Annotated in this window: 56 protein-coding genes and 1 pseudogene (1 of these 57 running past the window's edge); 36 read left to right on the forward strand and 21 right to left on the reverse strand. The window is 46.2% G+C overall.

Going from position 1 to position 57,296, the window contains the following annotated elements:
• Positions 1–403 precede the first annotated feature (403 nt).
• From QUA57_RS08420 to sufU, 3 genes are read left to right on the forward strand one after another with little or no spacing between them, the layout of a single operon-like run.
• Positions 404–1,543 carry an XdhC family protein gene (locus tag QUA57_RS08420; RefSeq protein ID WP_333060279.1) on the forward strand — a complete coding sequence of 380 codons (1,140 nt, stop codon included), beginning with the start codon at positions 404–406 and terminating at the stop codon, positions 1,541–1,543.
• A 48-nt stretch (positions 1,544–1,591) separates the two neighbouring features.
• Complete coding sequence (locus tag QUA57_RS08425; RefSeq protein WP_333060280.1) at positions 1,592–2,197, forward strand: nucleotidyltransferase family protein; 606 nt, start codon at positions 1,592–1,594, stop codon at positions 2,195–2,197.
• A 7-nt stretch (positions 2,198–2,204) separates the two neighbouring features.
• A complete protein-coding gene (gene sufU / locus QUA57_RS08430) occupies positions 2,205–2,657 on the forward strand; it encodes a Fe-S cluster assembly sulfur transfer protein SufU (protein WP_333060281.1) in 453 nt (150 codons plus the stop codon).
• A gap of 293 nt (positions 2,658–2,950) precedes the next feature.
• Here the strand turns inward: sufU and QUA57_RS08435 are convergent, their stop codons facing one another.
• Together QUA57_RS08435 and QUA57_RS08440 are read right to left on the reverse strand one after the other, a co-directional pair.
• Complete coding sequence (locus QUA57_RS08435) at positions 2,951–3,244, reverse strand: AraC family transcriptional regulator (protein ID WP_333060282.1); 294 nt, start codon at positions 3,242–3,244, stop codon at positions 2,951–2,953.
• Positions 3,245–3,470: 226 nt separating this feature from the next.
• Positions 3,471–3,839, reverse strand: a complete 369-nt coding sequence (locus tag QUA57_RS08440; protein WP_333060363.1) for a hypothetical protein — start codon at positions 3,837–3,839, stop codon at positions 3,471–3,473.
• On the opposite strand from QUA57_RS08440, the gene QUA57_RS08445 reads away from it, so the two are divergent.
• From QUA57_RS08445 to QUA57_RS08475, 7 genes are all read left to right on the forward strand, one after another.
• Positions 3,772–4,167, forward strand: a complete 396-nt coding sequence (locus QUA57_RS08445; protein ID WP_445304464.1) for a (R)-mandelonitrile lyase — start codon at positions 3,772–3,774, stop codon at positions 4,165–4,167. The two genes, QUA57_RS08440 and QUA57_RS08445, sit on opposite strands and share 68 nt — an antisense overlap.
• A complete protein-coding gene (locus QUA57_RS08450; protein ID WP_333251042.1) occupies positions 4,167–4,694 on the forward strand; it encodes a cyclophilin-like fold protein in 528 nt (175 codons plus the stop codon). Before QUA57_RS08445 ends, QUA57_RS08450 begins: the two co-directional genes overlap by 1 nt.
• 84 nt (positions 4,695–4,778) lie before the next feature.
• Positions 4,779–5,870 (forward strand): alpha/beta hydrolase, encoded by a 1,092-nt coding sequence (locus QUA57_RS08455; protein ID WP_333060284.1) that lies wholly within the window; start codon positions 4,779–4,781, stop codon positions 5,868–5,870.
• A 40-nt stretch (positions 5,871–5,910) separates the two neighbouring features.
• Entirely contained in the window at positions 5,911–6,906 is a 996-nt protein-coding gene (locus tag QUA57_RS08460; RefSeq protein ID WP_333060285.1) for an aldo/keto reductase, read from the forward strand.
• A gap of 65 nt (positions 6,907–6,971) precedes the next feature.
• On the forward strand, positions 6,972–8,567 hold the full coding sequence (locus QUA57_RS08465) for a Na+/H+ antiporter (protein ID WP_333060362.1): 1,596 nt from the start codon (positions 6,972–6,974) through the stop codon (positions 8,565–8,567).
• Positions 8,568–8,656: 89 nt separating this feature from the next.
• On the forward strand, positions 8,657–9,433 hold the full coding sequence (locus QUA57_RS08470; protein WP_333060286.1) for an SDR family oxidoreductase: 777 nt from the start codon (positions 8,657–8,659) through the stop codon (positions 9,431–9,433).
• Between the two features lie 164 nt (positions 9,434–9,597).
• Positions 9,598–10,659, forward strand: coding sequence for an NAD(P)-dependent alcohol dehydrogenase (locus tag QUA57_RS08475; protein WP_333060287.1), 1,062 nt, complete (start codon positions 9,598–9,600; stop codon positions 10,657–10,659).
• A gap of 445 nt (positions 10,660–11,104) precedes the next feature.
• Here QUA57_RS08475 and QUA57_RS08480 read toward each other — a convergent pair whose 3' ends face one another.
• Together QUA57_RS08480 and QUA57_RS08485 are read right to left on the reverse strand one after the other, a co-directional pair.
• Positions 11,105–12,400, reverse strand: a complete 1,296-nt coding sequence (locus tag QUA57_RS08480) for a ribonuclease D (RefSeq protein WP_333060288.1) — start codon at positions 12,398–12,400, stop codon at positions 11,105–11,107.
• A 219-nt stretch (positions 12,401–12,619) separates the two neighbouring features.
• On the reverse strand, positions 12,620–13,276 hold the full coding sequence (locus QUA57_RS08485; protein WP_333251045.1) for a Uma2 family endonuclease: 657 nt from the start codon (positions 13,274–13,276) through the stop codon (positions 12,620–12,622).
• A 146-nt stretch (positions 13,277–13,422) separates the two neighbouring features.
• Between QUA57_RS08485 and QUA57_RS08490 the strand changes: the two genes are divergently transcribed.
• Both QUA57_RS08490 and QUA57_RS08495 read left to right on the forward strand, forming a co-directional pair.
• On the forward strand, positions 13,423–13,617 hold the full coding sequence (locus tag QUA57_RS08490; protein ID WP_333060290.1) for a hypothetical protein: 195 nt from the start codon (positions 13,423–13,425) through the stop codon (positions 13,615–13,617).
• Positions 13,602–13,934, forward strand: coding sequence for a type II toxin-antitoxin system PemK/MazF family toxin (locus tag QUA57_RS08495; RefSeq protein ID WP_333060291.1), 333 nt, complete (start codon positions 13,602–13,604; stop codon positions 13,932–13,934). Before QUA57_RS08490 ends, QUA57_RS08495 begins: the two co-directional genes overlap by 16 nt.
• A 59-nt stretch (positions 13,935–13,993) precedes the next feature.
• On the opposite strand, the gene gyrA is transcribed toward QUA57_RS08495, so the two are convergent.
• Positions 13,994–16,705, reverse strand: coding sequence for a DNA gyrase subunit A (gene gyrA, locus QUA57_RS08500; protein ID WP_333060292.1), 2,712 nt, complete (start codon positions 16,703–16,705; stop codon positions 13,994–13,996).
• 396 nt (positions 16,706–17,101) lie between these two features.
• Between gyrA and QUA57_RS08505 the strand changes: the two genes are divergently transcribed.
• The gene (locus QUA57_RS08505) at positions 17,102–18,025 is read left to right on the forward strand and encodes a histone deacetylase (RefSeq protein WP_333060293.1); all 924 of its coding nucleotides are present in this window, start codon (positions 17,102–17,104) and stop codon (positions 18,023–18,025) included.
• Here the strand turns inward: QUA57_RS08505 and QUA57_RS08510 are convergent.
• The gene (locus QUA57_RS08510; RefSeq protein WP_333060294.1) at positions 18,018–18,170 is read right to left on the reverse strand and encodes a hypothetical protein; all 153 of its coding nucleotides are present in this window, start codon (positions 18,168–18,170) and stop codon (positions 18,018–18,020) included. The genes QUA57_RS08505 and QUA57_RS08510 overlap by 8 nt on opposite strands.
• Positions 18,171–18,347: 177 nt before the next feature.
• Here QUA57_RS08510 and QUA57_RS08515 point away from each other — a divergent pair, with 177 nt between their 5' ends.
• From QUA57_RS08515 to QUA57_RS08530, 4 genes are all read left to right on the forward strand, one after another.
• Positions 18,348–18,536, forward strand: coding sequence for a hypothetical protein (locus tag QUA57_RS08515; protein WP_015175516.1), 189 nt, complete (start codon positions 18,348–18,350; stop codon positions 18,534–18,536).
• Between the two features lie 708 nt (positions 18,537–19,244).
• Positions 19,245–20,267, forward strand: a complete 1,023-nt coding sequence (locus QUA57_RS08520) for an ATP-binding cassette domain-containing protein (protein ID WP_333060295.1) — start codon at positions 19,245–19,247, stop codon at positions 20,265–20,267.
• 891 nt (positions 20,268–21,158) lie between these two features.
• Positions 21,159–22,049: an ABC transporter permease gene (locus QUA57_RS08525; RefSeq protein WP_333060296.1), complete on the forward strand. Its 891-nt coding sequence runs from the start codon at positions 21,159–21,161 to the stop codon at positions 22,047–22,049.
• A gap of 372 nt (positions 22,050–22,421) precedes the next feature.
• A complete protein-coding gene (locus QUA57_RS08530; RefSeq protein ID WP_333060297.1) occupies positions 22,422–22,805 on the forward strand; it encodes a hypothetical protein in 384 nt (127 codons plus the stop codon).
• Between the two features lie 132 nt (positions 22,806–22,937).
• On the opposite strand, the gene QUA57_RS08535 is transcribed toward QUA57_RS08530, so the two are convergent.
• Positions 22,938–24,296 carry an FAD-binding oxidoreductase gene (locus QUA57_RS08535; protein ID WP_333060298.1) on the reverse strand — a complete coding sequence of 453 codons (1,359 nt, stop codon included), beginning with the start codon at positions 24,294–24,296 and terminating at the stop codon, positions 22,938–22,940.
• A 253-nt stretch (positions 24,297–24,549) separates the two neighbouring features.
• Complete coding sequence (locus tag QUA57_RS08540; RefSeq protein ID WP_333060299.1) at positions 24,550–25,299, reverse strand: methyltransferase domain-containing protein; 750 nt, start codon at positions 25,297–25,299, stop codon at positions 24,550–24,552.
• A gap of 304 nt (positions 25,300–25,603) precedes the next feature.
• Here QUA57_RS08540 and QUA57_RS08545 point away from each other — a divergent pair, with 304 nt between their 5' ends.
• The 6 genes from QUA57_RS08545 (at position 25,604) to QUA57_RS08570 (ending at position 33,010) form a co-directional block, all read left to right on the forward strand.
• On the forward strand, positions 25,604–27,073 hold the full coding sequence (locus QUA57_RS08545; protein ID WP_333060300.1) for an adenylate/guanylate cyclase domain-containing protein: 1,470 nt from the start codon (positions 25,604–25,606) through the stop codon (positions 27,071–27,073).
• Positions 27,074–27,324: 251 nt separating this feature from the next.
• The gene (locus tag QUA57_RS08550) at positions 27,325–28,737 is read left to right on the forward strand and encodes an adenylate/guanylate cyclase domain-containing protein (protein ID WP_333060301.1); all 1,413 of its coding nucleotides are present in this window, start codon (positions 27,325–27,327) and stop codon (positions 28,735–28,737) included.
• 215 nt (positions 28,738–28,952) lie between these two features.
• The gene (gene bioA, locus QUA57_RS08555; protein WP_333060302.1) at positions 28,953–30,257 is read left to right on the forward strand and encodes an adenosylmethionine--8-amino-7-oxononanoate transaminase; all 1,305 of its coding nucleotides are present in this window, start codon (positions 28,953–28,955) and stop codon (positions 30,255–30,257) included.
• Between the two features lie 17 nt (positions 30,258–30,274).
• Positions 30,275–31,318: a biotin synthase BioB gene (bioB, locus tag QUA57_RS08560; RefSeq protein ID WP_333060303.1), complete on the forward strand. Its 1,044-nt coding sequence runs from the start codon at positions 30,275–30,277 to the stop codon at positions 31,316–31,318.
• Positions 31,319–31,552: 234 nt separating this feature from the next.
• Positions 31,553–32,164, forward strand: a complete 612-nt coding sequence (locus QUA57_RS08565; protein WP_333060304.1) for a class I SAM-dependent methyltransferase — start codon at positions 31,553–31,555, stop codon at positions 32,162–32,164.
• A 171-nt stretch (positions 32,165–32,335) separates the two neighbouring features.
• Positions 32,336–33,010, forward strand: a complete 675-nt coding sequence (locus QUA57_RS08570; protein ID WP_333060305.1) for an SDR family oxidoreductase — start codon at positions 32,336–32,338, stop codon at positions 33,008–33,010.
• A 155-nt stretch (positions 33,011–33,165) separates the two neighbouring features.
• Here QUA57_RS08570 and QUA57_RS08575 read toward each other — a convergent pair whose 3' ends face one another.
• The gene (locus QUA57_RS08575; RefSeq protein ID WP_333060306.1) at positions 33,166–33,663 is read right to left on the reverse strand and encodes a hypothetical protein; all 498 of its coding nucleotides are present in this window, start codon (positions 33,661–33,663) and stop codon (positions 33,166–33,168) included.
• An 82-nt stretch (positions 33,664–33,745) separates the two neighbouring features.
• Here QUA57_RS08575 and petN point away from each other — a divergent pair, with 82 nt between their 5' ends.
• The 6 genes from petN (at position 33,746) to QUA57_RS08605 (ending at position 36,688) form a co-directional block, all read left to right on the forward strand.
• Complete coding sequence (gene petN / locus QUA57_RS08580) at positions 33,746–33,835, forward strand: cytochrome b6-f complex subunit PetN (protein WP_071883976.1); 90 nt, start codon at positions 33,746–33,748, stop codon at positions 33,833–33,835.
• 92 nt (positions 33,836–33,927) lie between these two features.
• The gene (locus tag QUA57_RS08585) at positions 33,928–34,527 is read left to right on the forward strand and encodes a DJ-1/PfpI family protein (protein ID WP_333060307.1); all 600 of its coding nucleotides are present in this window, start codon (positions 33,928–33,930) and stop codon (positions 34,525–34,527) included.
• Positions 34,524–34,766 (forward strand): DUF167 domain-containing protein, encoded by a 243-nt coding sequence (locus tag QUA57_RS08590; RefSeq protein ID WP_333060308.1) that lies wholly within the window; start codon positions 34,524–34,526, stop codon positions 34,764–34,766. The genes QUA57_RS08585 and QUA57_RS08590 overlap by 4 nt, the downstream gene beginning before the upstream one ends.
• An 85-nt stretch (positions 34,767–34,851) precedes the next feature.
• Positions 34,852–35,040, forward strand: a complete 189-nt coding sequence (locus QUA57_RS08595) for a CsbD family protein (RefSeq protein ID WP_333025464.1) — start codon at positions 34,852–34,854, stop codon at positions 35,038–35,040.
• A gap of 505 nt (positions 35,041–35,545) precedes the next feature.
• Complete coding sequence (locus QUA57_RS08600; RefSeq protein WP_333060309.1) at positions 35,546–36,055, forward strand: hypothetical protein; 510 nt, start codon at positions 35,546–35,548, stop codon at positions 36,053–36,055.
• A gap of 117 nt (positions 36,056–36,172) precedes the next feature.
• Positions 36,173–36,688, forward strand: a complete 516-nt coding sequence (locus QUA57_RS08605; protein ID WP_333060310.1) for a hypothetical protein — start codon at positions 36,173–36,175, stop codon at positions 36,686–36,688.
• Positions 36,689–36,731: 43 nt separating this feature from the next.
• Here the strand turns inward: QUA57_RS08605 and QUA57_RS08610 are convergent, their stop codons facing one another.
• The 4 genes from QUA57_RS08610 to QUA57_RS08625 form a co-directional block, all read right to left on the reverse strand.
• Positions 36,732–36,878 (reverse strand): DUF4926 domain-containing protein, encoded by a 147-nt coding sequence (locus QUA57_RS08610; protein WP_333060311.1) that lies wholly within the window; start codon positions 36,876–36,878, stop codon positions 36,732–36,734.
• Between the two features lie 605 nt (positions 36,879–37,483).
• Positions 37,484–39,472 (reverse strand): calcium-binding protein, encoded by a 1,989-nt coding sequence (locus QUA57_RS08615; RefSeq protein WP_333060312.1) that lies wholly within the window; start codon positions 39,470–39,472, stop codon positions 37,484–37,486.
• A 6-nt stretch (positions 39,473–39,478) separates the two neighbouring features.
• Complete coding sequence (locus tag QUA57_RS08620) at positions 39,479–39,664, reverse strand: hypothetical protein (protein WP_333086295.1); 186 nt, start codon at positions 39,662–39,664, stop codon at positions 39,479–39,481.
• A gap of 271 nt (positions 39,665–39,935) precedes the next feature.
• The gene (locus tag QUA57_RS08625) at positions 39,936–41,069 is read right to left on the reverse strand and encodes a cob(I)yrinic acid a,c-diamide adenosyltransferase (RefSeq protein WP_333039380.1); all 1,134 of its coding nucleotides are present in this window, start codon (positions 41,067–41,069) and stop codon (positions 39,936–39,938) included.
• Positions 41,070–41,296: 227 nt separating this feature from the next.
• Between QUA57_RS08625 and fraC the strand changes: the two genes are divergently transcribed.
• From fraC to larE, 4 genes are all read left to right on the forward strand, one after another.
• Positions 41,297–41,815 (forward strand): filament integrity protein FraC, encoded by a 519-nt coding sequence (fraC, locus tag QUA57_RS08630; protein WP_333039379.1) that lies wholly within the window; start codon positions 41,297–41,299, stop codon positions 41,813–41,815.
• Positions 41,816–41,820: 5 nt separating this feature from the next.
• Positions 41,821–42,819: a DUF5357 family protein gene (locus QUA57_RS08635; protein ID WP_333060314.1), complete on the forward strand. Its 999-nt coding sequence runs from the start codon at positions 41,821–41,823 to the stop codon at positions 42,817–42,819.
• Positions 42,820–43,073: 254 nt separating this feature from the next.
• Entirely contained in the window at positions 43,074–43,847 is a 774-nt protein-coding gene (locus tag QUA57_RS08640) for an ABC transporter permease (RefSeq protein WP_333039375.1), read from the forward strand.
• A gap of 358 nt (positions 43,848–44,205) precedes the next feature.
• On the forward strand, positions 44,206–45,033 hold the full coding sequence (larE, locus tag QUA57_RS08645) for an ATP-dependent sacrificial sulfur transferase LarE (RefSeq protein WP_333060315.1): 828 nt from the start codon (positions 44,206–44,208) through the stop codon (positions 45,031–45,033).
• Positions 45,034–45,494: 461 nt separating this feature from the next.
• Here the strand turns inward: larE and QUA57_RS08650 are convergent, their stop codons facing one another.
• Together QUA57_RS08650 and QUA57_RS08655 are read right to left on the reverse strand one after the other, a co-directional pair.
• Positions 45,495–47,132, reverse strand: coding sequence for an ATP-binding protein (locus QUA57_RS08650; RefSeq protein ID WP_333060316.1), 1,638 nt, complete (start codon positions 47,130–47,132; stop codon positions 45,495–45,497).
• 191 nt (positions 47,133–47,323) lie between these two features.
• Entirely contained in the window at positions 47,324–49,195 is a 1,872-nt protein-coding gene (locus QUA57_RS08655; RefSeq protein WP_333060317.1) for a polysaccharide biosynthesis/export family protein, read from the reverse strand.
• Positions 49,196–49,528: 333 nt separating this feature from the next.
• Here QUA57_RS08655 and QUA57_RS08660 point away from each other — a divergent pair, with 333 nt between their 5' ends.
• A complete protein-coding gene (locus tag QUA57_RS08660; protein WP_333060318.1) occupies positions 49,529–50,224 on the forward strand; it encodes a class I SAM-dependent methyltransferase in 696 nt (231 codons plus the stop codon).
• Between the two features lie 13 nt (positions 50,225–50,237).
• Here QUA57_RS08660 and QUA57_RS08665 read toward each other — a convergent pair whose 3' ends face one another.
• The 3 genes and pseudogenes from QUA57_RS08665 to QUA57_RS08675 all read right to left on the reverse strand — a co-directional run bounded on the left by QUA57_RS08665 (position 50,238) and on the right by QUA57_RS08675 (position 51,268).
• A complete protein-coding gene (locus QUA57_RS08665; RefSeq protein WP_333060319.1) occupies positions 50,238–50,594 on the reverse strand; it encodes a DUF4864 domain-containing protein in 357 nt (118 codons plus the stop codon).
• A 46-nt stretch (positions 50,595–50,640) separates the two neighbouring features.
• The gene (locus QUA57_RS08670; protein ID WP_333060320.1) at positions 50,641–51,009 is read right to left on the reverse strand and encodes a hypothetical protein; all 369 of its coding nucleotides are present in this window, start codon (positions 51,007–51,009) and stop codon (positions 50,641–50,643) included.
• A pseudogene (locus QUA57_RS08675) lies at positions 50,996–51,268 on the reverse strand (BrnT family toxin). The gene QUA57_RS08670 and the pseudogene QUA57_RS08675 overlap by 14 nt, the downstream one beginning before the upstream one ends.
• A 63-nt stretch (positions 51,269–51,331) precedes the next feature.
• On the opposite strand from QUA57_RS08675, the gene QUA57_RS08680 reads away from it, so the two are divergent.
• On the forward strand, positions 51,332–51,970 hold the full coding sequence (locus QUA57_RS08680; RefSeq protein ID WP_333060321.1) for a histidine phosphatase family protein: 639 nt from the start codon (positions 51,332–51,334) through the stop codon (positions 51,968–51,970).
• 145 nt (positions 51,971–52,115) lie between these two features.
• On the forward strand, positions 52,116–52,883 hold the full coding sequence (locus tag QUA57_RS08685) for a YebC/PmpR family DNA-binding transcriptional regulator (RefSeq protein ID WP_333060322.1): 768 nt from the start codon (positions 52,116–52,118) through the stop codon (positions 52,881–52,883).
• Between the two features lie 9 nt (positions 52,884–52,892).
• Here the strand turns inward: QUA57_RS08685 and QUA57_RS08690 are convergent, their stop codons facing one another.
• The 3 genes from QUA57_RS08690 to QUA57_RS08700 form a co-directional block, all read right to left on the reverse strand.
• Positions 52,893–53,495, reverse strand: coding sequence for a Uma2 family endonuclease (locus QUA57_RS08690; protein ID WP_333060323.1), 603 nt, complete (start codon positions 53,493–53,495; stop codon positions 52,893–52,895).
• Between the two features lie 120 nt (positions 53,496–53,615).
• The gene (locus tag QUA57_RS08695; RefSeq protein ID WP_333060324.1) at positions 53,616–55,490 is read right to left on the reverse strand and encodes an adenylate/guanylate cyclase domain-containing protein; all 1,875 of its coding nucleotides are present in this window, start codon (positions 55,488–55,490) and stop codon (positions 53,616–53,618) included.
• A 159-nt stretch (positions 55,491–55,649) separates the two neighbouring features.
• Positions 55,650–57,296: the 3' end of a PAS domain S-box protein gene (locus tag QUA57_RS08700; protein WP_333060325.1), read on the reverse strand. The gene runs 1,662 nt beyond the window's last position; 1,647 of the gene's 3,309 nt are visible here — the last part of the coding sequence; the start codon falls outside the window, past its right edge — the gene reads right to left on this strand; the stop codon is at positions 55,650–55,652.

Here is a 57,296-nt window from a genome sequence, read left to right on the forward strand (position 1 = left end):
CGGGACTTAGCAGTTGCAGTGCTGCAAGAGCGGCTTGGTGACGCTACGACAAATCCGGATGCCGATTTGGGGGTTCGTCTGAGCCGTGCGATTTTTATGTAACGTGAGTTCGGGATAAGAAAGGGACAAGCAAGTAAGTTAAAAGTCATCAAACCAAAGCTTTAAGCTGCTGTGCATCTAATTTGACAGTCAATTTTTCTACAATTCTTGTGGAACGGGCATCCTGCCCGTTTCTTTATTCAATTTAGATGCGTAGCAGCTTACAGGTCGTCCCATGATTAGTTTAGAAGAAGAATTTTGCAGGATTGTACAATAACTTGCAAGTATCGTTATATCGTGCCCTATGCTGAAGTCCTTATAATCAAACTTAAACAGTGAGATACAAAAATTTTTAGGCCGAGCCATGAAAGAAATACACGATATTAGGGCTGCTTTAGAGCAAGTAAAAGACACCACGAAAAAGCTAGCCTTGGCAACTTTAGTTAAAGTGGAAGGTTCAACTTATCGCCGTCCTGGTGCGCGAATGTTGATGAGTGCAGATGGCTTGATAGTAGGTGCAATTAGCGGTGGATGTTTGGAAAGTGATGTATTTGAGAAAGCACAGCAGGTAATGAACACTGGTAGTCCTTGTGTGGTTAAGTATGACTCCACCTCCGAGGAAGATTTAATTTGGGGATTGGGGCTTGGCTGTCAAGGCATTGCTTATGTTTTGATTGAATCGTTGCCAGTAAACGAGCCGAACCAAATTAGTTTTGTCCACAAATGCCTTGATGCTCGGTTTGAGAGCGCTATTGCAACTGTATTTAATATAGAGGGTGAAAGCAAATCTCAAATAGGCGATCGCTTGCTAATAAATTCAGATATCATCAACCACATCAGCGATGAGGAATTAGCAGCAGCGGTTTTAAGGGATACACAAGCAGCACTTCAACAGAAAACCTCGGTAGGGAAACAATATCAGTTAACAGGCGGGAAAGTTGAAGTTTTTATTCAAGTCATTCAGCCGCCGCTGTCGCTGGTAATTTTGGGTGCTGGGTATGACGTTCTTCCCGTTGTTCGCTTTGGCAAACAGTTAGGATGGCATATTACTGTAGTCGATCACCGCCAACGGGAAGCAAGCCGAAAGCGTTTTCAAGAAGCCGATCGAGTTAAATTTTGTTCTCCTCAGGATGTATTAAAAAAAATCGATCTAGATGAGCGTACTGTTGCTGTAGTTATGACTCATAATTATTTAGACGACCTGGAATTGCTGAGAGTGTTATTGCCTTCTGGCTTAAAATACTTAGGTGTACTTGGCCCTAAGAAAAGAACAGCCCGATTATTGCAAGAACTACAACAAGAAGGAGTTATCCCCACTCCACAACAGCAACAAAATTTATATAGTCCGGTGGGACTCGACATTGGGGCAGATAATTCCGAAGAGATTGCTCTAGCGATTATCGCTGAAATTCAAGCAGTAACAGCAAAGCATCAAGGTGGTTTTTTAAGAAATCGCACTGTACCAATTCATGCTTCAATCAATAGTCACTTATCAAAAATTTAATGGCTAATACGAGTGTGTTCTTAATAATCAAAAATTCAAAACTTGGGTATGGTATTTAAAATTGGTCTAATTATTCTCGCTGCTGGAGCTGCAACCCGCATGGGAAGACCAAAACAATTGCTTTCTTATCAAGGACGCAGCCTGATACTCCATGCGGTTGAAGTTGCCTTAGCTTCTATGAGCCAACCTATCATAGTAGTCCTGGGAGCTTATGCAGAACAAATTAAACCGGAACTAATGCCAAAGGCCGTGCAAGTTGTAGAGAACTCCCAATGGCAAGAGGGAATGTCTTCTTCTATTCGCGCTGGTATTAGTATGCTACTGAAAACTAACTCTAAACTTGATGCAGTTATCATCTCACTTGCAGATCAGCCGCTAGTTTCTACCCAGATTTTCAATCAATTGATTCAGTCTTATCAAGAAACGCAAAAAGTAATTATTGCCTCAAAGTATAACGAAACTACAGGCGTGCCTGCCCTGTTTAGCAATGCCTTATTTCCAGAACTGATGCAGCTTGAAGGAGATAAAGGTGCAAAAGCGTTAATACAAAAATATATAGATACAGGATTGATTCTGCTAATACCAGAAGCGGCGATTGATATTGATACCCCGGACGATTACAAGCAGTTGCTATTAAAGAATTTTAAAGAGTGAATAAATTATGAAAACTAACGATCGCCAAATTTACCAACAAGTAATTTTGACACACGCCAGAAAACCGCAAAACAAAGGAAAAACTGACCCAGTACACCGTCAACACCGAGGAGAAAATCCCTTTTGCGGTGATGTGGTGGATTTAACGCTGCTACTAGATGAAGCAGAAAGTAAAATTGCAGATATTAAATTTGAAGGTGCAGGTTGTGCTTTGTGCCTTGCTTCTGCTGACTTAATGGCGATCGCTATCAAAGGTAAAACTATTTCACAGGTGCTTTTAATGGTAGAAGAGTTCCGCGAGATGGTAGCGGGAAATACTCAGTTTGAGCCTCCGTTGGAGAAACTCAATATCATGCAAGGTGTTTCCCGATATCCGATGCGGGTTAAGTGTGCAACTTTGGCTTGGCATACCCTCAAAGCGGCGCTGAGTTCGGTTGAAACTAGGAATGAACAGGTATAGCCAGCATCCAGCAGAGGCACATCCAATGGACTCATATCAATTCCGGTTCATCGGAATTATTGTTGACTGTTGACTGTTGACTGTTGACTGTTGACCCTTCGACGAAGCGAGCGGGCAAAGCTGTTGGCTGTTGATTGTTGACTGTTGGCTGTTGACTGTTGGCTGTTGACTAATGACTAATGACTGTTCACTGTTAACGGGGGGGTCGAAAAACTGAATGATAGTTGAGTATTGACTGTTGATTCGATTTTACAATTCCTCAGCTAGCGGAGTTGATATCACGTTGATCGCTTTTACATTGGCACCCCTTTGTGGGGAGAAATCGCCCGCCTCAACCGTGACTGAACCGACAAGTGTGGGTCGAGATCGAGGCTAAGGCTAAGGTACGGTTGCGCTTTGGACTCTTCAACAATTTGGCTGACAATCGGCAGTTCGATCGTAGCAAGCAGAGAATGTATCAGGTCGTACAGAAGCGAGATCGCGCTGCTCAGAAGCATTTCTTTGCTGCCCTCAGCAATGACACAAATGGCAGGGATAGAGACACTATTAACGCATTCCGAAGGTGAGGAGGAGGGATTGAAGTGCAATCCTTTGAGCGGCTCAATTGTCCCATCATGACGAATCGCCTGTGCAATAGGCTATTCGTCAGTTCGTCTCTGTGGACTTGTGCTCTGTCTGCCTCGCGAAGAGCCTGCTGGTCGTTCATTAACGACCTAGCGGACTTTTCACTCGTTTTGGCAGCGTTAATTTCTAAGTTTGCAGGATTGTACAACAATCTTAGACGATCGTTCTATTGCTTGCCCTTGAGGATTCTTAGAATGAGGCTAAAGCAATGAAAAACGATTCCGGCGAATTGTAAGCGTCTGGATTTCTCTTCAAGAGAAAACTCAAATTTGTTTGGTTAAGCTTTCTCACGATCGCACCAGAAGCATCCTCCAATACACGGCAGGCATCGGTCGCTGTGGGAAAGCTTTGCATGACTAAGCACAAACATGGAGGAACAGAAATGAAACGGCTCACGATGCGTGTTATAGCATTTTCCTTATTGGCTTTGGGGTTCGCGCAGGCAGGTCGTACACAAGTCTCATCTGGCGATCGCCCACAGACCGTAGAAATCACGCGGAACGGTTCGCAGCTTTCCACTGAAGGATCTGCCGAATATTTCACGGGTTCTGTACGCATCAATCCTCTTTTTCCGGTGCACGATCCATCACGCGCATCTGGCGCAAGTGTCACCTTCGAGCCAGGTGCCCGAACCGCATGGCACACCCATCCCTTGGGGCAGACCCTGATTGTGACGGCTGGAGTTGGCTGGGTTCAGCAGTGGGGTGGTCAAATTCAGGAGATTAGACCTGGTGATGTCGTCTGGATTCCACCAAGTGTGAAACACTGGCACGGAGCTACAGCAACTACAGCCATGACTCATATTGCCATTCACGAGGCGCTCAACGGTAGCCCTGTGGACTGGATGGAACAGGTCAGCGACGAGCAATATAAAGCAAGATCCTAATGCTTTTGAGAAGGTTCTCCACCAAGGGGAAAAACTGCCACAAGAGCATCGTGATTGGGGTTCTCGCTTTAGCAATGTCCCTGAGTTCCTCAGCCTGCCGTGCCGATAACAGGATGCCTAGCAGCGCCCCGTCAGAAATGCCAACTGAACTATCAACCGAGCAGCCAAACAGGATGAAGATAAACATCAAGGTCGGAAACAAAGTCATTACAGCTACGTTGATTGACAGCAAAACCACTCAGGATTTTATTTCCCTGTTGCCATTAACGCTGACGCTGGAAGACCAGGCGAACACCGAAAAAATTAGTAATTTGCCAAGACGATTATCTACAAAAGATGCCCCTCCAGGCAGTGATCCTGCGGTTGGAGATATTGCTTATTACGCTCCCTGGGGGAATTTGGCGATGTATTACAACGATTTTGGATACTCAAACGGACTGGTTATTCTCGGAAAAATTGACGGTGACATCGAGACATTGAATGTGCCTGGTTCTGTAGAAGTGACGATCGAGCTGCAATCGCAATAAAGAGGGTACGGAAATGAAACGGCTTGCGACGACTATCGAACCAAAGCGAACCTGCTAGATAAACCCATACTTATCGAGAAGTCAATGAAACACCGCATTCTAATACCAACCCTCTTGATGAGTGCAATCTGCACAGCGGCGACATTTGCACTCGACAAAACACACGTCTCGCGAAATAACCCCCAAGCACTCGCGCAGCAGTCCGCTGTAGTCGAGGGGGCGGACAACTTCTATAAGAGCAACCAGGTGACTATGCAGAGAGTTACGTTCAAAAACCAATACAACATACAAGTTGTCGGGAATCTATTCATTCCCAAAGCCTTAGATCAGAACGCCAAGAATTCAGCAATCATTGTCGGACACCCAATGGGCGCAGTCAAAGAACAGAGCGCAAATCTATATGCCCAAAAGCTGGCTGAGCAGGGATTCGTCACCTTGTCCCTCGATTTGTCCTTCTGGGGCGAGAGTGAGGGGCAGCCCCGCAACGTTGTTTCGCCCGATATTTATGCCGAGGATTTCAGTGCTGCGGTCGATTTTCTGGGTACCCGGCCATTCGTTGACAGGGAACGAATTGGCGGTCTTGGGATTTGTGGCAGCGGCAGCTTCGTCATCAGCGCCGCCAAGATTGACCCGCGCATGAAAGCTATTGCGACGGTCAGTATGTATGACATGGGTGCGGCTAATCGCAACGGGCTGAGGCATTCCACGACCCTCGAACAGAGGAAGCAAGCGATCGCAGCGGCGGCCCAGCAACGCTATGCGGAGTTCACGGGCGGCGAAACCCAATACACAAGCGGAACCGTGCATGAACTGAATGAAAACTCCACCGCGATTGAGCGTGAGTTTTATGACTTCTACCGCACTCCGAGGGGCGAATACACCCCCGAAGGTTCGTCGCCGCAACTGACAACGCATCCGACGCTGACCGGCAACGTCAAATTCCTGAACTTCTACCCGTTCAATGACATTGAGACGATTTCGCCCCGTCCCATGCTGTTCATCACAGGTGACAGCGCGCATTCGAGGGAGTTCAGCGAAGACGCCTATCAGCGGGCAGCCGAGCCAAAGGAACTCTACATTGTTCCGAACGCAGGACATGTCGATTTGTACGACCGGGTGAACCTCATCCCATGGGACAAGCTTGCGTCCTTTTTCAATCAGCACCTCAGTCGGTAAGCAGATTCTGACTTTTAACTCAAAGACAGGAGTTCAAACAATGCAAACGCGCAAACTTGGAAATAGCAATTTAGAAGTCTCGGCGGTCGGGCTGGGCTGTATGGGTATGAGCTTTTCCTATGGTCCAGCAGCAGACAAACAGGAGATGATCTCACTGATTCGGTCAGCCGTCGATCGGGGGATCACATTCTTTGATACCGCAGAAGTTTACGGTCCGTTCACCAATGAAGAGCTGGTGGGCGAAGCGCTCGCCCCTTTCCGCAACCAAGTCGCGATCGCCACTAAGTTTGGGTTCAAACCTGCTTCTAACGGCGAATCGAGGTGGAGTGAGTTGGACAGCCGGCCCGAACATATCAAAGAAGTTGTGGAGGGTTCACTCAAGCGACTCAAGGTTGAGGCGATCGACCTGCTCTATCAGCACCGAGTTGATCCAAACGTGCCGATCGAAGATGTGGCGGGAGCGGTAAAGGAACTGATCGAGGACGGCAAGGTGAAGCACTTTGGACTGTCTGAAGCAAGTGCACAAACGATTCGTCGTGCTCATGCCGTTCAACCCGTGACGGCGCTGCAAAGTGAATACTCGCTGTGGTGGAGGGAGCCTGAAGCCCAGATCTTACCGACCCTCGAAGCACTCGGAATTGGCTTCGTTCCATTTAGCCCGTTGGGAAAGGGCTTCCTCACCGGCAAGATCACCGAAAACACGACGCTCGATCAGTCCGACTTCCGCAACACCATCCCTCGCTTTGCGCCAGAAGCTCGGAAAGCGAATCAAGCGCTGGTTGATTTGCTTAGTACGATCGGGCAACGGCATCAGGCGACCCCGGCTCAGATCGCGCTTGCCTGGCTACTGGCTCAGAAACCCTGGATCGTACCGATTCCAGGCACCACAAAGCTGCATCGCCTAGAGGAAAACATTGAGGCAGTCTCGGTCGAACTCACGCCCGACGATCTACACGACATTAATGATGCTGCCTCAAGGATTGAGGTACAAGGGGCAAGATACCCCGAAAAGATGGAGCAATTGATCGATCGCTAAGGAGGGAAAATAGCTGTTCTTCACACTTCAACATTTACCTCATACAAGGCATTTTCATTCAATATATTTGCCTCATCTCGATCATTCTCGGACTGGTTATGATCGCTGATAAGCTGCGAGTGGCTTACCCGATCGTGCTTGTATTGGGTGGACTCGCGCTGAGTTTCATCGCTCCGTTTTCAACTATCACCATCAATCCGGAACTGGTTTTCCTGATTTTTCTTCCACCCCTACTCTATGAAGCAGCATGGCAAGTCTCGTGGAAAGAATTCTGGAAATGGCGAGGGCTCATCATCGGGTTTGCGTTTCCGATCGTCATCTTAACGTCATGCGTGATTGCCTTTGTCTCCAGTGCGTTGATTCCCGGTTTTACGTTAGCGCTGGGCTTTCTTTTGGGTGGTATTATCTCACCGCCTGATGCCGTTTCCGCAACGACGATCATGCGGCGGGTCAATGTGCCGAAATCGCTGATGAGCATTGTCGAAGGCGAAAGCCTGCTCAACGATGCCTCGTCGCTGATTGTGTTTCGCTTTGCATTGGCGGCAGTTCTCACTCGTCAGTTTCAATTTCAAGAGGCAGCCGTCAACTTCGTTCTCGTTATTCTAATGGGAATTCTGATCGGACTGGTTGTCGGGTTGATTTTCTACGGCATTCATCGTTTGTTGCCCACAACGTCTAGCATCGAAATCGTTTTATCCCTGGTCACGCCCTACTGCATGTATTATTTTGCCGAACACTTTCATGTTTCGGGCGTGCTAGCGGTCGTCAGCGGTGGGCTTCTGTTATCCAGCAAGCGCAATAGTCTGCTGAGTTATCGGAGCCGGGTTGAAGGCTTAAATGTCTGGACGAATTTGGTTTTTGTCTTGAACGGGTTGATTTTTTTGCTCATCGGACTCGAATTGCCGTTTGTCATCCGGCAGCTTGGAAACATTAGTTTAGGTAGTGCCGTTTGGTACGGATTGATCATCGCTTTCGTGCTGATTGTAACCAGGCTGCTTTGCACATTAGGAACTTCTGTTCTGATGAGATTCATGAGCCGTTTTATCACGGTGTCAGACCCAAATCCGGGATGGAGAGGTCCGCTGATTTTCGGCTGGGCAGGAATGCGCGGTGTGGTATCGCTGGCATCTGCACTTTCTGTCCCGCTCCTGACTCAAACAGGACAGCCGTTTCCCTATCGTGACCTTATTCTCTTTATCACGTTGATCGTCATTCTCATCACCCTGGTGTTTCAAGGATTAACGCTTCCCTGGCTGATCCGCAAAGTCAACCTCAAGGATAGATTCACTCTTATCCCTGAACAAAAGCAGGAAATCATCATTCAAAAGAAATTAGCGCTAGCTTCACTTCGATTTTTAGAAGAAAAATACAGCGGAGAGCGGGCACGAAACGAACACCTGGATAATTTGTTCTCGAAGCTCGACATCGATCTAAAGTTTTTTGATCGCCAACTCGAAGAATCGAATTTCGTCTGGCAAAACTCATTAAAAAGCTATCAATCCATCTACCTGGAAGTGCTGGAGCAACGACGAAATCTATTGAACAAAATGAATCGCCATGCCGAGTTTGACGAAGAGTTGATCAGGAAGTATCTCTTGTTGATCGATGTGGAAGAATTCAAAGTTCGGGAAATCGGTTTACAGGAATCCGACGCTGAGTAAGGAGAAATGATGAGCAACAACACCAAAGAAAAAGCCGTTATCACGGGCGCAACCAGCGGGTTAGGTGTGAAAAATTAAAGGAGTAAAAAATGACAACGAACGAGAATGGAAGCTACATAGGAAAGGTTGCGTTTGTGACCGGAGCAGCGAGCGGGAGCGGTCGAGCTACGGCGCTGGCGTTTGCCCGTGAAGGTGCCAGCGTGGTGGTTGCTGACATCTCAGAACAGGGCAATCAAGAAACGGCACGCACGATCGAAGAACTGGGTGGTCGGGCGATCGCCGTCAAGTGCGATGTGACGCGAACAGAGGACGTGAAGGCGGCTCTGGACAAGACCGTTGAGGCTTTCGGGCGGCTGGACTTTGCCTTCAACAACGCGGGCATCGAGCCGAGGAATGCGGCTCCGACCGCGGAGTACGAGGAGGAGGAGTGGAACCGGATCATCGACATCAACCTGCGCGGCGTTTTCCTGTGTATGAAGCACGAGATCCCGCTGATCCTTAAACAGGGTGGTGGCGCGATCGTCAATACCTCATCGGGGGCAGGAATCATCGGCATCAAGGGCAGCCCCGCATACACTGCCGCGAAACATCGCGTAATTGGTCTCACCAAGGCGGCAGCCCTAGACTACGCCGCCCAGAATATCCGCGTCAATGCCGTCTGTCCCGGCTACATCGACACCCCGATGATGGGTCGCTTCACTGGCGGCACGGACGAAGGGCGAGCGCAGGTAATTGCGGAGGAGCCGATTGGAAGGATGGGCAAGCCTGAGGAGATCGCTGCGGCAGTTGTTTGGCTGTGTTCGGACGCGGCTGCCTTCATGGTTGGACACGCTATGGTCATCGACGGTGGACAAACGGTGCAGTAATCGTCGCCAACCTAATCAAACCTTAACCGCACGACAAAAAAAAAGCACGATCGCCATCGCCACTGCCGTTAACGGCGATGACTCATATCGCCCTGCAGGCGGTAGGCGACATTAGCGACGAACAGTACCATATACCAAACGTAAACAGCTAGGAGCATTGATTCATGTACAACACGAAAGCTTATTCCGCAGCCAGTGCAACATCACCGCTAGCCTCCGACACGATCGCACGGCGCGATCCAACCGAACACGACGTACAGATCGAAATCCTCTTCTGCGGCATCTGTCACTCTGACGTACATTCAGTGCGTGACGAGTGGAGCGATTTCATGTCCACGACCTACCCGATCGTTCCCGGTCATGAGATCGTCGGACGGGTCACTCAAGTTGGTTCTGCAGTGACGAAGTACAAGCCCGGCGATCTAGCGGGAGTCGGCTGTATGGTCGATTCGGATAGTACCTGTCCCCATTGCAAAGCTGGCTTTGAGCAGTTTTGCCAAAATGCGATCTTAACCTACAACTCCCCAGACAAGCACAAGACTGCTCCAGTCACCTATGGTGGCTATTCCGATAGCATTGTTGTTGATGAACGCTTCGTGCTGCGCGTTCCCCCAAACCTCGATTTGGCTGGAGTTGCGCCACTCCTGTGTGCAGGCATTACCACGTATTCGCCACTCCGTCATTGGGGAGTCACAGAGGGTAAGAAAGTAGGTGTGGTCGGTCTGGGCGGATTGGGGCACATGGGCGTGAAGCTTGCTCATGCAATGGGAGCACACGTCGTTGCCTTTACCACGTCCCCCGACAAGAAAGAAGACGCACTCCGCCTAGGTGCCGATGAAGTTGTTGTTTCCCGCAATGCTGACGAGATGCAAAAGCACGCTGGTAGCTTCGATTTTATCCTCGATACCGTCGCCGCCAAGCACGACATTAATGCTTATCTCAACCTGCTCCGCCTCGACGGTAACATCACCCTGGTTGGTGCGCCTGAAAAGCCCTTGGAGGTCGCAGCATTCAGCCTGATTATGGGTCGCCGCAGTCTTTCTGGCTCTATGATCGGCGGCATCGCGGAAACCCAAGAGATGCTCGACTTTTGCGGTGAACATAACATCACTGCCGATGTCGAAGTCATCCCGATCCAGAAAGTCAACGAAGCCTACGAAAGACTGCTCAAGTCCGATGTGAAGTACCGCTTTGTAATTGATATGGCATCTCTGAAATCTGAATAACTCAGGCCGTCCCTAGAAGGCAGGGCTGTTTCATTCTCTTGTAGGGGCAAACCCTCGTGGTTGCCCCGATCGCTGAAATGCCCAATTTATCGTGTCTGGGCCTGGGCGGGCACTCTTAGCATAGCCCCTACAAAATCCTGGTTTTTCTGAGAATGAAACAGCCGTGCCCCAAAGCGGGGAAGTTCCGCCTAAAGAACAAAGCAAAAAATACCGCAGACGGAGTACCTTGGGCGTTGGCGCAAGATGGAGAGCAGTGGGTGAATTATGTGGATAAATATTCTGAATTTATACAATAGTTAATGAATTTAACTCGTAATAAACCTCGCTTTTATCAAAAGGGTATACAGGCTGCAACCCTTATTTAACCTTGTTTCTAGACCTCTTTCTCACGCTTCCAGACCCCTGATAACACAGAAAAATGAGAGGAAACATGATATTTTAGTAGTTAAAAAGGGATGTCATCATCATCTTCCTCTTCCACATTCTTCGCCGTCATCCGCCAACTCGTAATATACTCAATTTGCACATCAATTTTGTTAATCGCTTCCCCTAACCGCTTTTGGATGTATTGAGTCAGCGTCACCATAAAATCTAACTCAACTCCCACAGATAGCGCAAGTTTTGCCAATTTAGCAAAATCCACCTTCAAAATCGAGGAACTGGACAACTTAAAATGGGGAGTATTTTCCTGATTTTGCACCAACATTGCTTTTTTAATGCGCTCTTTCAGATGCTCAACTTCAGAATCCCGCAACTTCCATTCAGGCCAAATTTCTTTGTACCTTTCCCCCAATACTGTTAAATCCTCACTCTCCGGTTCCGGCACAATTTTCTTAGTAGATTTTCGCCGCTGCTGTACATTAGAATTCAACCGCCAACTAGCAATTTCCTCAACTTCCAAAGATGGATCAGTGACGAGTTGTCCTAACTGTTTTTGAATTTCTTTCGTCAGCGTTACCGGAAAATTTAACTCAATTCCCTCAGTTTGCGTCAGTCTTGCCAGGGTGAGAAAATCTACTTTCATAGCTATCGAACTGGAAAGCTCAAAATAAGAACTGTCTTTGAGCTTTTGGGCCAGCATCCCTGCTTTAATGCGTTCTTTCACTTCAGCGATTTCTGAATCTAGCGGCTTCCACTGAGATTCTATTTCCTGATATTTTTCGCCCAATGCTGTCAAGTTTTCCGTTGCGGGTTCGGGGTAACATTGGGCAAGGATATCTACCAGGCGGCGATGAACTCCAGCTAAATAAACCGCGTCCATGTTGGCATATTCTAGCTGCTTCTCGGTCAGGGGACGCTTGCCCCAATCGCCGCTTTGTTCTGTTTTATCTACATAAGCAATGCCACAAAGTGTTTCTATTAAAGTTTTGAGTTGTCGATTAGGTAATGGCAGAATGTAAGTGGGAATCTTTCTCGCCATTTTTAATGTGCAAGTGACATTTTGAGCGTCGTCGTTGCCCAGAAATCTGATGTCATAGCTGGCGTTGTGCAAAACTTTTTCAATATCTGGATTGACCATGATTTGGTTGATGAAATCTTTTGCCAATTCTGGTTGATCCAAGACATCTAGTAGAAAAGTGGCATCTCCCGTCGCATCTGTGGAGTCAGCTAACACCTGAATCAGAGATAATCTGGGGTTTGATTTATAGTCTGCTATTTCTGTATCCACCCACAGGATTTTAGCTTGGGCAAATTTAGTAATGAGTGCTTTGATGTCGTTTGCTGCGGTTAAATAAGGCATTTTTACAGATTTTTGCTATTAACTTTTTGATTCTCTTATGCTATAGCAATTATTAGCTCGATTGTCAACGATTCAAGCGTCGGGCATGGCATTGCCGTGTCCTGGAGACACGCAAACCTCAGAAACCCGGTTTCTTCCTATATTTCTCATTGCTGTTGGCAAAACTCGTAGAAACCGGGTTTCTAGCCTCCCGTTAAAAAAAGAATGCAGTCGATCGCACTATTGAGGATTCCCGCGAACTTCCTCTAAAAACCAGTTGCCTACTTCTGTATTGTCCGTCTGGCGACTGCGGCGCAAACCTTCCTCTAATAAAGCAACTTTTAGCCCCGGCAAAACTTGAGATTCCGTCAGCCGTTCGCTTCCCCGGTTAGCAATTATTTTGAAAGCAATAACTTGCGCTTTTTGTACGTCTACTACCCAATATTCAGACACTCCTAATTCTTCATAAATCATTCTTTTTGTCCCCAAATCGTCCACGAGAGAACTGTCGGCAATTTCAATTGCTAAATCTGGGGAAACTGCGCTATCTAAATTCACTACTGAACTGCCGCGAGGTGCCGTTTGTACCCGGTCTCCGATGTAGTAAGAAGCATCAGGTTGAGCGCCTCTGACACCTGTTTTGGCGTAGCTACAGTTGACCAGCAGTCTCATTTTTATACCTTTAGCAATGCCAAATAAATTGATTAAGATGACGATAATTCCCTTGTCATCAGCATGATCAGCCCCGACTGCTGCCATTTCAATCCTCAACTGTCCGTTGTAGTAGTAGCATTTTGCTCGAGCGTACTCCGGCTGTTTAATAATTTCTATATATTCATCCCAAGTCCCTGTAACCCAGGTATCAGTTAGTAGTTTGGTTTGGAGTTGACTCATCATTACCTCACCGGAAAATTTATTTGAGTTTTGACTAAATACTTTTGACGATAGATGGTTGATTTTTCACTTGTCACTATGTATGATTGTAGACGAGGGAAGATTATTTTCAATAAATTCCTGTCTTATTTTTATAAGAGGTAAATACAATGAGTGCTAAAGAATTATTACTCCAAGAAATGGAAAATATTCCAGAATTCATATTAGAAGAGGTTTGGGATTTTCTGCTATTTCTCAAAAACAAATATCAAAAAGACCAGCTAGAAAATAGCCTCCTAAGTGAATCTTCCCTGCAAAAAGACTGGTTGACAGCGGAGGAGGATGAAGCATGGCAACATTTGTAAAAGGTGATGTGGTTGTGGTTCCCTTCCCATTTTCAGATTTAACGCAAGCCAAGCGCAGACCAGCTTTAATTCTAGCCACTTTAGAGGGAAAGGATCTAATTCTTTGTCAGATTACTAGCCAGATTATTAGCGATCGTTATGCTATTGCCCTTCAAAGTAGCGACTTTAGTGAGGGGGGACTCAACCAAAATAGCAACATTAGACCTAATCGCTTGTTTACAACAGACCGAGGCATCATACTATATAAAGCGGGTCAGGTTAAACTTGAGAAGTTGAATGAGGCGCTCGCTAAGATAGTCGAGATACTTCAGCGGTAATTCTGTACATTTAAGCAGTAAGGTACGCGCTGCGTACCTTACAAACTATTAACCTAGGACTATTCTGCCACTTCCTCAGATTCGGATTCTTCGGCCGATTCTTCACCAGCAGGTGGCACTAAAGCCACAGCTACGATCGAATCATCCTCGTCCAACCGCTGCACCCGCACACCCGTTGCTGTGCGCGATTGAGTAGAAATTGCACTCACAGCCTGACGGATAATAATACCTCGGTTGGTAATGATCATCAACTCGTCATCTTCGTTGACAATTCGCAGCGCAGCTACGTAATCTTTAGCCTTTTTAGACTTGAATTTAGTAGCCGTCAATCCCTTGCCAGCCCGTCTTTGTAGGCGGAATTGAGAAACTGGAACCCGCTTGCCATAGCCGTTGGTGGTGATTACCAACACCGAAGGAACGTCGCTGCTACTTTTGGTAATTCCTTCGGCTTCTTCGCCTTCAATTTCCTCGGATTGCAGTTCTAATTCTTCATCTTCCAATTCCGAATCTTCAGTTTCTATGTCAGTAATTTCTGCTACTTCAAATTCCGAATCTTCAGTTTCTAACTGAGCAATATTAGCTCCCTCGAATTCCGAATCTTCAGTTTCCAATTCAGCAATTTCGGCAACAATTGAACTGGGCAATATGTCCATGCTGATCAACTCATCGCCCGATCGCAATTTCATCGATTTTACACCCCGCGTCGCGCGACCGACAGGGCGCAACTGTTCGTGATTAGTGCGGAAATGAATTGCCATCCCTTGGCGCGTGCCGATGATGATGCTGTCGCCCACTTTTGCTCTCCGCACCCAGCGCAGTTGGTCGCCTTCTTCTAGAGAAATCGCGATTAATCCGTTAGTGCGGATGTTGCCAAAAGCCGAAAGTGCGGTTTTCTTGATGTAGCCGCCGCGAGTCAGCATGACCAAGTATTCTTCGCTGGTGAATTCTGTGACTGACACCATAGAAGTGATTTTTTCTTCTATAGGTATCGGCAGCAGTTGCACCACGGGAGTGCCGCGGGCAGTCCGGGAACAGACGGGGATTTGATAAGCTTTGACAGAGTAAACTACACCTCTGTCGCTGAAGAACAAAACGCTATCGTGATCGCAGCAGGAAAGGAAATGTTCTACTCCGTCGTCTTCTTTCATTTTCGCGCCTGCTTTGCCGCGAGTAGCGCGACTTTGGGCCTCGAAAGTGCTGACAGGCATCCGCTTGATGTAGCCTTGCTCTGTGATCAGAATAATTGCTTGTTCGTTAGCAATTAAATCTCTTTCATCGATTTCTCCTTCGGCGTGCTCGATGACGCTGCGTCTAGGAGTGGCGATTTTTGTTTGGATTTCGACTGCTTCAACTTCGGCGATTTCTAAGATGCGTTCCCGGCGCGCTAAGATATCTTCCAAATCTTCGATTTTAGCTCGCAGTTCTTCGTGTTCTTGCTGAATTTTTTGCGCTTCTAATGCTGTCAAACGCCGGAGCTGCATTTGCAGAATTGCGTCGGATTGCTGTTCAGAAAGACCGTAATTATCCATCAATTCTTGTTTCGCGGCGGCGGAGTCGGCAGCAGCGCGAATTAGGTGAATAATTGCATCTAAGTTTTCTAAAGCAATTAATAAGCCTTGCAGAAGGTGATCGCGTTCTTCTGCTTTGCGGAGTTCGTATTGAGTCCGGCGAGTAATTGTCTCAATGCGGAAGTCTAGGAAGACATTGAGGAATTGGGAGAGCGTAAGTAATTGGGGTTCCCCATTTACTAGCGCTAACATATTGGCTCCAAAGTTGGCTTGGAGTGGTGTTTGTTTGTAGAGGTTGTTGAGGACGACGCGGGGATAGGCGTCGCGCTTGAGTTCGATCACGATGCGCATTCCGTCTCTGTCGCTTTCGTCGCGAATGTCGGAAATTCCATCTAATCTTTTGTCGTTGACAAGTTCGGCAATTTTCTCAATTAGGGCTGCCTTGTTTGTTTGGTAAGGCAATTCGGTGATAATAATTGCTTCTTTGTCGGGGCGGCCCGGATGTTCAATGGTTTCAATGCCGGCGACTCCGCGCATTGTAATCGAACCGCGACCGGTGGTGTAAGCATCGCGAATGCCGCTTCTGCCCAGAATTTGCCCTCCGGTGGGAAAGTCCGGGCCGGGGATGTACTGCATCAATTCCAGGTCGGTAATTGCTGGATTGTGGATTAGTGCTACTAAACCGTCAATTATTTCGCCTAAATTGTGTGGCGGAATGTTGGTTGCCATCCCTACAGCAATCCCGGAGGAACCGTTGAGCAAAATTTGGGGGATGCGTGCCGGGAGTACGAGGGGTTCTTGCTGTGAACCGTCGAAGTTGTCGCCGAAATCAACTGTTTCGGAGTCGATGTCGCGCAGCATGGAGTCGCTCGTCAAAGCTGTGAGGCGACATTCGGTGTACCGCATGGCAGCGGGCGGGTCGTTGTCAACGGAGCCGAAGTTGCCGTGGCCGTTGATCAGGCGTTCCCGCATAGAGAAATCCTGAGCCATCCGCACCAGGGCGTCGTAAACCGCTGTATCTCCGTGCGGGTGATACTTGCCCAGCACCTCCCCCACGACGCGGGCGCATTTGCGGAAAGGTCGATCGGGAGTCAAGCCCAATTCGTTCATGGCGTAGAGAATGCGTCGGTGAACGGGCTTGAGACCGTCCCTGGCATCTGGTAGCGCCCGACCGACTATTACGCTCATGGCGTATTCCAAGTACGATCGGGACATCTCATTACCCAGATCCGTCGGGATTATCCGCGACTCAGAGGTGCTCATAGGTTGAAAAACTCCGTTAAAAATTTAAATTTGACCGCTATAAATCTCAAAAATGCGATAAAATCGGTTTGGATTCAGTAGAGCTGCCAAATATTGCCAATTACTCCTGAAATTATATCACAATTTGCCTTGGACTTTATGGGAAAGTTGCCAGAAAAATTAAGGGACGAAACAAGCACAATTGATAATTTGTCAGTTGGTAATTTTGTCAGCAGTTGGCAAAAGCTAAAAAGGTTTTTTTAGGCTGAAGGGTTTCATGCTTTCGTGAGTTTTTTTGACGCTCCTCTAAGAAATTAAAATGGTTACTCGATAGCAATTTTAATTTCACACAGCCGAAGGCCGAATTGAAACAAACAGAAAATCTAAAATCTCAAATATTAACTCTAAAATCTGCTGATGCTACCCGTCATCTACTCCCAAGATTTCTTGCTGCACAAGACTGGAATGCTTCACCCAGAGCGACCAGAACGTTTAACGGCGATCGTCAACGCTCTGAAAGCTGCTCCTTGGGCAGCTCAAATTGAGTGGCAACTGCCCACCCCAGTGCCGCAGCGCGAACAACAACTGTTCTCGGCTATCAAAAAAGTTCACTCGCAAAGATACATCAAAGAAGTCGAACATTTGGCTCATCGGGGAGGCGGCTACCTCGACGGTGATACGCCGATTTCTGCTGAAAGTTACGATGTAGCGCTGCTAGCGGCGAGTGCTTGGCTCGATGGGGTCGATCGAGTGGTGGCTGCGGGGGAACCGGCTTTTGTGCTGGCCAGGCCACCGGGACACCACGCCGAAAACGCCCGCGCGATGGGTTTTTGCTTGTTTTCCAATGCTGCGATCGCTGCTCACTACGCCCTGGAACAGCCGGGAATCAACCACGTCGCTGTCCTCGACTGGGACGTGCACCACGGCAACGGCACTCAATCTTTGGTGGAAAACTGCCGGCAAATTGCCTACTGTTCCCTGCATCAATCTCCGTGCTATCCGGGAACAGGAGATGCCGAGGAGCGCGGTGCTTACGACAACGTGCTGAACATTCCCCTGTATCCGGGCGGTGGCAGAGCTGAATACCTGAGCGCCTTTGAATCTCTTGTCGTGCCTTTTTTGTCCAAATTTGAACCGGATTTGTTGATTGTCAGCGCTGGTTATGACGCTACTGCGTCCGATCCGCTGGCGAGCATGACTCTGATGCCATCAGATTTCGGTACTTTCACCGGATACTGTCTGCAACTCACCCGCCGCATAGCTTTTGGTTTGGAGGGGGGTTACGCGCTGAAAGAGTTGGCCGAGTCGGTTGTGGCGACTATTGACCGATGCCTCAATTAGCTGGAAAATTGGCATAGGGGAAAATGATGTTGAGAAGCGGTGAGGACGGGATGGAGAGTTTTTGAGGGCGATCGGCGAAGCTGAGATTTGGCGATCGCGCTTGATAGCCTTTTTCCCTCTGACTTCTGACTTCAGTGACAAGCATCACAATTTTAAGAGATCCAAGTCACTTGGCATCAAAGTCCTGGTCACAGATTTTTAACCAAAAAATCACACCGTGTCAATGTGTTCGATCGCCTTTGAAGTCACTCCCAGAGTGCATAATACAAATACAACAAGCCTGTTAAAATTTTATCTGTCTCAATCAACTAGGAGGTTTATCATGTCAGTATCCCAAATGACACTCGAAGAGTTATTTGGTCAGGTCATGTTCTCCAGCGTCGTGACTCGCCACGACCGGAGACAGCTCAGATCTGCACTCTTAGAAAGAACACTGAACGAAGATGAGTATGCCATCATCAACCGACTGCTGTACAACGTGCGCCGCGGTTGGGTAAAAATTGTCGATTAAAGACGTGGCAGGCACTCCCTTTAGGGGAGTTAATACCATTTTCGATTTGCGATTTTCGATTAAATAATTGGTAATGACTGATAACTATCGGGGTTGAAAGCACGGGCATACGGTTACATTTGTTGGGGAACTCATTACAAGTATAACTTGCCACTTCGGGAAGTTTTTTGTGTTTAATAATGGGCTCGAAAGTGTGATGTGTTTGACCAGTGTGTTAATTATCAGAATCTCGCTACACATCAGCCTATAGGTAGAGATAATTATAAAATAACAGGTTTCGGGTGCATCTCTACTTGTTGAACAATTGTGAGTTTTGAGTTACTAACTGAAAAGTTATAATTAACTCAAAACTCATAATTTTTTGGATTTGAGAGGGGAGATTGGAGAGTGGGAAAACTGATGAATATAGCCTTTCTCAGTAACATGAGGTGCACGCTTGATAAGCGGGCATAGGCCTCCGTGGGCATAGGCCTCAGTGGGCATAGGGCATACCTCACTTTATTGAGAAATGCTATATCAGGGTTGAAAACCGCTCTAAAGTGAATATTTTTTAAACTGATATTAAGAATCAAAACTATAAGCAGTTTCCGGTTGAGGAGGAGTGTGCGATCGTTACCAGCACAGCCAGTCGCATTAGTTGATCGACCATTCCGGCAATTTGAGCCCGGAAGTGTCAAAATATTAACAACCAGTTCATCCCCAAAATATATGGCTCCCGCCGTTTTAATTGAAAATCTTCAGAAACGCTACGGCACTGTAGAAGCCGTTAAAGATGTTTCCTTCAAGGTAGAACCGGGGGAAATATTTGGTTTGCTAGGCCCCAACGGTGCAGGCAAAACCACAACCCTGCGGGTACTTTGTACTTTGAGTGCGCCCGATAGCGGACGCATTGAAGTGTCTGGCATTTCTGCTGTCAGCCAGCCGAGAATTGCCAGACAAAAACTCGGCTACGTCGCCCAAGAAGTTGCTCTCGATAAGGTGCTGACGGGGCGGGAACTCCTGCAACTGCAAGCAGCGCTTTACCATTTGCCGCGCAATACGATTAAAGGGCGGATTGACGAAATGGTGAAACTCCTCGGTTTGGAGGAGTGGCAAAATAAAAAGACGGGTACTTATTCCGGCGGTATCCGCAAACGCCTCGACTTAGCTGCTGGGCTGCTGCACCAGCCTGATGTTTTGGTGTTAGACGAACCGACTGTCGGGCTGGATATTGAAAGCCGGGTGGTAGTGTGGGATTTCCTGCGCCGCTTGCGGGAAGAAGGTACGACGGTTTTGATTACGAGTCACTATCTCGAAGAAGTTGACGCTTTGGCCGATCGCGTGGCGATTATTGACAAGGGTACGGTAATTGCTGAGGGCACGCCGGAGGAGTTGAAAAATCGGGTTGGGGGCGATCGGGTGACTCTGCGGATTCGGGAGTTTTCGCCGATGGAAGAAGCCGAAAAAGCTAAAACTCTGATGCAATCTCTGCCTTTTGTGCAGGAAGTAATTGTCAATACCGCTCAAGGAAATTCTCTCAATTTAGTAGTAACACCGCAAAGCGATGCGCTGGTGACTATTCAGCAAGCTTTAAAAGATGCGGGATTGCCTACTTTTGGGATTGCTCAATCTCGGCCGAGTTTGGATGATGTGTATTTGGCTGCGACTGGTAAGACGCTGTTGGATGCGGAGTTGGCTGCTGCTAGCAACCGCGATTTGAAGGCGGAGCAAAAACAGGCGATGCGATCGTAAATTATACCCACTGGTGGAAAGCGGCATCTGTAGGGACACGGCACTGCCGTGTCCTTGTAATACGGTAAATTTTCATTATCAGAGCAACCCTTCACGAAGATCGCAACACTCTCGTTCAGGATGACAATTATAGGACTTACGCAAAGCCTCTATATATACCGTTTTGTAGTGGCAATCCCTCGTGGTCGCCCCCGTCTGTTGTGATGTTGCATCCAGGATTGTTTTATATAACATACTGCCCAAATGGCATAAGAGTTTATTTTTCAATTATTATCGAGTTTCATAGCTGTGACTCTCTTTCAGAATTTTTTTTTACAACGAACTTCCCGGACAAGTTCACAAATTTCATCGATTGTCATCGGATTAAGATCGAGTGCTAATGAGTCTTTACGTCGCCGCAACTCATCCCAATCAAAACCTGCTTTTAGCTTCTGAAAAACAGTGCTATCTGCTGTAAGAGTAACTGTATATCTATCCCCGGGCTTCAGTTGACTTTCAATCTCAACCGGAATTTATAACTTACTGTCGGGATTCAAATAAACAGTAAGTAATATTAAATTTGCCAATAAATTATTGCAGGTGTTGAAAAATAAATTTTTCACAGTTTTCGGCAAAGATTCCATGATTTTGACCGAAGTAGTGATCGCACTTGATGACATCAATTTCTCCTCAAATATCGTTAAGAGTTCCGAAACTAAATTAATATGTAGCGTTTACCTATTTTACTACAATTTTCTCCTTTCATTCCAGCTACTAGATGAACAGCAATAGCAGCAGCTACCCCGCCCTCTCAACTCCAAATAGCCTATAATCAAAGCATCCTGCCAAAATCGCTTTCAACATATTTCCCGTAAACATAATCACAACAGTCAAAATCAACAACAAGCAATTATGAGCGGTACTGTTACATCCCCCAACAACCTCAACCAGCAGCGGCCACTCTCCACGGCATCCGCTGACACTTCCAGTTCCCTGCTGGGCGACTTCATCCAAGAAACACTCGCCTTAACCAAGCGCCTGTTTATTCAATTGCAGCGCCGCCCCTCGACGCTAGTTGCAGGCATTATTCAGCCGCTGATGTGGTTGGTTTTGTTCGGAGCTCTGTTTGAAAATGCTCCCGCAGGCTTGTTCGGCGAAAGCCAGAATTACGGGCAATTTCTCGGCGCTGGTGTAATCGTTTTTACTGCCTTTGCAGGGGCGTTGAATGCCGGTTTGCCGATTATGTTCGATCGCGAGTTCGGATTTCTCAACCGCTTGTTAGTCGCGCCGTTGGCTTCCCGATTTTCGATCGTCCTAGCTTCGGCTATTTTTATCGTCACCCTCAGCTTTATCCAAACCGGCACGATCGTTACAGCGGGGGCGTTTTTGGGCGCGGGATTCCCCGGAATTGCCGGACTGGGGGCGATCGCCCTGATTGTCCTACTATTAGTTTTGGGTGTCACCGGCTTGAGTCTGGGTTTAGCCTTCGCTCTCCCCGGTCACGTAGAATTAATTGCGGTAATTTTTGTTACTAACTTGCCTCTGTTATTTGCCAGCACAGCCCTCGCGCCGCTGTCATTTATGCCAGAGTGGCTGCAAGTTGTGGTGACTCTCAATCCTCTGAGTTACGCGATCGAACCCATCCGCCATTTGTACCTGCACAGCGATTGGTCGCTAGCAAGTGTCGTGATGCAAGCTCCTTGGGGTAATGTTACCTTTGGAGGAGCGCTATTAGTGCTGCTGGCGTTTGATTTGCTGGCGCTGCTGAGCATTCAACCGCTGCTGCGACGCAGGTTTGCTTAGGGCGATCGCGGCAAATCTGCGGGCGATCGTTTCACCTGCACCGTCAATTCTAGGACACGGCAATGCCCTATATCGTGTCAACTTAACTTCAAACCTACTCAGAGACTGCTGTTTGGCGATTAGGCCCTGATCCCCCCTAACCCCCCTTAAAAAGGGGGGGACAAGAAGTGGTCAAAGTCCCCCTTCTTAAGGGGGATTTAGGGGGATCAGGTCTCCGATCAAAGCGAGATTTTTCACTGCTTCCAGGCTGGTTGTGGAAACGAGGAAGAGCAATGCCGTGCCCTTAGCCCCAGCGAAGTAATATAATATTTATTCGCAAGTCAGAATATTGTTTAGATAGAATTGTTTTTTTGAAAGTTCAACAAATAAATTATGAACACCAAAACTTCCAAATCCGGCAAATTAATGATGGGGATTGCTGCAAGCGCGATCGCATCCTGTGCTCTGTTATCGCCTCAAGCAAGCTTCGCTCAAGCCAGCGGTTTAACTAATGCCCAACCGCTGCGAGACTTTCAAACTCAAGACAATACCGACCCATTTTCCGGCCGCAGCAGCGGCAGCGGAATATTTGATTTAATTCACCGATCCAATTTGGGAGGCGGCCGCAGCATGGAAGAATTTAATAGCGAACAGCGCAAAAATTTAAACGATGCGGCCGCAGAATTTCGCAACAAACAACGCCTACTACTGGAAAAGCAAGCTGTACCTTCAGAAGGGGCGATCGCACCAGCAGAAATTACCGCCCCCGTCCCTTAAATTGACAAGTTTTGTTGGCAGTAAGGACTTTTTTAGGTTCGTAGTTGCGCTTCAGCGCCGGCCGGCGCTAAAGCGCAACTACAAACCTTTTTTCAATTTGCTACTTGCGTGAGTTATAACATCATTTCGCCCTTAATCCCGTTCCAACCACGCCCGCATTTTACCCGGATTCAGCAAACCGTAAGGATCGACCAACTCTTTAAACTGCAACTGTTCCACATTAATAGTTTTCATCCCTCCATCTTCCAATATATAAGTGTGAGGATTAGCAATCAGTGCGCCTTGCTCTTCGTGATAGCGAATAATTTCATTGAGCCGTGATTCCGTAGTGTAGCGAACTATTTGCAAAGCTGCGGCGATCGCCCTGCCATTCATCCGCAAAAACTCCAAGTGCATCATCACCTCATCCCCATAATAATTGTACAGTTTCTCAATTAACTTCAAACCTTTATCTGGGGGAAAAAGCGTCTGTAAATAAGTCAGAGACTGGTCAGCGCTGCGAGCGTGCAGAGTGGTATGATTCCAAGTAAATTCAGCAATTGCTGCACCTTTGCTCGCTGCTTGGGCGTTTTTTTGATAGCAAATTGTGCCGCCATATTCGCGTACCAAATCTTGCAGCGGTTCCAGACAAGATTCAGCTACCATTAACAAAGCGCAGTGCTTACCTTCAGGAATTGCATCGCGGAAAGCAGCAAAATAAGCAGAAATCGGCCAAGCACAAACACAAATTAGTTTTTTGATAATTCCGTCAGCATCGCCCAAAGCTTGACCGAAGTTAGCCGATGTCATAAAATCGTCAAAAGCGACGATGATTTCCGCCCAAGCATAAGCAGGGGCGAGGGGAATTTCTAACTCAGTAATAATCCCATTTGTGCCGTAAGCATGATTGACTTTTTGCACTTCATCGCCGCGCAATTCGATGACGCGGGGCTCGTCTTCCATTGTAACGACTCGAACGGCATGAAGATTTCCCCGATCGCGCAATTGCCCGTAAGTTATCGAACCAATTCCCCCGCTACCGCCGCCGATAAATCCCCCAATCGTTGCGGTGCGATAGGTTGAAGGAACCATCCGCAATTCCCAACCAGTTTCTCGCGCTTGTTTGTCGAAAACCGACATTTTCACCCCCGGTTCTACGCAAGCTAAACCCGGTTTTATCCAGCGAATACTGTTCATTTTGCTGGTATCTAAAATGACGCCGCCCTTGAGGGGAATGCACTGCCCGTAATTGCCCGTTCCTGCACCTCTAACAGTTAGCGGAATTTTGGATTTGACGCAGGCTGCAGCAATCCGTAAAACTTCGGCTTCGCTGGCGGGACGAACTACTAAATCTCCTGTTTTATCACTTAAGAGAGGTTGCAAAACTGGACTGAAGTGATAATAGTCTTGAGATAGCTTGACAACTTGCGCGCGATCGCTAATTATTTCAATTCCCGATAGTTCCGAAGAAAAAGCATCCCAGTCAATACTTTGAATCGCAGTTGCAGTCATTTTGTTTCCTTTATGCTCGCAGTATTATATCAAATCCGTTAGCATCGGAATTATTCATCTCTCTGTTCTCTTCCTCTGCGTTCTCTGCCTACTCTGCGGTTTAATCATTCCAATGCAACCGGAATTCATATTATATATTTTCTCAAGCAGAACTTAGTAACATAAAATACTAATTGCAATCTTTCTTTAAGCAGTAAGGTGCGCGGTTCGGCGCACCCTACATATAGAAGTTCGGCCTCCAAGACTGCTTTTCTCAATTAACAAATCCCCCAAACACCGCCATACCGTAGTATTTCCAAGGCACTGCAACAGTGTCAAATCTAGCTTTTACCAGCATTTCCAAATGTGCCGAAAGTGTAGCTAGGCGATCGGGATTAGAATACCCGTAAGAGACACTCTTTCCCACATTTGCGCGAATTTGTGCTAAGGTTTCCCCCTGATTTTGCGCCCAATCTTCTCGCGCCACTTGATAAATATCTTTCATTGCTGCTGATTCTGCTAAAAGAGGATCGGCATTCCAAAAACAGCCACCAGCCTTTAAACTTTCGCGAATGCGTTGAAACAATTTCAACTTCATCTCATCCTCAAGATGATGAATTGCCAGAGATGAAATGCAAGCATTGAATTGATCGCCCAAGCCTGAAAAATTTGGATTGTTCGCCCATTCTCCAAAATCCATTTCTATCCCAGTCCACCGGGCTGCGTATCCTGCCGACTCTATTTTGGCGCGGGCAAAATCAAGCATTCGCCGCGAGTAATCGACAGCAACTATTTCTGCAGATGGGTAGCGTTTGAGAACTTTTAAAGTGAGTTCCCCGGTACCGCAGCCGAGTTCTAAAATGCGGTGGTTTGTGTTAGCAATGCAGCCTGCTAATACATCCAGCATTTCGTCATACTTAGGTAAAAGTCGCCGAATGCCGGTATCAAAATCAGCAGTATTGACGAAAACTTCTCCCGGAAAAATTTCCTTGTTAGTAGGTGAGACAGTAGAGTCAGAATTCACGATCGCCAACCATAGACTACAATTGCTATCCTAACCGAGATCAAGCAAAAATTGCGTGAAGTAGGGACACGGCACTGCCGTGTCCTTAACCGATCATCTGTACTTCACTCAACAGAAAATCACTATAAAGTTATGCGTATTCTTACGGATAAGGGAAACACTCGCGGTAAACAATAATTAACCCTCCGTTGCACCCAGAGAGTATTGGTTTACCCCGGACGCCAGCAAAACAGTCTGAACAAGCAGTGTTATGTTAGTAGTGCATAAATTGAAATAAAGATTAAAGCTCAGGCTTGAGGATACCATGCGCCAGTTGATTTCTCGCAGTCGGGCTGCCATCAGCCAATTAATTTATAAGCGGATTCTGCTTGCGCTGACAATTTTATTTTGTGTAGGTGTAGGAGTAGCGATGGCCAATATGTCTCGTCTTTCCTCCACCCTAATCGAATCGCAAGCCCTCCAAAATGCCACCCTCTATGCCCAAGCAGTTAAAGAAGCCCGCACCCTTTACAGTTCCGATGTTGTCAATCCTCTAAACACCGCTAAAGCGATTAACTTTACCCACGACTACAAGCCGACAAAAGTAACAATTCCGGTACCGGCTGCTTTCTTAATAGAAGTCGGTCAAAATATCACCAATAAAAATCCCGAAGTATCACTTCGTCTCTACAGCGACTACCCGTTTCCCTGGCGGCGAGGAGAAGGCGGAGCCCGAGACGATTTTGAACGGCAAGCTATTACGTATTTGACCCAAAATCCGACACAAAAGTTTTTTCGCCGTGAGGATTATCGCGGCAAACCAGCATTTCGATATGCCGAGGCAGATATTCTAAGTTCTAGCTGCGTGAACTGTCACAATACTCACCCTGACAGTCCTAAAACTGATTGGAAATTGGGAGATGTGCGGGGAATATTAGAAATTACTCAACCTCTCGGTACCATCACCCAAAACACTCAAAGTGAACTTAAAAACCTGTTTTTACTGTTAGTAGGACTTTCAACTTTAGGGGTCACAGGATTAACTTTATCTATCAGCAAGTTGCGCCAAAATGCTAAACAATTAGAACAGCGCGTCTGGGAACGCACGGCACAATTGCAAGAAACTAATGTAGAATTGGTAAAAGAACAGGAAAAGAGCGATCGCCTGCTGCTCAATATTTTACCCGAATCCATTGCTACTAAGCTAAAAGATGGTCAAAGCAGTATTGCTGACGGCTTCGCAGAAGTCACGATTTTGTTTGCGGATATCGTAGGCTTTACCGTGCTTTCATCACAAATATCTCCCGAAGAATTGCTCAAGTTTCTCAACGAAATTTTTTCAGCCTTCGATTGTCTGACAGAAAAGTACGGCTTGGAAAAAATCAAAACAATTGGAGATGCTTACATGGTAGTGGGAGGTTTGCCAAATCCCAGCACTAACCACGCTGAAAGCATTGCGGAAATGGCTTTAGATATGCAGGAGGAATTAGCAAAATTTAATGCCAAACATCATGCAGGAATGAACATTCGCATCGGCATCAATACCGGACCTGCAATTGCGGGGGTTATTGGCACTAAAAAATTTATTTACGACCTCTGGGGCGATGCCGTCAATACAGCATCCCGCATGGAATCCCACGGGATTGCCGGCGCGATTCAAGTCACACAATCAACTTACGATATCTTGCAAAATAAGTATCTGTTTGAATACAGAGGAATGCTCCACATCAAAGGCAAGGGCGATATGAATACTTATCTGCTTGCAGGCAGGCTAGTCAGCGCAGTTTCGGTTTAATTTGTTTATTATATTATGAAGGGGTCTGCTAGTTAGTCCGGAGTCATCAGTCATTAGTTGTTAGCCCTTAGCCAAGAACTAACAGTTAATGCCTGCTGGCTTTTGACTGCTGACAATTACAGGAATTACACAGGGGATGTGAGAACCAGGTTTCTGCGCGGTTGCTTCGTTGACAAACCAAAAATTTATTACGAGAAACCGGGTTTATTTTCCTATGTCCTACATTAGCAATTGGCAAAATAGTAAGTTTTATGTTATCGCGGACTTTATCATTTTTGAAATTTTTCAAATCTCGCTTGTCTAGGCAAATAGCTTTGTGGGTATTTGCTAGCATTCTTGTCATAGAGGGAATTATTTTAGTTCCCTCTTATTTTCGGCGAGAAAATGAACTTTTAAGTCAACTGGAACAGGTATCTCGCGCGACAGTTGATTCCCTAGAGTTTTTGCTTCAACAAGATATTTCCGATCGCACTTTCTTGCAAGAAGAAGTAAAAAATATTATTAAGGATTCTCAAGTAGTATTAGGACTATCTATTTACCAAGCTAACGGTCAGCTAATATATACACTTGGCGAACCCCCAGAAATCAGTTTAAAGCAACTAAAAAAAGCTCGTATAGTTCACAGTCACAATTTCGATGGCAAGCGATACGATATTGCTTGGACAGAGCGACATTTTGGAGGCGATTACATCTTAATTGTTCGCCACGATGCTTCCACCGTTCAACCGGAACTCTACGCATTTATCGGGCGGATTGCCGTTCTAGTCATCATTATATCAGCCTTTGTCACTTCTGTGACTATGTTTTTTTTAGGGGTGACAGTAATTTCACCTCTCTTGAGATTGCGCGATGACTTGATCGCTGCCGGAGACGCTTTGAGCAAAGATCGAGAACAACCTGATTTCTACTCTCTGTCTGTCAAACGGGATGACGAGTTAGGAGAACTCATGGTCGCATTTAATCAAATGTTTCACCGAGTTTACAAGGAAATTGCACAGCGGAAACAAGCTGAGGAAGTATTGCGCGCCGAACAAGAAAAGTCGGAACGTTTATTACTAAATATATTACCAGTAATGATTGCCGATCGCCTAAAACAAGGTCAGATAAATATTGCGGATGGATTTGCCGAGGTTACGGTTTTGTTTGCTGATATTGTGGGCTTTACCGAAATATCTTCGCGCACATCTCCTGAAGAATTAGTAGAATTACTTAACAAAATATTTTCATCTTTCGATAGGTTGAGCGAACAATACGGCTTAGAAAAAATTAAGACCATAGGCGACAATTATATGGTAGCAGGCGGTTTGCCGCTTCCCTGTACAAATCACGCCGAATCTATTGCCGAAATGGCGCTGGAAATGCAGGAAGAAATTATGAAATTCCGCGACGAATGCGGTAAACCTCTCAATATCCGCATTGGCATTAATACTGGGCCTGTTGTAGCAGGTGTCATCGGCACTAAAAAGTTTATTTACGATTTGTGGGGAGATGCTGTGAATACAGCAAGCCGCATGGAGTCTCAGGGGCTTCCTGGTAAAATTCAAGTTAGCAAATCAACTTATGAGTTGCTGTGCGATAAGTATTTGTTGGAAAAGCGCGGTAAAATTAATGTTAAAGGCAAAGGATCTATGACGACTTATTTGCTCAAAGGCAGAAAATTGTAACTGACAATTTTAACCATCGCCCGCGAATACGTGGTATGGGGGCTGACGTTGGCAGGCAGCCCCCATCGACACCCAACTAGATTTTTTTTGAACGAACCGCGAAGACGCTAAGGGTACGAAGGAAGAGGAGAAGAAAAAATCAAAAATAAAAATTTTATAAGGGATTTAAACTTGCTATATTAAAATACAACTTAATATTAGTTTGATTGGTAAAAATGACTGCGAATCAGGAACATAATTCTTCAACTTCACCGATTTGGCAGCCCTTCACGCAAATGAAAACGGCTGCCCCGCCGCTGAAGGTAATTCGCGGCAAAGGATCGGTGCTGGAATTAGCAGACGGACGGCAAATTCTCGACTGCATTTCTAGTTGGTGGGTGACTGTTCACGGGCACAGCCATCCGGTTCTCGCTGAGGCTCTTTACGAACAAGCCCAAAAGTTAGAACACGTAATCTTTGCGGGATTTACTCACGAACCTGCCCAGAAACTTGCTAATAAATTGCTAACTCATACGCCTGCTTCTTTAACGCGGATTTTCTTTTCTGATAACGGCTCGACTGCTGTTGAAGTTGCTCTGAAAATGGCATTTCAATATTGGCGCAATCTCGGAGAAACTAACCGCACTAGCTTTATTAGTTTTGAGGGAGGTTATCACGGCGATACTGTGGGCGCAATGTCTGCTGGCAGAAGTTCGCTGTGGTGGGAATCTTTTGCACCTTTAATGTTTGCTGGGGATGTTGTTCCTTTTCCGGCGACTTTTGACGGCGATGAGGAGGTGGAAAGCAAGGAGGCGGCGAGTTTAGAGAAGTTGGAGTTTTTGTTAAAGCAGGGCGGCTATGCGGGAATTTTTATCGAACCTTTGGTGCAAGGTGCTGGGGGAATGCGAATGTGCCGCCCTGAGTTTTTGCAGGATCTCGCACAACTTGCCCGCCAGTTTAATGTATTGTTGATTTACGATGAAGTAATGACGGGTTTTGGCCGCACAGGCGAACTGTTTGCCTCTGTTAAATCTGCAACTTCACCGGATATCCTGTGTTTGTCTAAAGGATTGTCTGGCGGCTGTTTGCCACTTGCTGTCACAATGGCATCGGAGGATATTTATCAAGCTTTCTGGCGAGATGAATCGGACAAAGCTTTTTTTCACGGTCATTCTTACACCGGAAATCCCTTAGCTTGTGCGGTGAGTGTAGCATCCTTGGAGCTTTTGGAGCAAAACCCAAATGTTTATCAAGGGATGGAAAAACTGCACCGCAAATATCTGAATCAATGGCTGAGAAATCATCCTAAACTCGAACGGATTCGGACTTGCGGCACCATCGCAGCAATGGATGTGAAAACCGAAAGCGTTTCCGGTTATTTTAATGACATCGCTCCTGTATTGAAAGCCAGATTTCTCGAAGCGGGGTTTTTGCTCCGCCCCTTGGGAAATACGCTTTACTTGATGCCTCCCTACTGCATTTCTCCTGATGAACTAGAATCGATTTATCGGGTGATTCGTCAGGTTTTGGATACTCTGTAAACCCTTTAATTTTAGTAATGAATTTACCCAATTGGAACGATTTGGCTGACGAGGCGCTGGCGGGCAAATGTATCTCTCGCGAGCAATCTTTAGCCGTATTGCGCGCACCGGATGAGGTTTTGCTGGAACAACTAAACGCAGCATATCGGGTGCGCCGCCACTACTGGGGAAACCGAGTTAGGCTGCACTATTTGTTAAATGCTCAAAGTGGCCTTTGTCCTGAAGATTGCCATTATTGTTCTCAGTCAAAAATTTCGACTGCGGAAATTGAGAAATATCCGCTTTTAGCTAAGGAGAAAATTCTGGATGCGGCCCAACGCGCAGCAGATTTAAAAGCTGGTACGTTTTGTTTGGTGATTTCGGGCCGCCAACCCAGCGCATCTACTTTCGATCGCGTTTTGGATGCTGTCGAGACTGTGAAGGCAAATCATAACCTGAAAATCTGCGCTTGTTTGGGATTGTTGAGCGAGGAACAAACTCACCGTTTGGCAAAAGCTGGAGTCGATCGCGTAAATCACAATCTCAATACTTCCGAATCATATCACTCGGACATTTGCACGACTCACACTTTTGGCGATCGGGTTGAAACCGTCGAACACGTAAAAGCAGCGGGAATCACAACTTGTTCCGGCGGAATTTTGGGGATGGGCGAATCGGATGATGATGCGATCGATTTAGCGCTTTCGCTTCGCAATTTGGGCGTTACTAGCGTGCCGGTCAACTTTTTCATTCCGATTCCCGGCACACCATTTGCAGATGTGAACAGGTTAACTCCCCGCCAATGTTTGCGAATTCTCTGTTTGTTCCGATTTTTGCTTCCCAGCCAAGAAATTCGGATTGCTGGGGGACGAGAAGTGCATTTGCGATCGCTGCAACCTCTGGGACTCTACCCCGCTAATTCTATCTTTGTTGGCGATTATCTGACAACTCCCGGACAAGCTGCACATCAAGATTGGGAAATGATTCGAGATGCGGGATTTGCGATCGAATCCCCTGAAGGTTCTCTCTTAGAAGTTGATTCAGCAGTTACAAAATCCGAACAAAAGACCCTGGCTGTTTAACTCTTATACCAGTAGTAAATCGGATGAAATAGAGTAGGACACGGCAATGCCGTGTGCCTACCCAATATCTCTACTTCACGCTTACGAATGGGCGGATAGAAACCGGGTTTCTGAGGTAGCAAATGCCTCAGCCGTAAGTTCTTAGATTGTAGCCAGAAACCCTTATTCTACGGTTGACATTCTTCAATCTCAAATCTCAAATCTCAAATCTCAAATCTTACAAGAGGGGAAATTGTGGACAAACGCGAAGAAATTACGATCGCAGAATACCAGCTAACTGCCGAATCTTTCCGAGAAGGAACTTGGCATCATGACGTATCCCAAAATCGCGAGGCATTGACCGCTGCTATGCCCCGCAATCCCGGTAAAATTCTCGATATAGGATGCGGCCCGGGACGAGATTTAGTAGCGTTCAAGAGCCAAGGACACACAGTTGTAGGCTTAGATGCAACTCCGGCTTTTGTAGAAATAGCTAAGAAGTTATCGGGATGCGAAGTTTGGCAGCAATCTTTTCTGAATCTAGACTTGCCAAAAGGAGAATTTGACGGTATTTTTGCCAATGCTTCCCTGATTCACGTTCCCAGCGACGAAATGGTGAAAGTGCTGCAAGATTTGCACAAAGCCTTAGTTGTTAACGGTGCAATTGTCATGTCAATGTGCCGGGGAAATTGGGAGGGATACGACGAGCGGTCAACCGGAAAACGCTATACTGCCGGATGGGAATATCATACTTTAGCGCCTTGTTTAGAACAAGCGGGATTTGTAATTGTCAATCACTACTATCGTCCCCCCGGCTTACCCCGCGAAGCTCAATCTTGGCTAGTAATAGTGGGCAGAAAAATCTAACGTAAATTGGAAATTGGGAATAGGGAATTGCGAATCCTTCCCCTCTCTTCCTCTGCGCCCTCTGCGCCCTCTGCGGTTAAAAAAAACTAATTCAAAAATTTACAGAGGATTGTTGTATACTGTTCCACAGTCAAATAAACCAATTTCTGCACAACTTAAAACACAATTAATATGACAGAGAAATTCCACATTTTTTTAGCGGGTGCTAGTCGAGGCGTCGGCTTAGAAATCGCGAAATGTCTGATTGCACAAAATATGCAAGTAACTGCACTTTTGCGATCGCCCGCAACCAGCATCGAATTAGAAGCAATGGGCATCAAAGTCGTCACTGGCGATGCTTTGGATGCTGCCGCTATGGAAGCGGCGATGGCTGGCGGTGAGCCAATTCATGCCGTAATAAGCACAATTGGCGGCTTGCCAAAAGATGGAGAAAGATCCGATTACTTGGGCAACAAAAACTTGATTGATGCGGCTGTCAAAGCAGGTGTGCAAAAATTTATTTTAGTTTCATCCATCGGTAGCGGTAACAGTGCCGCTGCTTTGCAACCGCAAGTTTTGCAAACTTTGGGCCCGGTCTTAATTGAGAAAGAAAAAGCCGAAAATCATTTGATAGAAAGCGGGATGATTTATACAGTGATTCGTCCGGGCGGACTAAAATCGGAACCTGCCACAGGCAACGGCATTTTAACAGAAGATTGTCGAGTTGCTGGAACTATTCACCGGGCGGATGTAGCGCAGCTAGTTTGTCAGTGTTTAGTTTCTGATGCTGCTAACAATAAAGTTTTGTCGGCGGTAGACAGGCAAATGCTTTACGGCAATCCAGAATTTGAGGTATTAAATCTTTAGGGGCGGGTTTAGCGCAAAATAAGCTGTTTCGCATCTAAATTTTATTTTTTGGGCGGGCTAGAAGCCCACCCCACAAGAAAATTGAACTTTTGTGGAACAGGCATCTTGCCTGTTCCACAAAAATGGTGCCTGATGTGAGTAAAACCCGATCGCACTCAAGAATCGAAAGGCTTAATCCACGATCGCCCGATCGCCCAATCCAAAACCAAACCCGCGATCGCAAACAATATCACACTCTCAACACCGCGAACCGCAAACGGCAATAACTCCTGTAGTGCGGGCATCTTGCCCGCCTCAAAAGAAAGTCCCGCCTCAAAAACAAGTCCAGCATCCAACTGTCCAAAAGCCCGCACCAACCCAAAAGCCAACACCACACCTGATTTAAGCTGCGGGTTAACATCTCGGCGAATCGCATAGCGGTAAGTCACGCCGAACAAAAAACCGCCCAAAAGTGCGATCGTCCCTCTGAAGGCAAAATTTAGGTCAATTTCCCTTACCTGCAAACTCGCCAGAGAATCCAACCTATCCGCTAGAATTAAGCTATTACCAAGGGCGATCGCCCCAAAACCCAGCAAACAAGACAAAGCAGCAACACTCCCTGCCTTCAAAGATTCTACCCGTTCAGCCGCACTAAAATTTGACGAATCCTTCACAGCGCCCTCATTTCAAAAATGGCTCAAATTGACTTATCATAAGGTTTGGAGTCACTTTGTACAGTTTGTTCAATAAATAGCTATGGATATTTTGTCACTCGGTTGGGTTTCGGTGCTAGTTCTCTTCTCCTTCTCAATTTCAATGGTCATTTGGGGACGCAACGGTTTCTAGATTCCAGAATAGCTTGCGGGGCAAGCTTTTTAACTGCCCCGCATTTTTGATCCATGCTATTTAACCAAATCAAAATAACAGGAGTTGTAAACATGACAGCCAAAAAAATATTAATGCTAGTCGGCGACTTTGTAGAAGACTACGAAGTAATGGTTCCCTTCCAAGCACTGCAAATGGTAGGTCACACCGTCCACGCCATCTGCCCCGACAAAGCTGCAGGCCAAACAATTCGCACCGCAATTCACGACTTTGAAGGCGATCAAACCTACAGCGAAAAACCCGGTCACAACTTCACTTTAAACGCGACTTTTGACGAAATCAACCCAGCCGACTACGACGCTTTGATTATCCCCGGAGGACGCGCCCCAGAATACATCCGCCTCAACGAACAAGTGCTGCAAATTACCCGCTACTTTGCCAACAGCAAAAAGCCGATCGCATCTATTTGTCACGGCTTACAGGTTCTAACTGCAGCCGGCGTACTCGAAGGCAAACGCTGCACCGCATACCCCGCTTGCAGCCCCGACGTACTCCGGGCCGGCGGCAAATATACAGAAGTTCCCGTTACCGAAGCCGTAGTCGATGGCAATTTAGTCACCGCCCCCGCGTGGCCAGCACATCCTAACTGGCTGGCTGAATTCCTGAAAGTTTTGGGAACGAAGATCGAACATTTAGAGAAAGTCGAAGTGTGACTATTTTCACAGTCAAAGTTAAACCGAATTCCAAACAGCAAAGCATCGCGGAACAACCCGACGGCAGCCTCACAATACATCTCAAGTCGCCGCCAGTCGAGGGTAAAGCCAATCAAGAATTAATCATGCTGTTGGCGAAAAAGTTTAAAGTGCCGAAATCTGCGATCGGCGTTAAATCCGGTTTTTCTTCGAGAAATAAACTTGTGGAAATTCCAATCGAACCTTTAATAGAGAAATAAAGGTAATAACAAATCTATCTAAAGAGGGATATAGACTCAAATTTAAAAGTATATATTAATAGTTGTAGATTTAGAATAAAAAATTATGAGCATTGAAAATAGAGTCGAAGCAACAGCGAAGAATATTGAAGGCAAAATCCAAGAAGCTGCTAGCGAAGTTACCGGCAATCAGAAAGATAAATTAGAAGGTCAAGCCAAGCAGGATGAAGCATCAGCTATTCACCTGAAAGAAGACCTCAAAGATAAAGCAAAAGAGATTGTAGACCGAGCTTAGTAACAGTATTCCCTACAAGTTTCCTGCCTACTAAATCCCGCCAACGATATGTTTGCGGGATTTTTTATAATTATCATAAATTATTTGTACCAATATCTTGGGGTGGGTTTATCAACATTATATCATTTCCCGTTACACCGGAATGATGTTAACCGTTGACAGTGAACAGTCAACAGTCACCAGTGAACTCGAATTTACTATTCGGATGCTAACGGATTTGATATTATTGGTGCGTGGTAAAATTCATGGGCGAACCGCCCCTACAGATTCTAGTAATTCATAATGCAAAAGCATTAATTTTGTGGCTGGAATTGTTTCCCTTGCATAAGTTCTGCCCTTCAGGGGGCGACAAGCGCCCCCGAACCTTTACAGGCAAAGCTTTTTGCACGATCGGTCCGCCTCAAAAATTTCGGCTTAGTGACAAAATAATCTCACGAGTGAAAAGTGCCGGTGTTGTGATAAAAAAGAAGGGTCTCCCTAATACCACAAGACCCCGATCAATTATATGATGCCCTCATCCTATCACTCAATTCTCCAAAAATATCTAACTCCAGCACAATTACTTACCCTTCAGATGCTGGTGTGTTTGTTACAATCTCAAAAACAAGTCAGAATAGAACGATTAGCCGCAACTCTACCATTACCGATATTACAAAGTAGTCGCCGCCGTCACATACAACGATTTTTACAGATTAAAGCGCTCAGCATACTCGTGCTCTGGTTCCCGATCATCAAAGAAGTGATATCCCGTCAGCTCAAAGCTGGAAGTCAATTAGTCATTGCATTGGATAGAACCCAATGGAAAGAGTATAATGTCTTAATGGTAAGTGCGATAGTCCAAAAAAGGGCGTTTCCTATATTCTGGACGTTATTAGATAAACAAGGGGCTTCAAATCTTGCCGAACAGCAACAAGTATTGCGTCCGGTAATTAGACTCTTGAAAAGATATAAACTAATCATTATTGGCGATCGCGAATTTCATAGCATCGAACTGGCACAATGGTTGCACCGCTAGCATGTGAGCTTTGTCCAGCGTCAAAAAAGCAGTACGACTTTTCGATAAAAAAGACAACCTTTTCAAGCACTAGATAGCATTCCAGTTAAACCGGGAATTCATCTGTTTTATCCAAAGGTGGGATTTACTAAAAAGAAAGGTTTTTCTCGATTTAACTTTGTCGCTTCATGGAAACGTAAATATCGAGGTAAACAAGAAGATGAACCTTGGTATCTGTTAACTAATCTACCAGATTTGAAGAGTGCGATCGAGATTTACAGTCAACGTTACGGCATCGAAGCAATGTTTAAAGACTGTAAAACAGGAGGATATAATCTCGAAGGCTGCCAGGCATCACCTGAGAAATTGATTGCTTTGATGATTTTAATTGCCATAGCGATGACTTCGGCATGGTTGAGAGGAAAAAGAACTCAACTTCAAGGACAGGAAAAATATGTGTGCCGTCTAAGCGAGCCAGGTAGAACCAGAAGAAGGCATAGCAAGTTTTGGATTGGTTTATATGGGGAAAATTGGCTAATTGCCCATGACTGCTGTTGGGAGTGGGTAGAGTCTATGATAGGTTTAGTTCGCAATAAGCAACCGTTTTATAAGAGAGGACTACAAGCTATAAAGCTTATAGGACAACCGCTTTAGCCTCGTTGTCGCCCCCTGAAGTTCTGCCCTCTCGATAAGAAAATTATACCTCAAAAGCACTGCCCTCAAATTCCATCACGACTGTTCCTACTTGTCCTTTATATAATTTAATGATTTGTTTTGTTTCAAAATGGGTGGCTTCTAAATCTTCAGTTAAAGCAACAATATCTAGGTCTTTAATTGTTTTCATTATTTTCACCTCACTTTTTGACTTGGCGGGGCGCGGGTTTATCAAGATTAGTCCTGGAGGCAGAAACCGGGTTTTTACCGAAATACTGTACCCCTGCCTTTAAGTAGCAGTGAAAAACCCGGTTTCTTTGGTTCTGATGCGTCAGTTCTAAAGATTATTGGCGCGTGGCCAAATTCACCCGTGAACCCGCCCCATGCCTCATTAGATTGGCGATTTTCGATAAAAATTACCAATCATATCAAATCTGTTAGCATCGGAATTATTCCTATCTCTATTCTCGACCTCTGCGTGAATCAGCGTCAATTCCTTGTCATCTGCGTTAATACATTCTCTTTTTTTCACCGCAGATACAGGCAGATAAACACATATTAACGCAGATGAATTAGATCGATTCCGGTTGCAGCCTCCGTAATTGGTGACTGTTGACTGGATTTTACTATTCCGATGCTACCGGAATTGATATCAATCTAAAATCTAAAATTGCCCCATGCTCATGCCAATAAAAAAGCCAGGGATGGATATCCCCAGCTCGAAACATAGCACAATTAGTTTTGAGAGTTGGTAGGGCGATGTTTCAGAATCGACCCCACCCACTTTTACCCAAATTAAATTAGGGTAATGTCAGCAGCCGTAATGCCCGGTCTGCCATTCAGAATTGCCAGCGTAACTACTCCGTCAGCAGTACCAACACCGTTAGAGTCATATCCTAGTCGTCCACTTGAATTTTCATAAAAGACGAACGGATCTGATGCACCCGCCCCGGCTGGACCAAACTTGCTCTCGTACACCCCACTCTCAAGCGCCAAGAACGACTGCGAAGAAAGTCGATTCGTATTTTGCACTCCCCTCAAGTTGGGGAAGCCGTTGGAGCCATTGATTTGGAAGATAAACTTGTCTTGGCCGATCGTAAAATCGCCGATTTGGTCTGTGTCGGTACCCACGGCGCCCTCGCCGAAGTTGTTGTAGTAGAAGTTGTCATTACCCGATCCGCCAATCAGGGTGTCAGCACCAGGCCCGCCGCCGAGAGAGTCGTTGCCGTCGCCGCCGATCAAATAGTCCTTACCAAAGCCGCCCAGCAGGGTGTCGTTTCCGGCAGCGGCATTTAAGGTATCGTCGCCGGCTCCTCCGGCGGCCTCGGTAGCATTGGATGAGTCGCCGAACAGGATGTCATCCCCGTTACCAGTAGTGACCACATCAGTGCCGTTGCCACCAATAATGAAGTTGCTGCCTAAGGTATCGCTAATCAAGTTTGGCGCTGTAAGACCGGTAAAGCTGACGCCGCTAGCGTAGGAGATGAAGTCGTTACCCGCAACGTTGCCAATCACGCGATCGCGCGCGCTGCCAAAGATGATTGTGTCACTTCCCTCGCCACCGTTCATGAGGTTGGTGACGGTGAAGGTGCTGCCAGTAGTAGGATTGGTGTAGCCAATTAACAGATCGTTGCCCAGCGCGCCTTCGAGAGTAATCAAAGCAGTACCAGTACCAGCAAAAATGGCCTTGGTAGCATCGATAGTATCGTTGCCATCTCCACCGGCTGCATTAGTAAAGGTACCGCTCAGGTTGTCGTTGCCTTCACCGCCGATCATTGTATCCGTCACAAAAGCTGCAACGATCGTGTCATTGCCTACTCCGCCGTCGAGCAAGTTGCGACCCGCGAAGCCTCCAAATGAACTCTGGGCGCCTCCGCTCAAAGTTAGATTCGATACCCTGGATGACTCGATGAAGTCGTCGCCTGCACCTCCCAAAGCGGTATCCTGCGTGGCAAAAACCGTGATCGTGTCGTTGCCGTCGCCGCCCTCAAAGAAGTTTCGGCCGGCTTCAAACTCGCCGATCGCGCCGTAGAGAGAATCGTTGCCGCCACCGCCAATCAAGGTGGTTCTCTCAATGCCGATCGTAATGACGCTCCCCGGAGCAAACGGGCTTGTCTGGGTACTGTTGGTAATGAATAAGATGTCGTCGTCAAGATCGCCCGACAGGTAGCTGTTGCTTGCCACACCTCTTAGGGTGTCGTTGCCTCTACCGCCAAAGAGACTGTCTCTTAAATTGATACCTACAACTAAGTCGTCGCCCAAATCACCCCGCAAGTAGTTGCTGCCTTCATTGCCAGCGAAGCCAATACCCAAACCACCGTCTAAAGAGAGGTTGTTGCCACCGCCTGCGATGAAGAAGCCGATGGCGTCATTGTCCTTACCGCCGTAGAGGGAATCTCCTCTCTGCGCCCCTCCCAGCATCGTATCGGCACCCTGATTACCAAACATCAGGTTAGCTTCGACAGTACCTTGGAGGATGTCTTCTCCCTCGCCGCCGGCCAGGGTAGCGCGGGCTTCAGCGATTATGGTGTCCGAGCCTGCGTCGCCAAACAGCAAAGCCGGAGTGCGCTGGGATCTGATTGAATCTTCGTCGTCGCCGCCGTATATGGTATCGTTCGGGCCAACTGAAATCAGAGTATCGTTATCGCCTTGGCCAAATATTAAGCTGCCGCCCAGGGTGGAAGTTCTAACGAAATCCGCCCCCTCTCCGGCGAATACTGTATCCGGCCCTAGTCCCGGAAGGTTTAAATCTAGTTGATTAGGATTGTCATCTAACGTTGTCATAAAGCTTCACTCCTCTACTTGTTGGTCATCGCTGGTGCGACTACAGACACTGCCTAGAACACCGAATGTTTGGATTCCGCTGTAGTTTAACCTGTTTGCCAGCCGCAAGTCTAGCCTACTGGCGTTAACCCTGTCTAGACTTTCTCCCTCGCGGATTTTTTGCTTGTAAGCTTTTATTTTCAAAGTCTTCACCCTTTAATAATCCTGGTGCACTGTCTCAGGTGCTCACGCTCAATAAGACGCGGCTCATATTCTTAATGTTCCATTCTGGATTGGCGGTCGGGGATCGCCTCCGGAGGAGGAAATTAAAGATTAAAAAAGGCAGATCTGGGTGATCGGGAAGACAAGGGAAATTGGGAGATTTGTTACTTGGTACCAAGGCTTTGTGGCAATTTCCGGTTTTCCAGGCAGGGTCGTCATTTAATAATTCTGACCCGGATTGAACTGCGTACCGCTCCGGGCTTTAAAAGTCTACGCCCCGCTTTAGTTCTACGCCCCGATCGCCGTAGTGTTTGTGACAGTATACCTCGGAGTGTACGCTTGCCAAGTCAAAGTAAGCGTGGGGTTTGTGGCAGCGCCCGGTGATAATAATTTCTGTATCCCGCGGCTTGCGTAGCAGGGCTTCTACGATCGGCTCTACCGGCAGCAGTTCTAAGTCTACTGTGGGATTGAGTTCGTCGAGAATAATCGTTTTGTACCAGCCGCTGGCGATCGCACATTTGGCGATTTCCCAGCCGCGTTCTGCTTCTATGCAGTCTAGCTCTTGCTGTTGCCCCCGCCAAACTATAGCATCTCGGCCGCACCGCTGGTGGTCTACTAGCTGTGGATAGCTTTGGCGCAAAGCTGCGATCGCCGCATCTTCTGTATAACCCGTGCCACCTTTGAGCCATTGCACGATTAACACCCGGTGAGATTGGTCTTGACTGATACCCCTACCTATTGCCTGCAAAGCTTTGCCCAAAGCGCTTGTAGACTTGCCTTTGCCCGCTCCGGTGTATATTTCGATACCGGAAATATGATGCTCTGCCGCTGCGGGGTGATAGTGGGGCTTCATTTCTGAGTGTAAGTCGGCAATCTCCAGCAAAGCTTCCGGGGCCGCTCGGCCTGTGGCGATGACTTCTAAATATTCTGGTTTGTTTTTGAGGGTTTGGACTACTTCGTCAACTGGCAGCAAACCCAAGTCCAATACGGGGTTTAGTTCGTCTAGTACCACGACGGAATAGAGCTCGCTGGCGATCGCCCCTTTGGCTATATCCCAGCCTCGCTGAGCTTCTGCCCGATCAAAGCGGGTGATTGCTTCGGCCCCAAAATATTCGGCTCTGCCGGTACGCACTTGGTCGATCAAGTGGGGAAATGCCCGTTGCAAGGCTTCTATTGCCCCGTCTTCGTCGTAGGAGCGGCCGGGGCCTTTAAGAAAGCGCAGCAACAAGACTCGCGTAGGCGAGTCAGAATTGATACCCAGCCCGATCGACCGCAACACTACTCCCAAAGCTGCCTGAGACTTGCCTTTACCCGCGCCGTCGTAAACGTGAATCTGACCCGCGGCGCGTTCCGACCGGGATGAGGCTGTCCGAATACCAATGCCATTCCTTACCATAATCAGCAGTTGTTTGAGTCTGTATCGGGGTGGGTATTCGATCGCGCGCCTTGAATGTTTAATTTTTCCATTCTGTTGGCGGATCTCAACAGATTATACGATAACTTCTAACCTCCAATCTTTTAAGCAGCGATCTAACGCAATTAGGTGCTCAAACCTCCGGTTAAGATTATTGCGTTTGTGCTGTACAATTAAAATTTAACACGGACTGATATACCTAAAGGCTTATGATTGCGAGTGTTTTCCCATTTCGGACTGTTTTGGTGCAAATTTTAATTATGTTTTTGGCGATCGCGATCGAATCGTGGTTTTTGCAAAAACTACTTAAACTCGGCCCCAAAACCAGCATTGAATATACAGCCATCCTCAATCTATCTTGCACTTGCGTAGGCTGGTTAGTTTTCTTCGGCATTGAAAGCGTTCTTAGCAAAGAATTGCGGGAACAGCTTATCGGTTATATTTTATTAGGACGTGCGGATAATGTTTACGCTCCAATAACTATGATAGCACTTTCAGTATTAGCAGTAACCTTTCTAGCTAAATGGCAAGGATTAGAATTCATAGAAAACATGGTTTCTGGCAATAAAAAAGCTTCCAAACCTCAGTTTTTAGGACCCCCCACCCTCACCCGCCGTCCTCCCAAAAAAACTTTTCAAGTAACTACCCAGTTTGGGGGAATTTTAATCGCCCACACTGTTAGCAATATCGTTATTTTAACCGTGTTGTTTTTGCAAAGCGTCTATTGAAATTTATGATGAAGCAATTTTTTGATGTCACTCAGCAACTTACTAAGCTGACGAACAACCTTTGGGAAACCAATAAAAAAATCCAAAAGGCGATGATTCCGCCTAAAGTTGTTCACTGGAAGACTCCTTTACTACTCAGCATCTTTTTAGCTTTGCTGACAGTGGCGGCAGTCACTGACTGGCGGACGAGAACTCTACTTTTTGATATGAGCTGGTTATTTTTTACACTTTCAATGGGTCTGCTGACCAGCCAGCAACCTTTTGTGATTAAAGGAGTAAGTCTGAGTCCGTGGGTGACAAGCATTTTAATTGGGTTGTGGTTGCTGGTAAGATTGCCGTCGGATAGGAAGGAAATAGCATGGATATGCGGCCCAATTATAGCAGTAGTAGTTCTTGCTACAATAGAGGTTTGGAATAGCGAGTCAAAACGGGAAGGTATCAGGTCGTTGGTGCGCCCTCAGTTTTTGATCATTACTCTAGTTCACCTGCTGTTTTCCTGTTGGTTTGCTTTTCACTTTTTAATTCAAGGTTGGATACGACAGTACCCGAGCGTTTTATCCCAGGATTTGAGGCAAAGCGATTATGTGGTGACATTTCAACAGCCAACTATTAATCGCTCCCGAGGAGTTGTTATCCTCAATGCGATGGAGCGATACCTACAAAATGAAGCCCGCACAAAACCGTGGGCGCAGGTAGAGCAAATGTTAATAGATATGGATAACGAGCGGTTTTTTCTGCGGAATCAAGCCTTAAAAACAACTGGGGTAGTCGCAGAAGATGCGAAATGGGATGTCAAAACTTCGATCGTCCAAGGAGATTCCCGCTATCAGTTAGAGATGGAGGCAATTTGGCTGGGGCTGGTTTTTAGACCGGAAACATATTCGTTTACCAAATCTTGCGAGGTGTTCGAGATAGGCAATAGGGCGACTGTAACCTGCGGTGCCATCAAACGCTCTCAACCCGGACAGAAAAAAGATGGAACGGCGGGCGACAGTCAAGTTTGAGCCTGTCTCACGCAGTTAGGAAAGTGTTTCAGAAGAAAGGGGAAGACGGGGAGATGGGGAGAGTATCCGAACCTGAGAGACGCATATGGGGAGAGTAGGAGATCGCGGAGAATCTTCCCTCGAACCTCGGACTTCTTCCTTCAACATCCAATCCGTTAAATCCTTTAAATCCCCTACACTGCTTTCTTGCCGAACTTCCTTCTTCCTTATATTAAAGTATTGATTGCGAAAGTTTCCAGCGGGTTAATAATTAGATGAACTTGAGAAGAATCTTGACAGTCGCGACCAATGTATTTTGGGAAGTAATTCGCGATCGCATCCTTTACTTAATTATTATTTTTGCTCTGTTGATGGGCGCCTCGGTACGGTTGATACCGGAATTGGCGGCGACAACCGAGAAGAAAATTATCTTAGATGTCGGTTTGGCTGCTATGAGCCTTCTCGGTCTAATTGCCACAGTTTTTGTGGCTACCGGATTGGTCAACAAAGAAATAGAAAAGCGCACTGTTTACCTGTTAGTTGCTAAGCCGATAAGTCGGGCTGAATTAATTCTGGGCAAGCACTTAGGGTTGTCGGCGGTGCTGGCGGTGCTTGTAGCGGCAATGACTGTTATCTATCTGGCTATTCTGAGTTTGAGCCGCATTCCTTTCCCTTTGGGAAGCATTTTAATCGCTTCGCTGTTTATCTGGTTTGAGCTGTGTCTGATGGCTGGTGTCGGGATTTTATTTGGGGTTTTTAGCAGTTCCCTGCTGGCGACTTTACTGACATTTGGCGTTTATTTAATGGGACATTCGACGCGGGATTTAGTGGCTTTGGGCAAGTTAACTAAAAATCCTGGCCTTGAACAATTGATGATGGGACTTTATCTCGTTTTGCCGGATTTAGCCAGATTCAATTTGAGAAACGATGCTGTTTACGGACAAGTTCCTTACTTAGCAGGTTTGATTACAGATGCTGGCTACGGTTTGCTGTATGTAGTGCTGCTGCTGTCAATAGCGATCGCCATATTTTCCCGTAGGGAATTTTAAAACGCGCCTGCCCTACTTTCAAAAGTTTGAGTGTATCTATCAAATTATCACGCTAAAATATCAAGGAGGCGAGCGCTCAGAAATCTCGACTAAAACTCAAACTTTTAATTGATCCCGAATAAGTTGTTCTGTATTTAAATAGTACCTTTGGGCGGGCTTTTCTGCCCTCCCCACAAGATCGGGACTTAGGCCTCGGGGCCCAGAAACCGGGTTTGTTAACGAATCTGCGGTCTACAACGCGTCTTTTCGTAAAAAAAACCCGGTTTCTAAACAATCGTGCGTAAGTCCTAAAGATGTTGAAGAGAAATCACCCTGTAAATTAGATTGCGATAGCTTAGCAGTAACAAAAATTGAAATTATGTTAGTGGAAAAACTCGAACAATTAAAAGATATTTTCGCACAAATGGAACGGGCTTTAATTGCCTACTCCGGCGGAATTGACAGCACTTTGGTGGCAAAAATTGCTTTTGATGTGTTGGGCGATCGCGCTTTGGCAGTGACGGCAGTTTCGCCGTCTTTACTGCCAGAAGATTTAGAAGATGCGCGGATTCAAGCTGCAGAAATTGGCATTGCCCACGAGGAAGTAGAGACTCAGGAAATGGCAAATCCCAATTACACTTCTAACCCGGTTAACCGCTGCTATTTCTGCAAAAGCGAACTGCACGATACTTTGAAACCCCTAGCACTAGCAAAGGGTTATCCTTATGTGGTTGATGGGGTGAATGCTGACGATTTAAAGGATTATCGTCCCGGAATTCAGGCTGCGAAGGAACGCGGCGCCCGATCGCCTTTAGCCGAAGTAGGAATTACTAAGTTTGAAGTGCGGCAATTGGCAAAAGAATTGGGTTTGCCTTGGTGGGACAAACCGGCTCAACCTTGTTTGAGTTCGCGCTTTCCTTACGGCGAAGAAATCACCGTTGGAAAGTTGCAAAGAGTGGGGCGCGCTGAACGGTATTTGCGGCAGTTGGGACTGAAAAATTTGCGAGTGCGATCGGACGGAGATACGGCACGCATTGAGTTACCCGCAGAGGAGATTCAGGAGTTTGTGCTAAATACGGATTTGCCTGCATTGGTGGGGGTATTTCAGGAGTTTGGTTTTGTGTACGCGACTTTGGATTTGGAGGGGTTTCGCAGCGGCAAATTAAATCAGGTTTTGCAGCCGCAGTTGTTGCAGGCAAAAGGTTGATTAATTTTCCCGAATACAAAAATTTCTCATGATTGATGTAGTGTGGGAAATGGACAAAGGGGAACAATCTCAATCGAACCTTTACCTTTGATCTAGCAACTTATACCTTTCAAGGCTCGAATTTTTAGGATTACAGGACTTACGCACAAGTAACGTATTTCTGTCGCCCAGCGAACTCAGTGAAGCAATCTCAAAGTCTTGCTACACCCTCATAATGCGTAAGTCCTGATTAATTATCAACTTAGAATTTTGAATGCTGTGGAGGGAAACTCCCACAGCAGGTTTAGTTTTGAATTTTCAAGGGAAACCATCCGATCGATTTTTCCAAGAGTTTCATGGTTCAAATCCATCCTTGCTAAGCTTTTAGCCATTCCCCTTCACCTCACCGTCGCGATCGCACTTCCCAAAACCCAACTCTCTATCTCTATGGTCAAAATCTCACTCAAGTTGAACTCAAAACCCTAAGTTGGGCGAGATTTAACTTTTCGCCATGCAGCACTAATACCCGATTTACCTGGCACAATTTCTATAAGACTTTTTTTTCGCAGTCGCTTAAAAACATTTTTCATAACTTCACGTGAATCAATTCCAACTAATTCTCGACCAATGCGATTAGTAATGTCTTCGTGTTCTTCAAGGTAATCCATGACTGATCGCTCATACTCCGGATACATTTCATAACTTGAGATCGTATTTTCTGAATCTTCATCAAGAGTTCCAACTCTACGCCAAGCTGCATTTCTTTTTGCTCTTTTAGGAACAGCTTCAATAAGTCCGTTATCTCTTAATTTGTTAAAGGCCTGCTTGATAGTTGCTTCTGAACGAATTCCAGTTTCTTTTCTAGCAATTTTATTGGTTATTTCTTTGTGCTTCTCTAAATACGACATTATTTGTACTTCTATTGAAGCCAGAGGTTCGTGTTTAATGTATACAATTACAGAATTCTCAGTCTCTTTGATGTCAGGGGGTTGTAGTCTTAACTTAGCCATTGCCTGAAAAGCAGTATTGAGACCTTCTCCTACATCTTTATTAGGTGGATTGGGAAATTTGTTGATTATGCGAACAATAGCTCCATTCCTTGCATATTGTTCTTTCAGAATATTTTTTACTGTAACGTGACCCGGCAATTTTCCTGGATTTTCAATCTCAATTCTATTATCGAAAATACGGATGTGAGTATCACAAGCTATACTGTAATCTCTATGCAGTAAAGCATTTGTGACAATTTCATGAATAGTTTCTTCGGGATATTGGATATTTTCTAATCCTTGATTTCCAATTTTAGGTATTTTTTCAATAATTTCTATTGTTGTAGTTACAGTTTTCTGAACTTGTTTATACAAACAACCTTCGATGGTTATTGGGGAAAAATCAAGAGTGTCTCTTGTTCCTTCTGACTCTTTTGTTTTATATCTATAAATTTTAACGCCACAATGCTTGGGAAAAACAGCTTGAGGTTCATCTGCAAATAATAAAATTCCGGCAATAATTGGTTTGTTTTTTTGAATTAATTGTTGCTTTTTCAGCCATAACTCAGCTTCTGTAGTTGGAACTACAGCGTTAATAAATTCGCTCATGACTTCGGAATCTTTGATTACTTCAAGCTCTACATCAATAGTTTTTCTTTCAAATGATTCTATACCTTTATCGAGTTTTAATCTTTCTAAAGCTGCTTGAGTTGTAATAGGCAAAGTTTGTGCGGAACGTCTTAAATATGGAATACCGTCCGAAGCTTCCACTACTCCTCGTGATTTAAGAATAGTCACTTGCAAAACTAGACCCGGATGGCCTTCCGAGCTAAGAAATGTATATGAATAACCATCCCCAAGTGGGAAAAGTTGCTCAAAAATTTGTAAATGCCCGTTTGCGGATTCTTGATCGGCAAAACCTCTCCAATCTCTTGTTTTTGTATTGCCTAAAATCTTCTCACCAATTCCGATGTAAAGCTCTCCACCATCAGCATTAGCAAATCCAGAAATAAATTTACATAATTTTCCTGGTTTTACCTCTATCGCCTTGAAGTCGAGAAAATGACTTTCTGCCTTTTGAAGTATCTGATTTAATTGCTCTGAAGTGATTGGAACTACTTCAATTGACATATAGTTTAGTTGGTTACAGCTTAATAACTTTTAGGATGTTTGCCGTATATTTTGGATGTGCCATGTAATAGCAAGTCCGAGTTTAATACCCCCTTTATTTCTTAGTCCGCGTGGACTTAGTTTGAGTCTATGCGGCGGTTTCAACCGCCGATTCATAAAGAGGGTGGCTAACTTTCAACCCCCGAGTCTTATCAAGGAGTAGTTGGCTGAATTTGCTGTGGCTGCATTTGCTGCTGCTGATTCTCGAGCAGAAGTTGCTGCTCCTGGATTTGAATTTGCCGATTCTCAAGATCTATTTGCCGCTGTCTGTCTTCAAGCTGCAGTCTTCTGTCTTCAAGTTGCAGTCTTCTGTCTTCTGCTTGCTGCAATCTATCTTGACGTTGTTGCTCTCTTTCTAGCAACCGGTCTTCACGTTGCTCTTGTCTGTCTTGACGTTGTTCGCGAAGCTGTCTGAGCTGATTTCGCCGATCGAAATCCCCTCCCAAAAATAAGTTTTGAAAAGCGTTGATAGTTGCTTGAAACCCAGTAAAAACGCTGCTAACAGTGTTAACCCCAGTTGCTACTCCTGTTATTGGCTGCAAGAAACTGTTGATATTATCTGCTACCCTAGCATAGCCCGATCGCGCTACCAGAATCACATCGTTGTTGCGGAGAGTGGGGTTATTATTAGGATTCAACCCTTGAGCAAAATCCACCTCGATCGTGCGGCGAGAAACAGTACCGTTGGGGTTCAATCGCAATAGTTCTACCTTGTCTTTTTTGGCCCGCAATTGATTGAAACTGCCGGCCGTCAGTAAAGCTTGGTGCAGGGATGTACTAGGCCGCACCTGCAAAGCCCCAGGCCTAATTACTTCTCCTACAATATTGATGCTAATCGCGTTCGGAGAAAAACTGCTATTTGCCACTTGAGAAACTTCAGCTAAGTCTACAGTAGCTGCTGTCGGGATAATTACGCTATCTCCTTCTTGCAGCAAGATATCTTGAGTTGCGTCGCCTTTTTGCAGTAAATCCCACAGATTTACCATGATAGTTTGTTCATTGCCGCCTCTGACTCGGCGGCGGATTTGCACGCGGCGAATGTCAGCTTCTGTAGTGATACCACCAGCAATTTTCAGTGCTCTAGTTATTGTTGGTAAGCCCACAACTGCTCCTTGCTGTTGGTCGATAGATACAAAACTCAACTCTGTTTGTTGGTTGCTCGATCGCACATCCGAAGCAAATACAGTATAAGGCCCCGGCCGGTTTACTTCCCCGACAATTACTACCCCAATTGGTTTAGTAATATCAGCGGAAAAATTAGCACTGGCTCTTTGACGGACTTCTTGAGTATTGAGAGCACTTGCTGTCGGTACAAAAATTGTATCTCCATCTCGAATGGTAACGTCTTGACGCAAATTTCCCGTGTCTAAAAAATCCTGCAAATCAACAGTAGTAACTTGAGCCGGCCCGCCTCTGCGGGGACGGCGAATTTGGACATTTCGCATATCTCCTGCTGATGTCACCCCTTGTGCAAGTTGCAGCATTTCCATCAAAGTCGGGAATTTTACTCCTCCTCCGGTTCCTTCTCTAGTGGGATTAATCTTGTAGGAACCCGGGCGAGTAACTTCACCGGCAAGACCTATATTTAGGGGGCGAGCGGCGACCAGAGTCACGGTAACAACGGGAACATTGATGAAGGGTTCGTATCGCTGGGTAATCACGTTAGCAGCTTGTTGCAGGGTCAACCCTTGAATTGAGACGCTGCGAATGATTGGCAAATTGAGCGTCCCGTCAACTAACACTTGATATTCTCTGCTGAATTCAGGGACGCCGAATATCTCTAAAGCAATGCGATCGCCCGGGCCTAAAGTATAAGCTGCTTCTTGCGTCAGCGAACCAAGATTGCCGCTCGGTGGCAAACTCGAACCCGGAGGTGGCGGCGGCGGTACTCTCGGTTGGTTTGGGTTCCTAGCGGGCGCAGGATTTCTGACGGCAGGCAACTGAGCTATAGTGGGCAGCGAACTCAATAGCACCAGGAGTGCTGACAAACTCAGACTTGTAGCGGTTTGAACGGTATGTTTCATCTTTCTTCCCTGGTTGCAGCCTGCCAATGAACGAGAGCAATTTAGCTAGTTGATTTTAGTTTATTTTCCCTGCTGTCCAGTGTAGCCTCGCTTCGCTGCAAAATCCACAGGTGGAAGCATAAAAATTGTGCTATCGCACTTAACTATTTTGCACCTTGTTTGTAAAGAAACTGTAAAGCCTGCCAACTGTTCTCAGGATTAGGCTCTCGTTTGAGCAAAATTTTTCCTACATAACTCGCGATACAAATCAACCCACCAAAGAAAGGGGATAGGAAAAAACTACCCTGATTTGAGGTAAAATGTTAAATAATTCTATCTGCAGGACAAAGACAAGTGTCACTAAAATTGGATAAAGTAATTCCCTGGGGACGCTGCTTGGATGAATACATAGGAATGTTTAGCTTGACATCAAGTGACCTCAAACTAGCAATTATAGATTGTGCGGGCGGCCCGGCGAGTTTCAATGCCGAAATGACTCGCCAAGGTAAAAAGGTAATTTCTTGCGATCCAGTGTATCAGTTTACTGCGGTAGAAATTGGCGATCGCATCCAAGAAACATATCAAACTGTGATTGACGGTGTTAAAGCCAATTTAGACGGCTACCTGTGGAATAATTTTGAATCGCCATACCAGCTAGGCGAAGTGCGAATGAAGGCGATGCAGGAATTTTTAGAAGATTTTCCCTCAGGCTTGCAGCAAGGCCGATATATTAATGCTGAGCTGCCAGTTTTGCCTTTCGAGAACCGTCAATTCGATTTAGCTTTGTGCAGCCATTTCTTATTTGCTTATTCTCACCTGCTTTCCGAAGAATTTCATCTGGAAGCTATTACAGAAATGTGTCGGGTTGCGAAGGAAGTCCGGGTATTCCCTCTATTGCAGAGTTTTAGCGGGGAGGAATCCGATCACTTAAATCCGACGATCGCAGAATTGAAAAAGAGAAGTTTTAGTGTAGAAATTCAAGAGGCTCCTTATGAGTTTCAAAAAGGCGGGAATAAGATGCTGCGAGTTAGCAAAAAAAGCTCTGCCTAAAAGTTAGCATAACTTATTGTGCTGTTATGGAAACCAAATAACAGCCGTTAATTCGCCAACTATTATCAAACTGTTTTTCCATGAGATAAATGGCTCGGATTGGAATGCCTTCCGAGTCCAGCAACAGCACCGGCTGAGCGGGAATTCCTTCAACAGTGGCGAGGTCTTCAAATAATACCGAGCGCGGACGGTAGACAGCTTCATAGGCAATTTTTACCATGTGCATAAAGTTTTCTGCTGTGCGAAACTGCTGCTGAATTCCGGGACTGGCGAAGGCAAAAGCCCCAGCAGCATCGTCTTTTTGAAATGCTTGCAGTTGCTGTTCTACGACTGAGCGAATGGAAGCGCGATCGCTATCAGTAATGTGCATAATTAATTTTGATAAGAAAGTGCTGTTAGGGCTGGGCGCGTCCAAATTACTGAGGGCCTGGCAATTCGCGATCGAACCCTAGACTATTTGCCCATTGCTTAACCCGATCGTGCCCAATGCCCGTCTTGTTTGTCTGGTAATCTTGCAAGGCTGCGAGACTTTGGGCGATCTTTTGTTCTTCGCTGAGCGGTTGAAACTCCTTGGCTGTTTCAATTTCTCCAGTAATTCTAATCAAAAACCGCAGAGCTTCATTTACTGCTTCAGAATCGGGAAACATCTCTGCAACATCCGGTTCTAAACGAATATTTACACCACCAAAGGTCTTTCCTCCAGATCCTACCCTTCTTACACGCAACTTCCTCAAATTATATTCCGACCGAAGATCATCGTCCATCCCTGTTTCATCCTTCTTCATAAACTTCTCGCTCCACTCTTGTTACTTTTCTGGCGCTAATTATAGGAATAAAATCTGCTCTTTCTGTATACGATACTATCAATAAATTACATTGCGAGGACTCTCGAACAATAATATAGCGAGCTTCTTCATCAGACCGATCCGGAGCTTAGAAATCGATGTAGAGGGGATCGTCAAAAACCGTTCTGGCTTCCTCAAATGAGAACCCATGCTTGGGCAAATTTACCGCAGCCTTGTTTTCATCCCACTCGAATTTCATAAAGATCCCAAATCAGCATCTTTGATATAATCAAACATCAAGAAGCAAAACCCAAACCAACTCATGCCACAAACAGTCTGGATCGCACGACACGGAAACCGCATCGACTTCGTTAACCCCGACTGGTTTCTCACCGCAGAACGCCGCTACGATCCCCACCTTTCTGAAGACGGTCACATTCAAGCCCAACAACTCGCCAATCGCCTCAAAGGTGAAGGAATTTCTCATATTTTTGCTTCTCCTTTTCTGCGAACTGTCCAAACAGCAAATCACGCGGCCGAAGCTCTCGATTTGTCAATTAAACTAGAGTGGGGACTGTGCGAATGGCTGAATCCGGAATGGATGACAGAAATGCCGGAAACTGAGTCCGTCGAAGCTTTGTGCAGGCGTTTTCCCAGGATTGATGCTTCTTACAAAGGCGGTATTGCTAATTATCCCGAAACTGGGGAAGCTTGTCTTAAAAGGGCGGGGGAAACTGCTAAACGCCTCGCGGCAGAGTTTCCCGAAGATATGTTATTAGTAGGTCACGGTGCGTCGGTTTTAGGAACTGCGATCGGGCTGGCGGGCGGTGCGGAAACGGAAATTAATGCTTTTCTGTGCTGTTTGGTAAAAGTGGTACGGGGTGAGGGAGAATGGTCGATCGCACTTAATGGCGATACTTCTCACCTGACTGACTCTGAAACCGTGATCCGGTTTAATTAAAGTTGAGATTAGTGCGAAAAATCGCATTTTATGCTATGTGTGTAAGGTGCGCCGAGGTGTACCCTAAGTTAATCTGATTTGTCGGAATCTAGGTGTTATTGTTTGATCTCGATCGCACATTTTAAATCGAAAATCTTAAATAGGTATGGCTGGACACAGTAAGTGGGCGAATATTAAACGCCAAAAAGCTAGAGTTGATGCCGTTAAAGGCAAAGTTTTTGCTCGAATATCTCGCGAAATTATTGTCGCGGCCCGCAGCGGAGTTCCCGATCCCGCTGGGAATTTTCAACTGCGGACGGCTATAGAAAAAGCGAAGGCGGCGAGTATTCCTAATGAAAACATAGAAAGGGCGATCGCCAAAGGTGCCGGCTTGGCGGGGGGGAGTTCGGATTTAGAAGCTATTCGCTACGAAGGTTACGGCGTTGGCGGGGTTGCTATTCTAATTGAAGCGCTGACAGACAATCGCAACCGCACAGCGGCTGACTTGCGAGAAGCTTTTACTAAAAATGGCGGCAACCTGGGCGAAACTGGTTGTGTGGGCTGGATGTTTGACCACAAAGGAGTTTGTACGGTACGCGGCCCGATTGATGAGGAACAATTGTTTGAAGCGTCGCTAGAGGCGGCTGCGGAATCTTATGATTTGATATTAATTGATGAGGATACTGAAGGGGCAGAGGTATTTACAAGTGTGGCTAATTTGGAACAACTGGCTGATGTTTTGAAACAAAAAAGCTTTGCAGTTTTGCAGTCGGAAAATCGCTGGATTCCGAGCAATACAGTGGAAATAGATACTCCTGAAAAAGCTCGCTCGCTCCTTAAGTTAATGGATGCACTGGAAGATTTGGACGACGTGCAAAGTGTGACGGCTAATTTTGAAATGACAGATGAATTGATGTCTTTGAGTATGGTGTAACGCTCTAAATCACCAGATTTTTGCCATCCGCAAGACAAATCCCGGTAACTCTGGATCTGCGCTGACTGTTTCAGGATTATCTAAGATTTCAGGTTCGCGAGCGGGACGGTAGATGTAGACTTTTCTATTTTTGCGATCGAGCAAAAAGCCGAGCGATACACCATTGTCAATATATTCTTGCATCTTGTTTTGCAATCCCTTGAGAGTGTCACTAGCAGACCGCAATTCAATCACAAAGTCTGGACAAATCGGTGCGAATGAGGCTTTTTGTTCTTCAGTTAAGGCATTCCAGCGCTCTAGTTTAATCCATGAGGCATCGGGGGAGCGGGTTGCTCCATTCGGCAAGGTAAAGCCTGCACTGGAGTCAAACGTTTCACCTGTGCCATCTTGTTCTGCCCAGTTCCCCAATTGTAGGGCAATCTTACCGTTTCGATTCCCTGTATCTGAAAAGGCGGGTGACATAATGATAACTTCCCCACTGGCTGTACGCTCAATTCTCAAATCGCGATTAACTAGACAGAATTCATAAAACTGTTCAACAGTCATCGATTGGAGCGCAGGGAAATTGACCGTCAGTGGGACGCTTTCGGTTTGAATTAGCAGCGTCGTCATGGTTTTTCCTCAGTTGGTGCAGGGGTGATAGAATAGCTGGAGCTTACACTATTTTAGCTTGGCGATCGCAAGTCTTAGTCGATCGCGGATTCGGAGGCTTGTATCCGTTTTTGGGTTAGGTCAATAATCTTTTTTCCCAGTCAGCAAATAAGTAACCATGTATCCTTTGCCCTTAACTTGAATAGCGCCACGCTTCTGAAAAGTATATTTATCTTTTAATAACTCGTAGGTTTCGGCGGTGACTTGAATGCAGCCAGTAATCCCGTGGGATTCCATGCGCGAAGCAATATTTACTGTGTCGCCCCAGAGGTCGTAAATAAACTTTTTTAAGCCGATAACGCCGGCAACGACAGGGCCACTGCTAATCCCGATCCGAATGCTGAAAGGTTCCGAATGTTCTAAACTCAGGAGCCTAATTTCGTGCAGCATATCGATCGCCATGTTCGCAACCGCCTCGGCGTGATCCTCTCTGGCCGTAGGCAAACCGCCGACAACCATGTAAGCGTCACCAATAGTCTTAATTTTCTCCAAACCGTGGCGATCGGCCAAGTGGTCAAAAGCCGAAAAAATATCGTTGAGAACTTCCACCACTGCCGTCGCTGAAATTCTCGACGAAAGTTCTGTAAACCCCACAATGTCGGCAAACATCACAGTTACTTCCGCAAAACTTTCGGCGATATTGTGTTCATTGTCCTTCAAACGCAGGGCGATCGCTGCCGGCAAAACGTTTAGCAGCAGTTGCTCGGATTTAGCTTGTTCGAGTTCCAACTGTAGGTAAGCAGCCTGCAACTGTTCAGCTTGGCGAATTCTTTCTCCGGCTAGCTTTTCGATTTGCGCGGTGCGACTCAAAGATGTCAGCATATATGTCACCGGAATCAGAGTCCACAGCATCCCCATCGTCAGAGTTCCCCAAGAGCGCCAGTGCTTGCGAAGCCTGCGAATTTCCGGCGTTGCCGACACGTACATAGACCACTGGCGGCCGCTAATTTTCAGCCGCCTTCTGCAAGCTGTATAGTTCGGGCCTGGATTGTCAAGAATCGGGCAGTTTTGCAGGAGAGAGGGTTTCGCAGTGGCTGATGCTGGAAGCACTTGTTGGCTGGCGGATTGGAACTGCACCGCAAATTGCTGAATTCGCCTCTCAGCAAGGAGATTTTTGAGAACCGGGTTCCCCGTTTGCGGTAACAGCGACCCTGCTTCTTGCTTGTCTGGAGCCTCGCTAACGAGATAAATATTTAGGTAGTCGGTATTGCGTCCTTTTAAAGAGGTTTGGAAAATATCTTTACCTCGAAATACGCCCAGAACAAATCCTTGTAGCAGTTGGCGACGGGATTCCAGGGTAGTCGGTTTACTGCTGTTTTCGTAAATCGGAACTATAGCCAAAAGACCCTGTTCCGGGGAATTGCCCTGAGTTAAGCCGATGTAGTTGGTGACAATCATTTCTCCTGTATCGCGCCCTCGATCGAGCGCGAGGCGGATTTCTGGGTGGGAGGCGAGGTCAAAGCCTAATACTGTCTCGTTTCCGGCTGGTGGTTCGACGTAGAAAGCCGGGAAGTATTCTGAACGCTGGAGAGCCTTGCGGAGTTCTCCTCGCGGGCCGCGCTCTGTAATCTCGAAGCTGGGCTCTGTTTCGGTTCTAGCTTTGGTTTCGTAGTTGCGCCGCTCGGAATTGGGAACGCGGGGGGCCCAAGCCAGAAGTTGCAGGCTGGGGTGGACGGATAGGGGACGGGCGACAAACCGAGCAAAAGAGGAACGCTCGACGGCGCTGAAGGCTTTCATGTAGTCGCTGAGGGCGAGAACAGTATCTAAGTCGGAGTTGACCTGGCGTTCGATGCCGATCGAAATATCGTCAATGCGGCGGTGCATTTCGTAGTCGCGGCGCTTGTCTTCCCAGTCCCAAACCAAGGCGAATGTCAAAACCGACAGTCCGACACCCAAAGCCAGCGTCAACCCGGCTGGAATGTAGCGAGACCAGGATAAAGGTAGTTTTTTCAGCATAATTGCCTAGCGAATAAGGGCAGCAGATTAGCACACCGCTAAGTGCGATTTGTTCCGGCCTCTGAGTGCGGTTAATTCAAAACCCTGATAACTCAAGCACCGACGGCAATTGGGAATTAAAAGTTAGATATTTAAACTTTTAGATTAATGGACGATCGCTCAGCAGGGGATTTCAATCCAAAATTCCGCTCCCTGTCCGGGCGCTGAGATGCAACGCAGGCTTCCCTTATGTTTTTCTACCACAATCTGATGGCTGATGGATAATCCTAAGCCGGTTCCAGCCCCTACGGGCTTGGTGGTGAAGAACGGGTCAAATAGCCGCTTGCGAACCTCTTCGCTCATTCCCGGGCCACTGTCGGCGATGCAAATTACAATGCGATCGCAATCACTGAGCTGGTTTTTACTGTGGCTTTTCAACCCAGCTTTTTTCATGAGGGTGCGAATCACGATCGTCCGAGGTTCCGGTTGGTTTTCTAGAGCGTCGATCGCATTGCTGATAATATTGAGAAATACCTGGTTTAACTGACCCGCACAACAGTAAATATTGGATATTTTTCCATATTCTTTAATAATTTCAATCCCGCTCTTTATACTTGCCTGATGAAATCTGTGCTGCAATATTAACAGTGTACTGTCAATTCCTTCATGAACGTCTACCAACTTCATTTCTGCTTCATCCAGTCGCGAAAAGTTCCGCAGCGATAACACAATATTACTGATTCTTTCTACTCCTACTCTCATGGAATTTAGCATTTTTGGCAAATCTTCCTTCAGAAAATCTAACTCTAAGTCCTTAACTTTTTCAGCAATCTGAGGCACTGGGGACGGGTAGCATTCCTGGTAGAGACTTAAGAGTTCTATTAAATCATGAAAATAGTTGTATGTATGAGAAATATTGCCGTTAATAAAAGTTGCGGGGTTGTTGATTTCGTGGGCGATGCCAGCCACCATCTGACCGAGACTCGACATCTTTTCGGATTGAACTAATTGGATTTGAGCGTTTTGTAGTTGTTCGTAGGCTTCTTGCAATTGGGCGGCTTGTTTTCTTAATTGAGATTCGGAAGCTTGGAGTGCGGCGGCGGAAATTTTGCGGTTCGTTATATTTTCAATCATCCCTAAGTTGTAAATAGGTTTTCCTTCGCCGTCTCGAATCAAAGTAGCTGTCACATTTACCCAAACAATTTTACCTGTAGCGGTAATCTGGCGGAGTTCGATTTGATAGTGAGTAATTTCTCCCCGCTCAAGAGAATCAGCAACTTGGATATTTTTTGGATAATCGTCGGGATGCCCAAGTTCTATAAATGTTTTGCTCAGCAATTCTTCGGCGGTATATCCCAGCATTTCGTAGTAAGTTTTATTAACTCGCACTAACTTGTTATCATCTAAATTAGCTAAGTAGATAGCGATGGGTGCATCTTCAAAAATTGTGCGAAATAGTTCCTCGCTGGCCCGGACTTTAGCTGCTAGGGAAAGCCTATCGGTGATGTCTTCAAAGGTAGACAAAATGCCGACAACATTGCCGGAATTGTCGTGTAAAGGTATTTTATTTGTATCCAGACAGCATTGGGTGCCGTCAGCTTGCATTTTGGATTCTATGATGTGATATTCTGGGGTGTTGGTTGCCATGATGCGGCGGTCGCAGGCTCGAAAAAATTCTGTTTCTTCCGGCTTCCAGGGCATATCGAAGTCGGTGAGACCGGCGATTTCACTCGGGTGATTGAAACCTGCGACTTTGGCAAAGTTTTTGTTGCCTCCCAAGTAAACTAAATCTCGATCTTTCCAGGCGATTAACTGAGGGATGTTATT

It is taken from the genome of Microcoleus sp. Pol7_B2 (assembly GCF_036701035.1).
Taxonomy (GTDB): domain Bacteria; phylum Cyanobacteriota; class Cyanobacteriia; order Cyanobacteriales; family Microcoleaceae; genus Microcoleus.

What these genes read in the sequence shown, in the direction of transcription:
- QUA57_RS08510 (WP_333060294.1), bottom strand. Translation starts at nt 18,170, where the DNA reads ATGCTTGTCACTGAAGTCAGAAGTCAGAGGGAAAAAGGCTATCAAGCG.
- fraC (WP_333039379.1), top strand. Translation starts at nt 41,297, where the DNA reads ATGATTGCGAGTGTTTTCCCATTTCGGACTGTTTTGGTGCAAATTTTA.
- QUA57_RS08520 (WP_333060295.1), top strand. Translation starts at nt 19,245, where the DNA reads ATGGCTCCCGCCGTTTTAATTGAAAATCTTCAGAAACGCTACGGCACT.
- bioB (WP_333060303.1), top strand. Translation starts at nt 30,275, where the DNA reads ATGAATTTACCCAATTGGAACGATTTGGCTGACGAGGCGCTGGCGGGC.
- QUA57_RS08690 (WP_333060323.1), bottom strand. Translation starts at nt 53,495, where the DNA reads ATGACGACGCTGCTAATTCAAACCGAAAGCGTCCCACTGACGGTCAAT.
- QUA57_RS08670 (WP_333060320.1), bottom strand. Translation starts at nt 51,009, where the DNA reads ATGAAGAAGGATGAAACAGGGATGGACGATGATCTTCGGTCGGAATAT.
- QUA57_RS08535 (WP_333060298.1), bottom strand. Translation starts at nt 24,296, where the DNA reads ATGACTGCAACTGCGATTCAAAGTATTGACTGGGATGCTTTTTCTTCG.
- gyrA (WP_333060292.1), bottom strand. Translation starts at nt 16,705, where the DNA reads ATGAGCACCTCTGAGTCGCGGATAATCCCGACGGATCTGGGTAATGAG.
- QUA57_RS08545 (WP_333060300.1), top strand. Translation starts at nt 25,604, where the DNA reads ATGCGCCAGTTGATTTCTCGCAGTCGGGCTGCCATCAGCCAATTAATT.
- QUA57_RS08570 (WP_333060305.1), top strand. Translation starts at nt 32,336, where the DNA reads ATGACAGAGAAATTCCACATTTTTTTAGCGGGTGCTAGTCGAGGCGTC.
- QUA57_RS08420 (WP_333060279.1), top strand. Translation starts at nt 404, where the DNA reads ATGAAAGAAATACACGATATTAGGGCTGCTTTAGAGCAAGTAAAAGAC.
- QUA57_RS08470 (WP_333060286.1), top strand. Translation starts at nt 8,657, where the DNA reads ATGACAACGAACGAGAATGGAAGCTACATAGGAAAGGTTGCGTTTGTG.
- QUA57_RS08655 (WP_333060317.1), bottom strand. Translation starts at nt 49,195, where the DNA reads ATGAAACATACCGTTCAAACCGCTACAAGTCTGAGTTTGTCAGCACTC.
- QUA57_RS08550 (WP_333060301.1), top strand. Translation starts at nt 27,325, where the DNA reads ATGTTATCGCGGACTTTATCATTTTTGAAATTTTTCAAATCTCGCTTG.
- QUA57_RS08595 (WP_333025464.1), top strand. Translation starts at nt 34,852, where the DNA reads ATGAGCATTGAAAATAGAGTCGAAGCAACAGCGAAGAATATTGAAGGC.
- QUA57_RS08455 (WP_333060284.1), top strand. Translation starts at nt 4,779, where the DNA reads ATGAAACACCGCATTCTAATACCAACCCTCTTGATGAGTGCAATCTGC.
- QUA57_RS08425 (WP_333060280.1), top strand. Translation starts at nt 1,592, where the DNA reads ATGGTATTTAAAATTGGTCTAATTATTCTCGCTGCTGGAGCTGCAACC.
- QUA57_RS08610 (WP_333060311.1), bottom strand. Translation starts at nt 36,878, where the DNA reads ATGAAAACAATTAAAGACCTAGATATTGTTGCTTTAACTGAAGATTTA.
- QUA57_RS08695 (WP_333060324.1), bottom strand. Translation starts at nt 55,490, where the DNA reads ATGCTGAAAAAACTACCTTTATCCTGGTCTCGCTACATTCCAGCCGGG.
- larE (WP_333060315.1), top strand. Translation starts at nt 44,206, where the DNA reads ATGTTAGTGGAAAAACTCGAACAATTAAAAGATATTTTCGCACAAATG.
- QUA57_RS08600 (WP_333060309.1), top strand. Translation starts at nt 35,546, where the DNA reads ATGATGCCCTCATCCTATCACTCAATTCTCCAAAAATATCTAACTCCA.
- QUA57_RS08615 (WP_333060312.1), bottom strand. Translation starts at nt 39,472, where the DNA reads ATGACAACGTTAGATGACAATCCTAATCAACTAGATTTAAACCTTCCG.
- QUA57_RS08515 (WP_015175516.1), top strand. Translation starts at nt 18,348, where the DNA reads ATGTCAGTATCCCAAATGACACTCGAAGAGTTATTTGGTCAGGTCATG.
- QUA57_RS08440 (WP_333060363.1), bottom strand. Translation starts at nt 3,839, where the DNA reads ATGCGTACAGAACCCGTGAAATATTCGGCAGATCCTTCAGTGGAAAGC.
- QUA57_RS08650 (WP_333060316.1), bottom strand. Translation starts at nt 47,132, where the DNA reads ATGTCAATTGAAGTAGTTCCAATCACTTCAGAGCAATTAAATCAGATA.
- QUA57_RS08480 (WP_333060288.1), bottom strand. Translation starts at nt 12,400, where the DNA reads ATGCCTTATTTAACCGCAGCAAACGACATCAAAGCACTCATTACTAAA.
- QUA57_RS08525 (WP_333060296.1), top strand. Translation starts at nt 21,159, where the DNA reads ATGAGCGGTACTGTTACATCCCCCAACAACCTCAACCAGCAGCGGCCA.
- QUA57_RS08585 (WP_333060307.1), top strand. Translation starts at nt 33,928, where the DNA reads ATGACAGCCAAAAAAATATTAATGCTAGTCGGCGACTTTGTAGAAGAC.
- QUA57_RS08490 (WP_333060290.1), top strand. Translation starts at nt 13,423, where the DNA reads ATGAGTGCTAAAGAATTATTACTCCAAGAAATGGAAAATATTCCAGAA.
- QUA57_RS08635 (WP_333060314.1), top strand. Translation starts at nt 41,821, where the DNA reads ATGATGAAGCAATTTTTTGATGTCACTCAGCAACTTACTAAGCTGACG.
- QUA57_RS08665 (WP_333060319.1), bottom strand. Translation starts at nt 50,594, where the DNA reads ATGCACATTACTGATAGCGATCGCGCTTCCATTCGCTCAGTCGTAGAA.
- QUA57_RS08685 (WP_333060322.1), top strand. Translation starts at nt 52,116, where the DNA reads ATGGCTGGACACAGTAAGTGGGCGAATATTAAACGCCAAAAAGCTAGA.
- sufU (WP_333060281.1), top strand. Translation starts at nt 2,205, where the DNA reads ATGAAAACTAACGATCGCCAAATTTACCAACAAGTAATTTTGACACAC.
- QUA57_RS08505 (WP_333060293.1), top strand. Translation starts at nt 17,102, where the DNA reads ATGCTACCCGTCATCTACTCCCAAGATTTCTTGCTGCACAAGACTGGA.
- QUA57_RS08495 (WP_333060291.1), top strand. Translation starts at nt 13,602, where the DNA reads ATGGCAACATTTGTAAAAGGTGATGTGGTTGTGGTTCCCTTCCCATTT.
- QUA57_RS08475 (WP_333060287.1), top strand. Translation starts at nt 9,598, where the DNA reads ATGTACAACACGAAAGCTTATTCCGCAGCCAGTGCAACATCACCGCTA.
- bioA (WP_333060302.1), top strand. Translation starts at nt 28,953, where the DNA reads ATGACTGCGAATCAGGAACATAATTCTTCAACTTCACCGATTTGGCAG.
- QUA57_RS08640 (WP_333039375.1), top strand. Translation starts at nt 43,074, where the DNA reads ATGAACTTGAGAAGAATCTTGACAGTCGCGACCAATGTATTTTGGGAA.
- petN (WP_071883976.1), top strand. Translation starts at nt 33,746, where the DNA reads ATGGATATTTTGTCACTCGGTTGGGTTTCGGTGCTAGTTCTCTTCTCC.
- QUA57_RS08460 (WP_333060285.1), top strand. Translation starts at nt 5,911, where the DNA reads ATGCAAACGCGCAAACTTGGAAATAGCAATTTAGAAGTCTCGGCGGTC.
- QUA57_RS08680 (WP_333060321.1), top strand. Translation starts at nt 51,332, where the DNA reads ATGCCACAAACAGTCTGGATCGCACGACACGGAAACCGCATCGACTTC.
- QUA57_RS08450 (WP_333251042.1), top strand. Translation starts at nt 4,167, where the DNA reads ATGCTTTTGAGAAGGTTCTCCACCAAGGGGAAAAACTGCCACAAGAGC.
- QUA57_RS08485 (WP_333251045.1), bottom strand. Translation starts at nt 13,276, where the DNA reads ATGATGAGTCAACTCCAAACCAAACTACTAACTGATACCTGGGTTACA.
- QUA57_RS08625 (WP_333039380.1), bottom strand. Translation starts at nt 41,069, where the DNA reads ATGGTAAGGAATGGCATTGGTATTCGGACAGCCTCATCCCGGTCGGAA.
- QUA57_RS08530 (WP_333060297.1), top strand. Translation starts at nt 22,422, where the DNA reads ATGAACACCAAAACTTCCAAATCCGGCAAATTAATGATGGGGATTGCT.